Source organism: Staphylococcus sp. GDY8P72P, from assembly GCF_016890655.1.
Taxonomy (GTDB): domain Bacteria; phylum Bacillota; class Bacilli; order Staphylococcales; family Staphylococcaceae; genus Staphylococcus; species Staphylococcus arlettae.
Genome location: NZ_JAFEQJ010000008.1, coordinates 1 through 57,671, shown reverse-complemented (window position 1 = coordinate 57,671; position 57,671 = coordinate 1). Strand labels below are relative to the sequence as shown.

Sequence of the window (57,671 nt, the reverse complement as noted above, 5' to 3'; positions counted from 1 at the left end):
ACTAAAGAAGGCGTGCTACAGACGCAATAAATATACGACTAAACTATGTATTTTTCACCGTTACTATAACTAAAGACTTCACACCATATTAGGTTTCATTTATTAAGACACTAATTAAATTCCGTTGTAAAAAGTTTGTTTTTATACAATAACTTTTATAGTAACAATTGCAAATAAAAATATATTTCGTTAGCATTTTGATTATAATTTATGCGAAATCACAGGGAGATAATAATGAAATTAGTTCAAGTATATCACTACGATGCATTTAGTAACGAGCCTAACAAAGGAAATCCAGCTGGTATTGTACTAGATGCCAATAATTTAACAGATGCACAACTGCAAAACATTGCATCACGTGTTGGTTTTAATGAAACTGCTTTTATTTGCAAATCTGCGAAAGCAGACTTTAAAATACGCTATTTCACACCTGGTCATGAAATGGATCTTTGTGGTCATGCGACTATTGCAACTATTTATGCTTTAACAACAAAAGGATTAATTGCAAATAAAACTGAGATTACAATCGATACAAATATTGGTGTATTACCTATTAGTATAAGCAAGTCCCCTAGTGGAGAAGCATATATCACTATGCAACATGCACCACCTCAATTTGAAGCGTTTTTAGGATCGAAGAAGGATTTAACCCAGTCATTAGGTATAGCAGAAAGTGATTTAGATGATAAATTTCCTATTGTATATGGAAGTACTGGTGTGTGGACATTACTTGTTCCCATAAAAAGCATTGATATATTTAAAAATATGAAACCCAATAATCAACTATTTCCGTCTATCTTACAGCAGAAACCTAAAGTATCCGTACACCCATTTTGCGTTGAGACTTATAGTTCCAACACAGATATGCACGCAAGACATTTTTCTTCACCCTTTTCAGGAACTATAGAAGACCCTGTTACTGGTACTGCTTCTGGAGTGATGGGCGCATATTTTATAAAATATATAAAACCTTTTGACCGAGGCGTTCAAAGATTTGTTATAGAACAAGGACAAGAAATTAGTAAAGATGGGAAAGTCATAGTCGAAGTCATTACTAATGACAATAACTTTGACGTAAAAATAACTGGGAGCGCTGTTTATGTTAATGATTTCACTTTAGTTATTGCAAATAATTAACAATTCATTAGTTCACCGGGTGATACGTAACACTCTAACAGTATTTGTGATAACCTCATTTATTTTCGAGTCTGTACTACAATTATATTAGTATCTATACTCTCTATTTAATAGCAGGGGTGTTGCCTTACAATCCATAAATGTTTCACATATCTATATATTGTTGAGTGTATCAACTACATGCTGTCAAAAATAGCCATACAATTTATTTCTATTATTTTAAATTTTGAACCATTATTTTTTCATTATACTTTGTTTAAGTCTTGATTACATGGTTGAACTAAAATGTCATTATGTTATCCTATACAACGTCTTTGAAATCTTTAATATTTAAGGGATGTGGAAACAATTAAAACAGAAAGACAATTTTCTAGTGTATTTATTTATGCAAGTTCAATCGTAGGATTACTTGTTATTTTGGGGGCAATATTCCCTACTGCATTTGGGGGAATCACAGGGATTATTTCAACTTGGATAACAAAAACATTTGGTTGGTATTATATGTTACTTTACACTGTCATTTTAGGATTTGCAGTGTTCTTAATATTTAGCCCTATTGGCAAATTAACTTTAGGAAAACCTGGGGACAAACCAGAATTCCGCACAGTTTCTTGGTTAGCCATGCTCTTTAGTGCTGGTATGGGGATTGGCCTAGTTTTTTACGGCGCTTCAGAACCAATTGCACATTATTTAGCTCCACCTACGGCCTCTCCAGAAACGAAAGCTGCCATGACAGAAGCATTTAGATCTTCATTTTTAGATTATGGTTTTCATCCATGGGCAGTATATGGCATTGTTGCACTTGGTTTGGCTTATTCACAATTTAGAAAAGGTGAAAATGGATTAATTTCTAGAACTTTACGTCCTATACTAGGTAACAAAGTAGAAGGCCCTCTCGGCGTTACTGTTGATGTATTAGCCGTATTCGCCACTATTATCGGTGTCGCTGTATCATTAGGTATTGGTGCTATACAAATTAACGGTGGCTTAAATTACTTATTCGGTATTCCAAATAATAAAGGGATTCAAGGAATTATTATTTTAGTCGTTACCGTACTGTTCTTATACAGTGCATGGAGTGGGTTGAGCAAAGGAATCCAGTATCTTAGTAATTTAAATATGGTTTTAGCTGGGCTGTTGCTCCTTATTATGTTTATCGTTGGACCAACATTATTTATTTTAAATATGATGACTTCAGGTATCGGTGACTATTTAAATACATTGATTTATAACAGTCTAGATGTTGCTCCACTCAACAAACAAAAATCAGATTGGCTAGAAACATGGACGATTTACTATTGGGGTTGGTGGATGAGCTGGAGTCCTTTCGTAGGTATTTTCATTGCTCGTATTTCTAAAGGACGCACTATCCGAGAATTTTCAGCTGCAGTGTTAGGTGTTCCTGTATTAATAAGCTTTATCTGGTTCAGTACTTTTGGAGCTACAGGTATTAAAGCTGGTCAATCACATAATGCGATTTTTAAAATGCCTCCAGAAACGCAACTATTTGGCATTTTCAATGAAATTCCTTTTAGTATTGTCCTATCTATTATTGCATTAGCACTTATTGCATCATTCTTTATTACATCTGCGGACTCTGCTACATTCGTTTTAGGTATGCAAACATCATATGGCCGATTAAACCCTTCACCTTTCGTCAAAATTGTATGGGGCGTATCTCTATCAGCCATTGCTTACGTACTATTATTAGCTGGTGGTACTACGGGCCTCGATGCATTGCAATCAGCCGCTATTATTTCTGCCTTACCTTTTAGTTTTGTAGTTATTTTAATGATGATTGCCTTCTATAAAGATGCTAACCGAGAACGAAAATATCTTGGTATCGAATTACAAGCTAAACGACAATATCGTAAAGAGACTATAAATAAATAATTTTCTAATTTAGAAACGAGGCTGGGACAAAATTATTTCGTCCTAGCCTCCATTTATGTTGTCGGTAGATGTCTGAACTGAGAATGGGTTACAAATCAAATTTTCAATGCTAACCGACGTGAGACGACGAAATCTTTTAATAAAATTAGCTTTCTGTCTCACTTCTTTTTTGTCATATCATCTTCTGCACTGACTTATGATGAACTCAAACATTGATACACCTAATCGTACTTGGCAAAGAAGAACACCCCATTTTTTTAGCAATTAAAATTTTTTTCATCCCCAGCTGTCTTCACAAGATAAAAAAGTAAAATTAACTGTTGAATTTGTTGAATATTCTGATAACATTTAATGTAGTTTGCAAACGTTTTCAATAAATGGAGGGAGGGTTTTTTATGAAAAAAATATTATGTCTTATATTAAGTGCATTTCTCATTTTATCAGCTTGCAGTAAAAAATCTGAGACAAGTGCTTCAGATGAGAAATTTCCAAATCAAACAGTAGAAATCGTAGCACCTGCTTCACCTGGTGGTGGTTGGGACACTACTGCAAGAGCTATTCAAAAAATAATGATTGATGAAAATCTAACCTCACAAAATGTTAATGTGATTAACAAACCTGGTGGTGGTGGTGAAGTGGGTTGGCAATATTTAAAATCACGTAATCCGAACACTATTGCTATTAACTCAAGCTTATTATTATCTAATAAAGAATTAGATTTAAGTGATTTAAGTACTGATAATTTCACACCTATTGCCATTATGGCAACTGAGTGGATTAGTTTAACCGCTTCAAAACAATCCAATTTGCAATCAGGTAAAGAAGTTATGGATAAATTAAAAAAAGATCCTGAATCATTAACGATTGGGGTAGCTCCAGGCTTAGGTAATAATGATCATTTAGCATTTGTCCAAGCTGCTAAAGCATCTGGTGTAGATGTCGATAAATTGGACTTTTTAGTTTATAAAAGTGGAGGCGATTTACAAACAGCTTTACTCGGGGGGCACGTTGACGTTGCTTCAACTGCAGTATCAGAAGTAAAAGAACAGCATCAAACAGGCAAATTAAAAATGCTTGCAGTAACATCAGATAAACGAATTGAAGGGATTGAAGATGTTCCTACTTGGAAAGAACAAGGATTGGATGTAGTATTCCCTCATTGGCGTGGCGTGATGGGCCCTAAAAATATGAACGCCGAACAACGTCACTATTGGGATAAAACAATGAAAAAAATTGTTGAATCTGATCAATGGCAAACGATACGTCAAAATAATGATTGGGAGAATTTCTATAAAGATAGCGAAGAAAGCGAACGTTTCTTAAAAGAACAACGTAAAAAATATAAAAAACTTGTAGAAGACTCAGGACTCAAATAAGGAGGACATTTCATGGCTAGACTCATTTTCCCCATAATTTTATTGCTATTTGGCTTAGTTTACCTTATTTTCACATTAAACTTACCTAAATCTAATATTGGTGATCCAAATAGCCCAATGTATTTCCCATTACTTATCTCAATCTTATTAATTGTTATGAGTGCGATTTATTTTTTCCAAGAATTTCGTAAAAGAAGTGAAAATTTTACTGCTTTTGCACAATTACTGGAACGTGCAACTTTACTTAGAATTATTTTCACAATTATATTCGCGCTTATTTATGCATTTCTTTTCGAACCGCTTGGTTTTTTAACTTCAACGATTTTATTTTTAGGAGCTGTTTTATTCTTAATTAACGGCTTTAAACGCTGGTTGCAAAACATATTAGTAACCATTATATTTTCAGCAATTACATGGTACACGTTCTCACAATTACTTGACGTTAGCTTACCTTAAGGAGGAGTAACATTATGGGAATAGATATAAATAGTTTTATGGAAGGCTTGTCAACAGCCTTGCACCCAATAAATATTTTATGGGTACTTATTGGAGGTTTTTTAGGTACTGTAGTAGGCATGTTACCCGGCTTAGGTCCAGCAACAGCAGTTGCAGTGTTGATACCTGTAACATTTGGCATGGAACCTGTGAGTGCCTTAATATTAATGATTGCCATTTACTATGGCGCCATGTTTGGTGGCTCTCGTAGCTCCATTTTATTGAATACACCTGGTGATGGTTCTGCGATAGCAGCAACATTTGACGGTTATCCAATGACCAAAAATGGAGAAGCTGGAAAGGCTTTAACTATTTCTGCTATCGCATCATTATTTGGTGGTATCGTTGCAGTATTAGGTTTTATATTACTGGCTAAACCACTGTCAAATTTTGCTTTAGAATTTGGCCCACGAGAATACTTTGTATTATTTCTCTTTACCCTGTCTGCCATCGTCACATTATCCTTAGGCAAGATGGTCAAGGGTTTTATAGCCATGGCAATCGGTTTAATGATTAGTACAGTTGGTGTAGATTTACAAACAAGTATCTACCGATTTACTTTTGATATTCCACACTTAAGTGAAGGCATTGATTTTTTAGTCGTTATTATTGGCGTCTATGCTGTAGCCGAGGTGTTGTTTAACTACTTAAATTTGCATGCTTTAAAGCCTCCAAAAACAGATGTCGGCTCAATGAAATTATCTAAAAAAGACTGGAAACAAACACGTATGGCGATGTTGCGTCAGAGCCCTATTGGCTTTCTCATCGGTGTCTTACCCGGTGCTGGGGGATCAATTGCAGCATTATTAAGTTATTCGACAGAAAAACAAATTTCTAAAAATGGCAAAAACTTTGGTAAAGGACAAATCGAAGGTGTAGCAGCACCTGAAGCTTCCAATAATGCGGCTTCAGTAGGTGCATTAATTCCATTACTGACGATGGGTGTCCCTGGATCAGGAACAACTGCCGTTATTTTAGGTGCTGTTATCATGTTAGGACTACAACCTGGTCCCTTGTTATTTGAAAACGAACCTGAAACGGTTTGGACATTAGTTAATAGTATGCTTATCGGCAATATCTTTTTAGTTATCTTAAATATTGCTCTTATCGGTTTACTACTAAAAATATTACGTACACCGCCAAAGATTTTATATCCAATAATTTTAGTGCTCGCTTTTGTAGGTACTTATACTTTAGGTTATAGTGTAACTGATTTTTACATCTTAATAATTTTTGGTATCGTTGGTTTAGCATTAAAATTATTAGATTTTCCAATCGCTCCACTTATTCTATCGACTATTGTGGGTTCTGATATGGAACAAAATTTCCGTAAAAGTTTAATCGTTAGTAATAACAATGTCAGTGATATTTTCTTAGGCTCACCTATTAGCATTGTATTAACTTTAATGACGATTCTCGCTTTATTTTACCCACTAATTATAAAAGGATTTAAAAAAATAAAGAACTAAAAAGTTGATATGAAAACCAACCTAATTATAAATTACAGCATAGATCAAACCACATCATCCTCTTGATTTCACAAGTTCATGTTCTTGTCAATGTACATATAAGCTGCTTTGGCATCACGCTTAATTGTTATTATGCACATTTTGTTGAAGTGTCCGCAAAAATATCACTTAAATATTCTGTACAATTATGAAATAAATAGCACTCTAAGTATTCTTAGCGCGCTGTCAAAACGTAGATAAACCTTAGGTGCTAGCTCGCTCGCCTAAGGTTTGTTTATTTATACCTATTAATTAAGTTTATTGAATAGCAATGTTATTTCAAATCAAAACCGACTTTTTTATCAGCCACATCTCCTTTTTTAAGATTTAAGGCTGCACAAATGAGTATATTAGACACGAGAACTTTTTTATTCCCCTGTATCATATCCATCTCATATCAAGCCGATCTTTCGTATCACCAAACCTTCTTTTTACTGTTTGACATTGTCATTTAATATCTACAAATTTCAAATCTTCGACGATGAGCAAAATCATCTCGCCCGACATGGCTCCGCATTTGCATTATGGCAATTTTATTTTCACAACATTCATGTAACAAAGAATATATTTTACATTTTGAAGCATCAGACATATGTCATCTATATCCGAAAGGCATCATTCATTTAAATAATAAAGACTCATTATTTGAATAAATATAGCTATTGTTTAATTTATGTGTTTTATAATATTGGCAGTACTTTAAGCCGATTCCTGCGAGAATAGCACTAGCTGAAGACTACAGACTGAGGCTGTGCTCGCGGAAAGCGTGCACAAAAAACTGCCAACAAAGTTAGAAACTTGGTCGACAGTTTGACGTCGCGCTAAATATTGTTAGCGCAATGTTGCATTTATTTTTTTACTTTTTCTTTATGTTCAATAGCTTCTAACATCACTTTAGTCATTGCAGTCAAATCATATTTTGGTTCGAAGCCCCACTCTGCTCTAGCACAACTCACATCTATATTATCTGGCCAACTGTCTGCAATGGTTTGTCTTGTGGGATCCACATCGTAAGCTAATTCAAAATTTGGATAAAATTCTTTAATCGCTGCTGCTACCATTTCCGGTTCGATACTCATTCCACTTAAATTATATGCATTACGATTAATTAGTTTTACACCATCAGCTTCCATTAACTTAATAATAGCATCGATGGCATCATCCATAAACATCATATCCATAAATGTATTTTCAGCTATAAAGCTCGTGTATTTTCCTTCTCTCACAGCTTCAAAATATATCTCAACTGCGTAGTCAGTCGTACCGCCACCTGGTTCTTTAACATGTGAAATTAACCCAGGAAAACGAACACTACGTGTATCAACACCAAATTTATCAAAGTAATACTGACAAAGTAATTCCCCTGCTACTTTATTGACACCATACATTGATGTCGGACGTTGAATAGTCACTTGCGGCGTGTTTACTTTTGGCGTTGATGGTCCAAATGCTCCTATAGAACTTGGAGTAAAGAATTTCAAATTATAAGTTCGTGCAGCTTCTAAAGCATTCATTAAACCACCCATATTTAAATCCCAAGCAAATAAAGGATTCTTCTCAGCTGTAGCTGATAATAAAGCTGCCATATGCATCATCGTATCTACTTTAAATGTCTCTACTAACTCGAACATACGATCACGATCTGTAACATCTAAAATTTCAAACGGCCCTTCCATAATAGGCGAATCTAACTCTGGTTTTCTAATATCTGTAGCTAATACATTTTCATTACCATATAATGCTCTACATTTCACTACTAATTCAGTACCTATTTGCCCTAGTGCACCAGTAATCATAATTTTTTTCATTTCTCTCTCTCCCTGTCTATTGCTAAAATGCAATGTATTTCTCATATGAACATTTAACTCATTTCAACTATTATTATAGAATAAAAAGCAGATTTTGTATACTGTGAGTGAACATAAATACTTGAATTAATTTATTTCAGCATCTTATTAAAAATGCATCAGTAGCAACAATCAGCCAATTTTGTGCAGTAAAAACAAAAATTCTAAATATTTTTACTATTTGACTATATATTTTTAAATTAAAATACACTTCATTATAATATTCAAAATATTGTGCTAATATTTGTTTTTAATAAATTGTTTTTATTAAAATTTATAAACAAAGGGGATGACAAACAATGTCTAAGTTACCACAACAAAATGATAGTCATAAACAGCCTAAAAAATGGCTGAAGATGCCACATATTTATGTGTTACTATTTATTTTTGGTGTTATTGCTACCATTTCTACTTATTTAATACCTTCTGGTGTATTCAAACGTGTAAAAGGTCCAGAGGGACGAGAAATGGTAGACGCTGACTCGTTTAAATATGTACAATCAGATCCAATTGGTCTTATCGATTTCATTACAATCATACCTAGAGGTTTGATAGAAGCTGGAGAAATTGTATTCTTCACTTTAATAATCGGTGGTATGTTTATGGTTTTACGTCGTACTGGCATTATCGAAATAGGGGTCGATAAATTAGCACGTCGCTTTATGAATCAAAGTATTTTTATTATTCCTGTCTTAACTATTACATTTGCTATTATTGCTACTTTAATTGGTACAGCCGAACTATCACTCGTATACATACCAGTTATCTTACCGTTAATCATCGCACTTGGTTATGATTCCATTACGGCCAGTGCTATTGCTTTGTGTGGTACGGTAGTAGGTTTTACTATAGGGGTACTTAATCCAATCAACACAGGTTTAGCACAAAAATTGTCTGGTATTCCCGTCTTTTCAGGTTTAGGTTTTCGACTAGTTTTATTCGTAATTGTTATTATAGTTACCGTATTATTTATAATGAGACATGCCAAAAAAGTAAAAAGTAATCCTTCGTATAGTTTAGTTTATGAAGAGGATCGAGAAAAACGTAAAATTTATAAAGATATTACGCAACATCAACCACTTGTGGCAACAAAACGTCAAAAAATTGGTATCGCAGTAGTCTTACTTTTCTTTATAGTTTTAGTTTACGGTGTTACCACACAAGGCTGGTTCATGGTCGAAATGTCAGGACTTTTCATTGTTATGGGTATTGTCGTCGGCTTAATCACTGGACTCAACACTCAAGAGATTTGCGAAGCCTTTAATGATGGTTTTAAAGATGTCTTAATGGGAGCAATCATTGTCGGTTTAGCCCGTTCCATCGCCGTTGTACTTGAAGATGGTAAAATTATGGATACGATTGTTCACAGCTTAGGTTCTGTACTTGATGGCGCCACACCAACGGTAGCTGCCGTTGGTATGTATGCTGTACAAGTTTTAATTAATTTCATTATATCTTCAGGTAGTGGTCAAGCATTAGTAACTATGCCTATCATGGCTCCATTAGCCGATATGTTAGGTATTACGCGACAAACAGCTGTCCTCGCTTTCCAATTAGGTGATGGCTTTACACACGTGTTTTATCCAACAAGTGGTTACTTTATGGCAGCATTAGCAATTGGCGGTGTATCTTATACTAAGTGGATTCGTTTCTTTTTCCCACTATTTATTATTTGGGCCGGTATATCAGTCATCGCATTAATTATTGCTCAGTTAACAGGCTACTCTTAAAAAATATATTATAAAAAAAGGATGACTTCTACGTTAATCACGTAAAAGTCATCCTTTTTATTGTAGATATTAGCACAAATTGTGTACTAACCATCCGACGAAATATGTTGTTTGAAAGCTACAACTATCAACTTACCGCTCATTAACTTTGCATTTTCTTAACTTTTTTAGGACCTTCATGTAGTTTAAATGATAATGCAAAAGCTAAGAATGTTACGATAGTGGCTACTATGAATGAAATGTTCACACCGTGAATAATACCTTCTGCTCCACCATCTGATACTGCAGCTAATGACATAATAGTAATAAATACAGCTGTACCGATAGCACCTGCCATCTGTCTAAATGTATTATTCATCGCTGTACCATGTGGTATTAACTGTTTTGGCAACTGATTAATTGCTAAAGTTGTCATAGGCATCATAACCATTGCAATAGCAACCATACGTATACTGTTCATTATAGTTAAATACGTAACACTAGTATGACTAGTTAAAAATGTAAATGGCAAGGTAGATAATGCTAATAGTAATAAACCAATTCGTGCCAACCACTTACCACCGAATTTATCAAACATGTAACCGGTGATCGGGTTCATAAGTCCCATAACTATTGCACCTGGTAGTAAGACTAAACCAGATTCTAATGCTGTAAGTTGTAACATATTTTGCATATATAGAGGCAAAATAATATTTGTGGCAATCATTACTGCAAAGACGAACATGCCTAAAATAGTACCAATGGTAAAAATATTATAATTAAATACTCTAAATTCAAGCATAGGTTCTTTGAGTTTCAATTGACGTTTAATAAAGAAGTATAATGTTACGACACCAATAATTAATGTGATAATAACACGCAGACTCGTAAATCCAGCTTCACTTACTGTACTAAAGCTGTATAATAAACCACCAAAACCAACTGTAGATAAAAGCACTGATAGTTTATCTAATTTTGGATGAGTTAACTCTGTAACATTTGATAATAAATAATACGCAGTAATAATATTAACTACCGCAATTGGTAAAATTACATAGAAAACACTTCTCCAAGTAAAGAACTCTACTAAAATTCCTGATAATGTAGGCCCTATCGCTGGCGCAAAAGCGATAACTAAACCGAATAATCCCATAGCTGTTCCGCGTTTTTCCTCTGGGAATAATAAGAATAAAATTGTTTGCATCAGTGGCATCATAATACCTGCACCTGCTGCTTGTAAGATACGACCGATTAATAAAATACTAAAATTAGGCCCAATTGCACAAATTAATGTACCTACTGTAAATATCCCCATCGCTGATAAGAACAATTGCCTCGACGTAAAACGTTCAATAAAGAACGCTGTCACTGGAATCATAATACCGTTAACTAACATAAAAACAGATTGTAACCATTGCACGGTACTATTAGATAGTTGCAAGTCTTTCATAATAGGTGGAAGTGCAGTACCAAGTAATGTCTGGTTTAATATAGTAATAAAAGCACCAGATAATAGCACAATAAATAGTGGCATGTTTTTGCCTAAATTAAATTTTTCACTTTCAGCCAAAAAAACCCTTCTCTCTTTTATTAAATTTTTATTGTTGGCCTCAGCTTTAAAAATATAAGCGTTCTGTAGTTGTAATTTCGTGTTGCTGACTATCATTGAACAGCTGAAGAACCGCGAAAATACAATTGTAATAAGCCTTGAAATGACAGTCTTTTATACTCGTCATAATAGCAATTATTAAATTGTACCACTTTCAAAATCACAAGTCTAATGACTGATTTATCTCACAATTATCGCGCTGTTGACAATGGTTAACTATCTTGATATAAACAACTTAACATTCAAATTGGAGATGATGATATGTTGCACCTAAATGCTACATGCTTAATACACAATGCATTTTGTAATGCTTTGTAAATCATTCGCTTTTCACAAAGTATTACCTTAACTAAAAATATATTTTGTGAAAGGAAAATAAAAAATGAATCTTAATCTATATCCATATCAATATAACTTTATTGCAGATAAAATAGCACATTTACTCAATGTTTATCATTCAGTGAATGACCCTAAAACAGTAACATCTATTCAAGAAGCCGTACGAGAAGACATACTTCAAACCTTCCCAAGCACAAATTCTGAAATTACTAACAGTATTGAAGTGCTAATGAATAGAAAGTGTTCCACAGCACAAGCTGAAAAGGTACTCAAATCATTTCAGTCCTATGTTATTCCTTTTGAACATCCGACCAAAAAACAAGTCGAACGCGTTTTTAAAAAAGTAAAAAAATTAAAAACGCCATTCATAAGTGATGAGGTCTTATTAGAAAGTACGTACATCGGCTGGAACGATATCGCATCAAATCGTAAGTACATCATATATTATGATAATAATCATCAACTTCAAGGGTTTTATGGCGATATCACACAAAATACCGTCAAAGGATTTTGTGCCATATGTAATAAACAATCCAACGTCACGTTATTTACAAGAAAAACAAAAGCTACTAGTGATGGGCGCTATACTAAAAAAGGTGATTACATTTGTTTAGACAGTACGAAATGTAATCAACAATTATCAGCAATACAGCAGTTCTATCAATTTTTAACGAAAATCGAAGCACAGTAGTACTTTCAGACTGTCGATAACCCTTAGGTGATAATTCGCCTAAGGGTTATTTGTTTATATATTAATTAATGTATTAAATAACAGCGGTCATTTATCATTGGTAGTACTTGAGCCGACTCCTGCTGAAATAGCACTCGCCGAAGACTACAGGCTGAGGAAGTGCCCGCGGAAAGCGTGCACAAAAACTGCCAACAAAGTTGGAAACTCTGCTGACAGTCTGCGGAGTGTGACAGAAATCTGTATTGTGACAACAACGTGTATCGTTTGTTACTGAACAGTTACTAAATGTGGTGTATTATCTAAAAATATAACTGATGCTTGCATGGAAATCCACTTTAGCTATTATTTCTGTAATACCAAATGGATTATGAATAAAATAAATAATATTGGCAGTGATTTGGGCCGACTCCTGCGGGAATAGCACTCGCCGAAGACTACAGGCTGAGGAAGTGCCCGCGGAAAGCGTGCACAAAAACTGCCAACAAAGTTAGTACTTCATCGAAAGTCTATGAACTGGATGCATCAATGATGTTCGAGCGTTTTTTGCTCGATACCTTGATGTTTTACTGTTTTATATAAGTAATAAAGGTATTTGCCACAGAATATTTATTTTGCACTCCTTTAGTCAGAGCGGTGAAATAAATATAATAGTCAAAAGGATTGCCAATAGGTATTTGTTCAATCATTCCACTTTCAATTAATAAATCTTCTTCCAACATTAAACTCGACACAATACTAACACCTAAACCTTCAGCTACTGTACGTAGCACTACTCCTGGGTTATTTGTGCGAAACACAATTTTTAATGGGCCATAAACCTCTTCAAATTCTTTAAAATTATGTTGATAAAAACTACGATCATATAAAACAAATGGATATTGTTGTATTTCCTCTAAACTCACTACATCTTTTAACACCAATTTAGATTTTTTGGGCACTATTAATTTAAAATCACTAGTCCGATTTAATGAATGCAAGGTTATAGTTGAACTAAGTTGTTCATTATCACGAATACCTATTAAACCAATATCTACTTCATTATTTTCTACCAACCGGATGATATCTTCACGTGAACTTTCAAAAATTTCAACATTTATATGTGGGTAATCTTTCTTAAATGCTGATAATGCCTTAGGGATAATTTTATTGAATAAAGTAGGAATAGTGGCGATAATTAAAGATCCTTTCAAATGAGAAGTCATCGCTTCAACTTCTGCTGACAACTTGTCACGCGAATCTAAAATATCAATAATAAAGGGTATCAATTGTTTACCTTCTGGCGTTGGTAACGTCCCTTTACGTGAACGATGAAACAATGTATAACCTAGTTCTTGTTCTAAATTCGCTAATGATTGACTCATAGCTGACTGACTAATATGAATCGCTTCTGCAGCATGAATCATAGACTCCATTTCGTAAATCTTTTTGACATATGCCAGTTGCTCAAAATTCACCAAATCCCCTCACTTTAGTAAAACTTATATTAATATCACAAATTCCAATTATACATAAGTATATTTTAATTATTATAATATTAATTGTTTTGATATTACAACTAAAAGGAAGGTCTTACTATGTATGACAAACTATGGTCTAAAGATTTTATCTTTATTACTATTGTTAATTTTTTAATGTATCTCATACATTATGCGCTTATTGTGTCCATTACTGTATTCACAATAGAAAAATATAACGCTTCCGAAAGTATGGGAGGATTGGCAGCTGGTATTTTTATCATCGGTATGCTGTTTGGTAGATTATTTGCCGGAAGAATTATAGATAATATGCAACCTAAAAACGTCTTGTTAGGTGGCATTTTATTTTCTATTGTTACGGTAGCATTTTATTTTGCTATACACAGTCTAATTATTTTAATGATAGTTCGTTTATTACATGGCGTTGCATTTGGTTTATCATCCACTGCAACTGGTACTATGTCTTCGCGTATTATTCCCGAAAATCGTAAAGGCGAAGGAATTGGCTATTATGCTTTAAGTGTCACAGTAGCTTCTGCTATCGGTCCATTCGCTGGTATTATTATCAATCAAAATTTAGGCTATCAAGGAAACTTTTTACTTTGCTTGATTGTTATTTTACTAGCATTTGTTGTTGCGTTAAGTATTAAAAAATTACCTTTATCTAAACCATCAACTGACAAAACACGCCCTTCTGGAATACAAGCTTATGTTCAAAAAGAAGCACTACCTATTGCAATGGTCGCAGCCTTAGTAGGTATAGCCTATTCTAGTGTGCTATCATTTATGACTGTTTTCACTGCTAAAATTGATTTGGCAGCCGCTTCCAGTTTCTTTTTTATAGTTTACGCCGTAAGTACATTTGTTACACGCCCTATTACTGGAAAAATCTTTGATCAATACGGAGAAAATAAAATTATGTATCCAGTACTCGTTAGTTTTATCATCGGGTTGATAACGCTAGGAATGACAAATGGTAGTATTGTTTTATTTATTTCTGCGATCTTTATTGGTATTGGCTACGGTACAGTTATCCCTAGTGCGCAAGCCATTGCTATCCAACAGTCACCAAAAGAAAAAATTGGTCTAGCCACATCTACTTTTTATATGTTTGCTGATCTAGGTGCTGGTATTGGACCATTTATTTTAGGCTTCATTATTCCATTTATTGGTTATCGTTATTTATATATTGTCATGGGACTACTCGTTATCGTATCACTTTGTGTTTATTATTTCGTACATGGCAAAAAAGCGTCACAACAACAGTATAATACCTAATAAAATAAAACAGAGATTATGGCTGACTTCCATAATCTCTGTTTTATTAATAAATTTAGTGACTGCACCTTTGATAATGTTGATTAGTAGAATAAAATGTACTCATTAAGTATGTTAAAGACTCTATGTCACTGTTCATGTTAATCATAAAAACGCCCAGAACATTATTAATGTTCTGGGCAACATGATCACCGTAGTGACTATATTTTAAAACTTGTCTTTTAAATCATTCGCTTTATCTTTTGCTTTATCTTTTAATTCTTCTTGTTTTTCTTTGTCATCTTTCACTTCATTCACTTTGTCTTCAGCTTGGTCTTTAAATTCGTCAAATTTACTCATTATAAATTCCTCCTTAAGTTGAATGTATATTAACTTTACCACTTATAACTTTATTTAAACTTAATTTTTAAATTTTTTGATAAATCTACTTTACTATATTATCTATAATGCTTATTAATATAAAAAATCATTTTTCTTTAAGTTTTAATTAAGTATTTTATCTATAACTAAATAGACTGCACAACGTAGTGTACAGTCTAGCTCAGTATACACTTCACTGTTCTATATTTAAGTGTTGTGCTATTTCAAATTTTTTATTTTCAAAATCCAAGTTTTGTTGATCGATCGGTTCACCTTGCTCAATTACATGTTTCACATTGTCTAGTTGAAATTGCCATCCAGCAAAATCTAAAATGATGTGCGGAAAAGTATAAGGTAAATATTCTTCTAACGTTAATATCGTACTATTATTGTCTGCTTCTAGCTGAAATTTTACTTCTCCTACATCCCATGTATAACTTATACGTTGGTCCTCAGCAAATTCGGTAATATGCATTGTTTCATAGTTGTCACCTTCTAAATGAAAGTAAATATGTCCGCCTACTGCGCGTTCGTCCACTTCTAATTGTGGAAACCATTGTTGAATACCTTCCGTCGTACTTAAATATTTAAAAACCGTCTGTGGTGTAGCTTCAATATATGTTTTCGCAGTTTGATATGCACCATTGTCATCTTGTGAATATTTAATATCCATTAGAATCCTCCACTCATTAATTGAAATCCATTATATTTATTACCCAGTATTACCACGGCTTAGTGATAAATCTCCACTTTTTTTCACTGCTTTATAATACACTGCAATTAAGAATATAAACCATAATGGTGTGATATACATACCACTGCGTGTTTCAGGTGTAACAGCTAAAATGACTAGCACAAATACGAAGAATATTTGCACAAAATACGCCATCGTTAGACCACCTGGCAATTTGAAGCTACTCGTTTTATGTGATTGCGGTTCATTTTTACTATATTTTACGTAAGCATGCATAATAAACATCCAATTAATAATTAATAATATAGTCGATAAAGATGTAACATAGAAAAATACTTGTGTCGCATTTGGAATGAAGTAATTCATGATTACAGTTATCGACAACAATAAACAAGTGACCATAATTGCCACAAAGGGCACGCCTTGTTTATTTTGTTTTAACAATAGTGGATGCACTTGTTTTTTATCTGCTAATCCAAATAAAATTCTACTATTTGCAAAGATTCCACTGTTACATGAAGATGAAGCAGCAGTTAACACGACGAAATTGATCAATCCTGCCGCGAAAGGTACACCGATTAATGCAAATAATGCTACAAATGGACTGTTATCTGGATTTGCTTGATTCCAAGGTATGATAGACATAATAACAGCCAATGCCCCAACATAAAATATTAAAATTCTAATAGGTACATTGTTTATGGCCTTAGGTATCGTCTTACGTGGGTCTTTCGTTTCACCTGCTGTAATACCCACAATTTCAATTCCAGTAAATGAAAAAACTACCATTTGAAAGGACATTAAAAACCCGGAAGCACCATGTGGAAAAAAGCCGCCATGTGAATATAAATTAGATAAGCCAGTTGTGCCATAATGTGTATTAAAAGCAAAACAAATCATGACAATACCAATGACGATTAATGCAATAATTGTCACTACTTTAATAATAGAAAACCAAAATTCAAGCTCACCAAACATTTTCGTACTTGCCAAGTTCAATGTCATTAAAATTAAAATACACGCAAGAGATGTAATCCAGTTTGGTAATTCTGGCAACCAATATTCAACATATTTGGCAACGGCAGTAATTTCTGCCATGCCAGAAGTAATCCAAGTTAACCAATACGTCCAGCCTGTCAAAAATCCAGCTAATGGCCCTATTTGATCATGAGCAATATCAGCAAATGTTTTATATTGCGTATTAGAAATTAACATTTCCCCCATTGCACGCATAAACATAAACAGTACAAATCCTACAATAATGTAGGTCAATAAAATCGAAGGCCCCGTCAAACTAATCGACTGGCCTGCACCTAAAAAGAGTCCAGTGCCTATCGCTCCTCCTATAGCAATCAATTGAATATGTCTATTGCTTAGCTCTCTATTTAACTTATGTGCCATCTAATTCCCCATTTGTTTATTAGATTAAAGTATGCATGATAAATATGTAGTTTATTCAAACCCCTTTTTGAACAAACAATTGTACATTCATAAACATATCTCAACAATACTTTATTGTATAATATTCTTTTTTTCTAAAAAATTCAACAATCTTTAAATTTTATAATATTTTTGTTTATTTAATCAACATTTTACATAAAAATAAATTAATGGCACAACATAGTGATGATAACGCTTACGCTACAATATTTGAAATGGGTAATTATACTATATATAATAATAAACTAACAAAGGGAGTTGATTTCACGATGAAAAATAATATTTATGGTAATGTACCAACTTTTCTAGGCAGCAAGAATTTATCACATGCAACTGAATTAGATACTGATGTCCTTGTTTATGGCGTACCGTTTGAAGGTGAAAGCACTTGGGGAGACTATACTGGAGTGGAATTAGGTCCAAAACAAATTCGTTTATCTTCTGCTCGTTATAGCCAATACTTACCCGAACTTAATCATATTGATGTCAGCAAACATTTATCTATGGGTGACGTGGGAGATGTCCCTTTCGTAGCGCATGACAATAAGCAAAGTTATGACAATATAGAAAGTTTTGCTTACAATTTATGGCAAACGAATAAATTTTTAATCGGCCTTGGTGGCGAACATGGTGTTACATATCCAATCTTAAAAGCATTAACTAAAATGAATAAGCGTGTAGGTATTATACATTTAGACGCACATTACGATAATATGCCTGATTATGAAGGTGAAGCATATGCACGAAGCACACCTTTTATGCGTTTGTACGAAACTGATGGTATTAGAAATGAAAGTATCATCCACACAGGCATTCACGGACCGCGTAACAAACCTGAAACTGGTCAATATGCCGAACAAGCAGGCGCCGTGACATTAACCATTAATGATATTCGCGAAGCCACAAACTTAAAAAAATTAGCTAAAGATATTTATGCTTTAGCTAGTAAAGATGTAGACGTCGTCTATTTAACTATTTGTAGTGACGTATTAGATTTCGCCTTTAATCCGGGTGGCCCTGTTGATGGCAACGGCATAACATCTTATGAATTATTAACGTTAATTTATGAATTTGGTAAACTTGGCTTGTGTGGCATGGATTATGTAGAAGTATATCCAATGCAAGATGCCAATCAAAATTCCGCTCATTTTGTCTCTACAGCTGTACTTTACGTATTAGCAGGTCACGCGAAATATTTAGGTAAATTATAAACCTAAGCAAACAGGGGATGTGGTGCTAATGTTGGGTGGTTTTAAAAAAATACTAAAATCTTTAGGTCCAGGTATGATTATTACTGCTTCATTTATTGGTCCAGGTACTGTAACTACCATGACACAAGGTGGTGCAGGCTTTGGTTATAGTTTGTTGTGGGCAGTAGTATTTTCCATCATAGCGACTATTGTATTACAAGAGATGATTATTAGACTTTCTCTTGTCACTCGAGAAGGTTTGGGCGAAGCAATCCAAGAATTATTTGCTCATAAAATAGGCAAATTTATCATAGTCTGGTTTACACTTATTGCAGTTACTATTGGCTGTGCGGCGTATATAAGTGGAGATCTAATAGGGACCTCTTTAGGTGCTTCATATTTATTACAGTTGCCTGAGCATTTAGTGGCACCAGTAATCGGTGTAATTATTTTATTTATCGGCTTATTTGGGAATTACCGTTTCTTAGAAAAAATCATGCTTGTATTAATGGTTATTATGGGACTTATTTTTATTATTACGATGATTGTGATTCAACCTGACGTCATTGGAATACTGCAAGGCGTCTTCGTTCCTACAATACCAAATGGTTCAATTTTAACGGTTATCGCGTTGATTGGTACAACTGTTGTTCCGTACAATTTCTTTATACATTCTACAGCTGTACATGAACGTTTTAAAGATTTAACTGATTTAAAATTTGCCAGATGGGATACTATTATTTCAATTACTATTGGCGGAGTTATTTCTGCCGCCATTTTAATCTCTGCTGCAACTTTAATTAAAGGCGAGGAAGTTACTAGTGTAATTCAGCTAGCGGGACCGCTGAAACCGGTGTTTGGAGATTTTGCTCCTATTATTATTAGTATCGGGTTATTTGCGGCTGGTTTATCTTCTGCCATAGCCTCTCCTACTGGAGCAGCTGCGACAATAAGTAGCTTGTTAGGATGGAAAGGTGGTATGCGCAGCAAAAAATATAAAGCAGTATTCGTTGTTATTATCATCATAGGTATTATTACTTCTGCTTTAGGTTTTGAACCGCTACAAGTATTACTTATTGCACAAGCCTTAAACGGAATTATTTTACCACTTGTTGCCATATTAATCTTAATTATTATTAATAAAAAGAAACTTATGGGCAAATATGCAAATACATGGCAACTTAATATCATTAGTTTTATTGTTGTCTTAGTTGTTACATTTTTAGGTCTTTATAGTTTAATAGATGCCGTTAAGAATATTTTTGCAGCATAATAATTGAGACTGGGACAGAATTAATTCATCCCAGTCTCCTTTCATATTGTCAGTAGATGACTAAGCTAAAATGTGCTTCACATTAAGCTTTTTTCAATTCTGGTCATCCTTACCGAGGGTACGACGAAACCTTTGTAATAAAACGAGATTCTGTCCCACTCCCTCAGTTTATTCTGGCCTAGGAGCTGTCGCCAATTGTGAAACCTCACGCATTATTCTAGCTTTTTTGTATCCATGAATATCATGTAACTCATTATATGCTTCAAACAATGTTTGGTAACGTTCTACTTTCGCTGGATCAGGTTCAACTTCATAGAGTACTGGCTCTTTCATCGCTTGAATAGCGCTATCAAAAGATGCATGTGCATGACCACTAATCGCCCCTAGTATTGCAGCTCCAATAGCTGGTGCATATTCACTATCGATTACAGTTATTTTTTTGTTGAGCACATTTGCATAAATATCCATCAGCAATGGATTTTTCTTCGGAATACCACCACAAGCAAAAACACGATCTACCGTCATCTGCCATCCTTCATATTGTTGCATAATCATTTTCGTTCCAAATGCTGTAGCTTCCATATAGGCTCTATAAATTTCTGCATGCGTCGTTTTCAATGTCATACCAAACAAACAACCTGTTAACTGACTGTCACTAAGTACGCTACGATTACCATTATGCCAATCAAGTGCGATTAATCCACTTTCACCCGGATAGAGCTGTTCTGCTTTTTGATTTAACACCTCAAAAATCGAAATACCTAGTTGTGTTGCTTCCTCAACATAAGCAGCGGGCGCCTGTTTAGCCACATACTCAAATAAATCTCCTACTGCAGATTGTCCTGCTTCGTACGCATAGATACCTGGAATGATCGCACCTTTTACCGAACCAGAAATCCCTGGCACTTTGTGTTGTGTTTTATTTAACATTAAATGGCAGGTGCTTGTTCCCATCACCATAGTCATTTCTTTATCTTGTTGTGAACCAATGCCTAACAAACTGGCATGAGCATCAATAATAAAAGGACTTACTTGTGTTTCTGGATCTAAACCTAGTTGTTCAGCCATATCTGCGCTAAGTCTTCCTGCAGTCTCACCTATTTTAACAATAGGTGCATCGACTTTAGTACGCACAATTTCTGAAAGTTCTCCATCTACTTTATCGAACAAATCATAATGAAATCCTTCCTCTTCTTCCCAAAACGATTTGAAGCCAAGGCCACAGTTCGATCTAATATTTCTCCCTGTCAGTTTGTTCACAATCCAGTCTCCAGCTTCCATAATATAGCTTGTTGCTGCCATCACCTCAGGAGCTTTATTGTTTACTTCTAAAATTTTAGGAATCATCCATTCACTACTTACATTAAAACCATAATATCCTAACCAACGATTTTTTTCAGCCAGTGCCGTTGTAAATAATTGATCTGCTTCTGCTTGTGCGCCATGATGTTTCCACAATTTAACATAGGCGTGTGGGTTATTTTGAAACTGTGCTAAATTATGAACTGGTTCTAACGTTTCATCAACAAACATGACAGTTGATGAGGTAAAATCAATACCAATACCCACTATTTCCTTAGGTGAAATAGCTACATCAGCCAACATAGCTGGTATACCTTCATTAATTACTTCCAAATAATCATTAGCATTTTGTAAGGCAAATTCACGTGGTAATTCCACACCATTCAAACTTTTTTCTATCGTACCATGGGTATATGGTTTAACATATTGTGTTACTATTTCTCCAGTTGACGCATTAATTAAAAACACTCGCCCTGAACTTGTCCCAAAATCAATCCCTATACTATAACTCATAAATACCCTCCGTCCTTTTAACATGGAAACGTTTTCTTAAATGATAAGCAAAATCGACTAAAAAATCAATATACACAACGCTTAATAAACAAGTAGCTACATTTTTATTGTTCATTTATGTTTGTTTTTTCTTAATTCATCGCTTATTATATGAAATATAAACAAAAACAAACATTTTCTGAGGTGGTATATGATGAATGTTCAATCAACTGCTTATCGTTTAACCGCACCTGGTGTCTTTGAAAAAACTACACTGTCACATGATTTTAATGAAGGCGATATCGTCGTGAAACCGACAAAAGCAAGTATCTGTCATGCAGATTTGCGCTACTATACTGGTAAGCGTCGCCCAGAAGCATTAGCTAAAAAATTGCCAATGGCTTTATTCCATGAAGGTATTGGTGTAGTAGAACAATCCAAACATTCAACTGTAGATGTAGGTGATAAAGTCGTAATCGTGCCCAATATTCCTTCAAGACTGCGTAAAACTAGTTTTCCTACTACTGAACTTTTAGATAATTACGATGAAAATGCATTATTTATGGGCAGTGGATATGATGGCATTTGTCAAAGTCATATGGTAGTTCCCGGTGATAATGTCGTTAAAATTCCGTCAGACTTAAATGAAGATGTCGCTTTATTAGCTGAATTATGTTCAGTTTCTTTATTTCCTATTAATCAGCTACAACAACTTACTACTACAGAAGCACCACAAGTAGCAATTTTTGGTGACGGACCGGTAGGTTACTTAGCAGCCAGTGCACTTCATTTTATATATGATATTCATCCTTCAAACTTAATCGTCTTTGGTGCGGATTCACAAAAACTAGCCGCTTTTGAGTCATTTGCTACAACACACTTAGTATTTGACTATAACTTCACACAACATCGCGGTGTACACACTGTCTTTGAATGTACAGGTGGTCATTTTTCAGAATCTGCAATCAATCAAGCAATTGACTTAATTGAACGTCAAGGTCAACTTATTTTAATGGGTGTCACAGAAGATTTAGTAGGTATTAATACGCGTGACATTTTAGAAAAAGGATTAACACTGTCGGGTAGTTCACGTAGTACTAAAAGAGAGTTCGAACAGTTAATTGCTGCTTTTGCTAACCCAAACTATCAACAAGTTTTACAACAATTAATTCCTGAACAAGCCTATGATATTTACAATACTGCAGATTTAACTACTGCTATGGAAGATACAGTTCAACATAAAGGCTGGACAAAAACCTACTTACAATATCATTGGTAAGTGAGGTTGGACTTTACCGTACACAGCTTTATTACTCTATATTAATATTAAACTGAGGTGTTTTGTATGTTACCAGCTGACAGAGAACAGCGCATCATTACTTTTTTACAAACTAATAAACAAGCTACTGTGCGTACTTTAGCTACTGAATTTAATGTACATGCTGCAACTATTCGTCGTGATTTACACAAACTAGAACAATTCAACCAAATTAAGCGTACACATGGTGGTGTCGTGTTAAATAATACCGAAGTTTGGGATGAACTTAATTTTGATGATCGTGAAACTACTTTTTATGATGAAAAAAGACGTATCGGCCAGAAAGCGGCTGACTTCGTGGATGATAATGACACACTGATTATTGATTCTGGTTCTACAACATTACACTTTGCACATGCTTTAAAATCAAAACACAATTTGACAATAATCACGAATGATATTTATATTGCTTCGTTGTTAAAATCGAGTGGTCATCATATTATTGTTACAGGAGGATCTTTACATCCAGATAATTATGTTTTAAATGGTGCGTTAACGCTAACTAACTTAAGTTCATTCAACCCGCTCAAACTATTTTTAGCTACACCAGCGATTGATGCGCATAAAGGTGTAACGCATTATAATGACACATTAGCTGCAACTAAAAGACAAATGGTCGCTCAAGCAAAAGCGGTTTATGTTTTAGCTGATAGTTCCAAATTCGATAAAGTTTCATTATACTCTGTTTGTAATTCCCAACACATTACTACCTTAATTACTGATAACACGCACTCAGACATTTATTGGGATGATTATCAGGCACATGTCGAACAACTTATAATTATTGATACCCCCACTACTACCTAAGTTCAAAAACAATGTTATTAATAATAGGAAATAAACTTAGTTAGTTTTACTATGTTAGTTTATTTCCTAACAAACAGGTTATTGGTATAATAACTTTATAAATTAACAACGTTGTTATAAAAGGAGCGCTAATTCATGAATACTAATCACACGCACATTTCCTATCCAAATTCCCATACCATTACGTTACAAAATAATGAGCAGACTTTCTATTGTACATTACGTATATTAGAACCACATATCATTAATATGAAACTCACACCTACAGCACCCATTGAGTTACCTACATACACTGTAACTCCTTTCGATACTGTTTTACCTTATGAAGGCTTATCCCGTTATCATACCCAAAACTTTAGCCTACCTGACTTTACGACAAAACTAGATGCTGACACATTGACTGTTCAAACCGCTCTCCTTAAAGTAATCATCAACACGTCAACTTTGCATTGTGACTGGTATCAACTAAATACAGCTCAACAATGGTTACCATTATTTAGTGATAGAAAAACACAAGCCTATCAACACCATATTGCCGCTACACATCCAACTTGCCACTATATCTCACGTTCGTCTGAAGAACAATATTTTGGTTTAGGCGAAAAAACAGGCGGTGTAGATAAACATGGTCAACGCATGCGTATGACCAATATTGATGCGATGGGCTACAATTCCCAATCTACCGATCCTTTATACAAACATATTCCTTTTTACATTACACACCATCGTGATACTAAACAATCATATGGTTTATTTTACGACGACTATCAACGTTCTGTTTTCGATTTAGGGAAAGAGCTCGATAACTATCATGGTTACTACCGTTATTATGAGACAGCTGCTGACTTTCTCGATTACTATGTGATAGGTGGCAACAGCATTAAAGCAGTTGCTCAACATTTCAGTCAGTTAACTGGACGACCAACACTATTCCCAAGTTGGAGTGCTTCCTATTCAGGTTCTACAATGCAATATACAGATGAACCTCACTCTCAACAACGACTCAACCAATTTTTAACAGACTGCCAGCAGCATAATATTCATGTTCGTTCTTTCCACTTATCTTCTGGCTATACGTCAATTGACGATAAACGCTACGTATTTAATTGGAACTATGATAAATTTCCGGATCCAAAAGGTTTCGGACAAAAATTCACTGACAATAATGTTGAAATTGTTGCTAATATCAAGCCATCTTTAATGCTAAACCATCCTTTATTAGAAGAAGTATTAGCTTTCAATGGTTTTATTACAGACAGTGATGGTAATCCTTTAAAAATTCAATTTTGGGATGACCAAGGTTATTATTTAGATTTTACCAATCCACAAACAATAGCATGGTGGCAACAACAAATTAAAAAACAGTTGCTCGATAACCATATAAATTGTACGTGGAATGATAATAATGAATTTGAAATTTGGGATGATAACGCAACAGTATATGGATTTAATGGCCAATGTCAACGCTTCAATGACTATCGAGCAGTTATGCCTTTATTAATGTCTATGGCTTCAAGAGAAATTCAACAAACTGCGACAGCTACAGATTATCCATATATTATTAGTCGTTCGGGCTGTGCAGGTATGTCTAAATATGTCCAAACTTGGACAGGCGACAATGCTACAAGCTGGGAAACATTGGAATACAACAACTATATGGCACAAGGATTAAGTCTGTCTGGAGTACATAATTTTGGTCATGATATCGGTGGTTTTTCCGGTCCTAAACCGGACCCTGAATTATTTGTCAGATGGGTGCAAAACGGTATCTTTTATCCAAGATTCTCGATTCATTCTTGGAATAGTGATGCAACGGTGAATGAACCTTGGATGCATCCTTCTGTGATGCCAGAAATCACAGCTGCAATGTTACTCCATGAACGTCTCGTCCCTTATTTTGATAAATTACAACAATTGAGTCACCAAAATTTTGAAGCCATTGTACGCCCTACTTTTTATGATTTTGAAGAGGATACAACAACGTTAACTAATACATCTGCTTGGATGCTTGGACCGGATCTATTGGTAGCTCCAATAGTGGCACAAGGACAGCAACAAAAATCAATTTACTTACCTGCTAATGATAGCGGTTGGATAGACTTCTTTACAAAGCAATATTATGATGGTGGTCAAACTATTACAATACCTGTCACTCTAGGTACTATTCCGATTTTTGTAGTTAACGGTAGCACAATTCCGTTATTAGATGACACTTTAACAGACACCACTCATCATAATTTCTCGTCATAACCTATTATAAAATATTACAGTCACTCTAAAATAAGAGAGTTAGGAACAATTTACTGTTCCTAACTCTCTTTAGTTTGCTTGCTACTTTAATATTTGTTAACCATTAAAGGCTACAGGATTTGGTCCGATACGCTTGTCTTGATTTAATTTATCTAGTGCTGTCATTTGCTCCTCAGATAATTCAAAATTAAATACATCTAAATTTTCTTTTATACGTGTTGGCGTTACTGATTTCGGAATCGTGACTACACCATGTTCTATATTCCAGCGAATGATGATTTGTGCGGCAGATTTACCTAATTGTTGTGCAATAGTATTTACAACCTCATCTTGCAAAATTTCGCCATTCATTAATGGTGACCATGATTCCATTCGAATATCTTCTTGCATCAAATAATCTCGCAATGTTGCTTGTGTTAAATATGGATGAAATTCTACTTGATTAATTACAGGCTTAATTGCAGTTTGTGCTTTTAAAGTTTCTAAATGTTCAATATTAAAATTACTCACACCAATATTGCGTACTTTCTTTGTTTGGTACAATGCTTCCATACCTTGCCATGTTTCTACCATTAAAGTACTATTCGTCCCTGGCCAGTGCATCAAATATAAATCTAAATAGTCTAAGCCTAAATTAGTTATTGATTGTTCATAGCCTTGTACAACTTGATTATATCCAAAATCATCTAACCATAATTTTGACGTAATAAATAAATCTTCCCGTTGAATACCAGCTGCTGCTATACCTTCTGCAATCCCTTTACCTACCATTTCTTCATTACCGTATACTAACGCGGCATCGATACTACGGTATCCACTTATAATTGCATGTTTCACCGCATCTTTAGCTGTATTATCATTTTCCACTCTAAATACCCCTAACCCTAATTGAGGCATTAATTGACCGTTATAAAATTTAACTTGTTTCATTGTTACGCTCCTTTAGTTAGCATTGCGCTAAGTTGTGTTCTTTTTCTTTTATATAAAGTACATACATCATTCCACTGGCTACAATAACCATAATGAAGGCAAAAAATGGTGTCATCATTACTGAAAATTGTTCTAATACATAACCACCGATTACTGAGCCAAGTGTAATGCCAACGTTAAATGCAGAAATATTTAAACTTGAAGCAAAATTGACTGTTGCTTTATTATCACGTTCTGCAAATAACACTACAATTAATTGCAAACCTGGGACGTTCATAAAGGCAAATAAACCCATTAATAAAATTGCCAATAACCCTAAAAAGTGTAAATGTGTTGTAAAACCAACGACTAATAATACGAAAGCTTGAATTAAGAAAATCACACTCAATGCTTTCGTAGGTGCTTGGTTAGTAAATTTACCACCAAGGGTATTCCCAATCGCTACCATAACACCGTAAACCACAAGTAATCCCACTACTGCCTGATCACTATAACCTAAAGCATGTGTCAACATAGTTGTTAAATAAGTATAAACAACAAAAGTACCTCCATAACCCAATGCAGTAATTAAATAAACCATCATCAAAGATTTGTTTTTAAAAACTTTTAATTGTTGTGCAATTGGTGTCTGCTCATACTCATTTAAATCCTTCGGCACGACAATTATATTTGCTATTAAGCTGAGTAGCCCTATAAGTGCGATAGTTACAAATGACATCTGCCAACCAAATGTTTGTCCAATCCACGTACCAAATGGCACACCTGTAATCGTTGCAACTGTTAACCCTGTAAACATCATCGCAATTGCGCTAGAACGTTTATCCGCTGATACTAAATCACTGGCAATTGCAGTTGCAATAGACATAAAGACACCGTGCATTAATGCTGATAAAATACGCATGGCCAACAACATACTAAAACTTAATGCAAATGCTGCTAACAGATTTGCTACAATAAAAACCACCATAATACAAATTAATAAATGCTTTCGTTTCATTTTATTAGTTAATGGCGTCAATACTGGTGCACCAATTGTGACACCAATCGCATATAGTGAGACCGTTAACCCTGCCAACGGTAACGTAATACCAAAATCATCTTTAATTAAAGGTAATAGCCCCACGCTAATAAACTCCGTCATTCCAATCGCAAATGCTGAGATAGCAAGTGCTATAATCGCAAAATTGTGCTTTTTCATATTCACCTTTCCTTTCGCTTAACTTAATATGTGTGTTATTATATACGCAACAAAACTAATAAGTAAGTACGCACTTTAAAGTCATATAGATACCTAAAAGTACTGTAGGTACTTTAAAGTAACTATAGAGGTGAATATCATGTTAAGAGAACATTATAATATTGGTGTAGAGGCAACCATTGATGTTTTAGGTGGTAAATGGAAACCAGTAATTTTATGTCATTTAAAAGACAATGGCACGCTTCGTACATCTGAATTAAAACGCGCAATTCCCAACATTACTCAAAAAATGTTGACGCAACAATTACGAGAGCTTGAGGAAGATTGCATCATTGAACGCATTGTTTACCAACAAGTTCCACCTAAAGTTGAATATGTGTTATCTGATTATGGTCAATCTCTTGGCAATCTGCTTTCTACCCTTTGTGAATGGGGAGAATTTCATATCGAAAAAATGTATCAAGAAGGTCGTGATGTATCTTTAGAAAAGCAAGATTTTGTTCATATTCCTTCCAATAGACAACCCAATTAATTGCATATAAATTTTTCAAAGCAAAAGAGCCATGAACATTAATAAATGTTCATGGCTCTTTTTACTATCATTTATGGCATATTTAATACTGCCATGGGATGTCATCAATGGATTTATCCTTATGAATTATATCCTACGCATGTACGCGGTACTGGTGGCGGATTTACTACAACGATTAGTAGAATCGCCTCAGCTATTAGTACATTTTTCTTCCCGCTATTATTATCACAGTTGGGATTAAGTATTACTTTGTATATTGCAGGAGGATTACTATTTATTGGTTTTATAGTGTCTTACTTCTTAGCACCAGAAACCAAAAATATGAATTTAACTGAAGCTGCAACCATCACAAAAGCATAAAAAAGGGAGTGGGACAGAAATCTAATTTGATAAAAAGATTTCGTCGTCCCACCCCGGCAAGGATGACTAGCATTGAAAAAAGCTTGATTTGAAGCGCATTTTCAATACAGTCATCTACTGCCAAAATGAAAAGAGTTTGCGTATAAAACATGATGTGGGACAGAAATCTAATTTGATAAAAAGATTTCGTCGTCCCACCCCGGCAAGGATGACTAGCATTGAAAAAAGCTTGATTTGAAGCGCATTTTCAATACAGTCATCTACTGCCAAAATGCAAAGAGGCTGAGACAGATCAATTTTGTCCCAGTCTCATCTTTTTTATGTCATTGCTATGCTTCAATTCATTAAGTTCATGCTATAGCTTGCATGTTTACACACCAGAATAAGATGAAAAGCCGCCATCAACAGGCACCACAATACCTGTGACAAAACCACTTTGACTGTTGTCCATTAACCAATATAATGTACCTAAAATTTCTTCAGGTTCACCAAAGCGCCCCATTGGAGTTTGCGAAATGATTTTTTCCGCTCGTTCTGAATAAGAGCCATCATCATTACGCAACAACCCTTTATTTTGTTCAGTTTCAAAAAATCCAGGTGCGATCGCATTGACTCTAATTTTTCCTGCAAAGTATGTTGCTAACCATTGTGTAAAATTACTTACAGACGCTTTTGCACCACTGTATGCTGGAATTTTAGTTAATGGGGTAAATGCATTCATCGATGAAATATTAATAATAGTTCCACCATCTGCTTGCACTATATCTTTACCAAACACTTGTGAAGGCAACACAGTTCCAGTGTAATTTAGTTTAAAGACTTTATCTATGCCTTCCTCAGTTAAGTCGAAGAATGACTTATCACTGTGTTCGTCATAAAATTCATCATCTGTCGTTGCATTGGGATTATTGCCCCCTGCACCGTTGATTAATATATCAATATTACCAAATGCTTGATTAAATAATTGTTTTGCTTGGCTAAGCGCATTTTTATTTAAGACATCTGCGACAAGACCAATTGTGTGTTTGCGTTCAGCATCAATGTCATCTTGTAATTGGACAATTTTATCTTCTGAACGGCCTAAAATCCCAACATTTGCACCTTTGGCTACTAATGCTTTCACAAACGTTGAACCAATTACTCCTGTAGCCCCTGTAATTACTACGTTAACGCCTTGAAATTGTGTCGTCATTCTGGACTCACTCCTTCTATTAAACCATTAATATATGTGGCACCTAACGCACGGTCATAAAGGCCATAACCTGCTTTACCTGTTTCTCCCCAGATCATTCGTCCATGGTCTGGTCGTATTGTACCTTTAAAACCTATGTCGTGTAGTGCTTGTACTATAGCTTTCATATCGACTGAACCTTGTTTTGATAAATGGCCCGTCTCAACAAATGAATATTCTCCCATACGTTTTACATTACGCATATGCATAAAATGAATATGGTCACCGAACGTACGAATCATTGCTGGTAAATCGTTTTCCGCAAGTGATCCAAGTGAACCTGTACAGAAACAAATACCGTTATTTTTACTCGAATTAATAGAGAGCAAACGTTCATAACTGTCTTTATTTTTAATAATTCTTGGAATACCAAAAATAGGCCATGGTGGATCATCCGGATGAATTGCCAGATCAATATCATGTTCTATAGCAGTAGGCAACACATTATCTAAAAAGTAAGTTAGATTTTGCCATAACTGTTCGTCCGAAGTTTGTTGATAAGCTTTGATAAGTTCATTCATTTCTTCACGTGAATAACTTTCATCCCAACCTGGTAAATTTAACTCAGTAGTTAATGGGTCGATATCTTTAATTTGATTGTGATCATATATTAAAGTGTTCGAGCCATCTTGTAACGGGTAATCAAGCTGTGAACGTGTCCAGTCAAAGACTGGCATAAAGTTATACGTTACTGTTTTGATACCATTTTCCGCTAAATTAATTAATGATTCCTTGTAATTTTCAATTAATTGGTCACGATTATCTTTACCTAGTTTAATGTTTTCATGCACTGGTAAACTTTCCACCACTTCAAATTTCAACCCTGCAGCTTCTATTTGCTCTTTTAACTCTTTAATACGTACTGACGACCATACTTCACCTACTGGCACATCATAAATTGCCGAGACAATTTGTTTCATATCTGGAATTTGTCGGATATGCTCTAATGTTACTGGGTCATCTTGACCATACCATCTAAATGATAATTCCATAATTATACCTCCTTAACCTCTTTTACTTTAAATAATCGTACTGCATTGTTATAACAAATGTCCTTCAATATTTGGACAATTGTAGTATTTGTTAAGGCAATTTCACCTTTTTCAATACGTTCTCCAATTAAGTTACATAAAATTCTTCTAAAATACTCATGACGTGTATATGAAGTCATACTACGTGAATCAGTCAACATGCCGACAAAATTAGGTAGTAAACCGACATTGGCATAGTCAATTAAATGTTGCTCCATGCCTTCTTTCGTGTCATTAAACCACCATGCAGCTCCAAGTTGTACACGATGTTCACTATTACTAAAGTTACCCGCAGTGGCTTGTACCATCAAATGGTCATTGCCATTATTTGGATAAATAATCGTATCTGATAACGCATTATGCTGTTCTAAGTGGTCTAACAAACTGTTTAACGCTTTAGCACTTAATTGTTCACCTACGCTATCAAATCCACTGTCTGCACCTACTTGTTGATACATAGATGTATTATTATTACGTGTTGGCCCTAAATGGAACTGGATAACCCATCCTAATTCTTTATAGACCTTACTTAATTCAGTCAAAATATAGCCAGCTAATGCATATTGATCCGCTTCTGATATTGACTCATTAGCTTGTAATGTTTTAAACAACGCTGTAGCTTCTTCGGTTGATAAATGTACTGTTGGTGTATGTTCAAAACTTTGATCTGAACTTAAAGCACCATGTCTATCAAAATAGTAAATTCGTGCTTTTAATGCGGTAATGTATTCCGAAAAGTCTTGGATCGTTGTCTCTGTTGCTGTTTCTAGTTGTGACACTTTTTGCCCTAAACTGTCTGCATTTAAAAACACATAACTATCGGGTCTAAAAGTTGGATATACTTTAAATGGTACTTTGCGATCTGCATTTAATAGTTGATGATATTTCAAATCATCACATGGATCATCAGTCGTACAAACTACCGTTACATTACTTTGTTTAATCAATCCTTGTGGTTTATGCGTTGATTTTTTTAGTGTTTTATTTAACGACTTATATAATTTAGAAATGTTCACTTTATCTAACTGAACATCTTCATTAAAATATCGTTTTAACTCTAACGTACACCAATGGTACATTGGATTCATAATTGAATAAGGTAACATCTCCATAAATGCCTTAAACTTGTCGTAGTCATCTGCAGCACCTGTAATGTAATCCTCTTCAATACCATCTGCACGCATTAAGCGCCATTTATAATGGTCTCCTGCCAACCACAATTGTGTGATGTTGTCATAGTTTTTATTTTCATAAATTTCTTGTGGATCTAAATGACAATGAAAATCGAAAATTGGTGTGTCTTTTATTTGCTGATACAACTTTACTGCTGTTTTATTATTTAATAAAAAATTATCATTAATTAATGTCATATTAGAGCTCCTTTGCTATAGTCCAAGTAATTTTGGTAAGAATAATGAAAGTTGTGGAATAAATGTTACTAACAATAATAAAATAATGAGCATTACGAAATATGGTACTAAATATTTAAAGACATTTTCTACACGTACCCCACCAACACTAGCACCAACAAATAAAGCACTACCTACAGGAGGTGTAATGTTACCGATACATAAGTTAAAGGCAATAATAATACCAAAGTGAATTGGATCTAAACCAAGCACTTCCGAAATAGGTAAGAAAATTGGTGTAAATATTAATACAGCTGGTGTAATGTCCATAAATGTACCAATAATTAATAAGATTACATTCATTAATAACAGTAATAATATTGGATTATCTGTGATAGATAAAATACTGTTAGATATAGCTTCCGGTAAACCTGTATAACTCATAACGAGTGAAAACAGTGCGGACGCAGTAATCAAAAATAAAATCATCCCTGTAATTTCTGCTGTTTCTTTGATGACATTAGGAATATGTTTTAGTTTCAAACTTCTATATATAAGTGATAATACTACTGAGTAGAGTACTGCTACAGCGGCACCTTCTGTTGCTGTAAAGACGCCGACAACAATACCACCAATAACAATAATAATAAGTAGTAAACTTGGTATGGCATCTAACGTTAAAAATAGTTTATCTTTCCAACTAATTTTTTCAGAAACTTTATAGCCAGCTCGTTTCGCCATGATGAAAGCCACAACCATACAAGCAAGTCCCCATAAAATACCAGGAATATAACCTGCAATAAATAGCGCTGCTATTGATGTTCCTCCACTTATTAAGGAGTAAACAATTAATAATGAACTGGGTGGAATTAATAACCCTGATGGCGCTGATGCAATATTGGCTGCTGCTGAGTATTCTTTTTTATAACCTTGCGTTTGTTGCATTGGCCCCATAATACGTCCCATAGCCGCTGCTGCCGCCACACTAGAACCTGAAATTGAGGCAAAAAGCATATTACCAACAATGTTAGTATGTGCTAAAGATCCCGGCATACGTCCTACCAACACTTTAGCGAAATTAACTAATCGAAACGCTATACCACCATTATTCATAATGATACCCGCTAATACGAAAAGTGGAATTGCTAACATGGTAAAGTCATCAATACCGGTTACCATACGCTGAGCTGCGGTCACAATCGTGACATCAAATGGTAAAATCAATAGCAAAGTAATAATGGAACTTAAAATAATCGCTAATGCAATCGGCAAACCATATAACAAGAAGAAAAAGAATGTGATAAAAAGTACTAAACCTGCAATAATTGTCATGCTGTGCCGCCCCCTTCTTCTCCTTCTTTCACAGTTGCTAATTCATTTTTATCTAGTAAATTGTAGATAGAGTAGAAAATCACGAACACACCAGATACTGGTAAAGCACTGTACATTGCTGCCATTGACATTCCAGTTGATGGTGCTATTTGGTTCCAAGTAAGATGAACTACTTCGTAGCCTCCCCAAATCATCAAGACTAAGGCAATTAATATAATAACGATATCCCCTATTTTCTCCATTACGAGTTGCACTTTTGAAGGTAACAATTCTCTGACAAACAAAATAGCGATATGTTTTTTAACACCAAATACATAACTTGCACTTAATAATGCGAACCAAATCAATAAGAAGCGTACAATTTCTTCACTCATCGTACTCGGCGCGTTAAAAATAAAACGCGCTGCTACTTGATAAATCGATAAAATAACCATAACGATTAAGGCCAATCCCGCTAATGTCAGAAGGAGCTTATCAATGATCAGCTTTGCTTTGTTCATATTTTTTCTCCTCCTTCTCAATTAACTCATAATCACTTTTCGTTTTAGGATTTTCTGCGAAAGATTGTCGTAAATCTTTAGAAGCATCTTTGAATGACGATTTATCTACTTGATGGAACTTAACACCCATCTCATTTTTGGCTTTTTTCTTCGCTTGTTTCACTTCTTCATCCCATAATTTTTCATGCTTTTCTGTCGAATATGCTGCTGCATCTTTTAACCATTTTTGTTGTTGTGTAGATAACTCATCGTAAGTCTCTTTGTTCATAATTAAAATATCGGGTACAATCGCATGTTCCGTATAATGATAATTTTTAGCAACTTCACCATGATTGTTAGTTGTTAATGATGTTTCATTATTTTCAGCTGCATCGATAACACCTGATTGTAAAGCGGTGTATACTTCACCATAATCCATCGGTGTTGGTGTTCCGCCGAGTGATTTTATTAAAGCGACACTTGTTTTACCAGGTTGCACACGTGTTTTCAAACCATCAAGGTCATCACTATTTTTGATTTCTTTATCTTTTGTGTAAATATTACGTACACCAGCATCATAAAATGTAACGCCTAAAAAACCATTGTCTTTCGTAGAATTAAAGAACGCATCTTGTACTTTTGGTTCTCTCATGACATGACGATAATTTTCTTGTGATTCAAATAAATATGGCATATTGAACAGTGAATATGATGGTGAGAAACTTTCTAATGCGCCTGCAGATACTTTAGTCATTTGTATTGCATTTGTTTGTGTCATTTCAATAGCTTCTCGTTCACTACCGAGTTGTCCATTTGGATATATTTTCACTTTCAATTGACCTTTAGATTCTTTTTCTAGTTTCTTTTTAAATATCGTTAATGATTTGTGTACTGGATGTTCTGTAGGCTGATTATGCGCTAAAACAATCGTTTTACTTTGTTGTTTTTCATCTTTGTCACTTGCTTGTACAGACGACATACTAACGAGTAACGCTAACAATATGAATGCGCTTACAGATTTAAATAAAATTTTTTTCATCCTATTCCCCCTAATAGACTAGCGTTTGAGTTCGCCAAAGTGCTCCGGTAGATTTAATATATCCGCTTCAGCTAGGTGTAATGCATCTTCTTGTGTCGTATGCTGTAATACCGAACATTTAGTTGCAAAATCTAAAGTAGTAGTCAATGACCACTGTGCTTCAAGACCATGTATAACTCCGGATAAAAATGCATCTCCCGCACCTATTCTATTTAATACTGTATACGGATAAGCTGCGCTTTCAATAAAACCATCAGGCGTTAAGGCTATTCCTTGTAATGTGCTCTGAGTGATCGAACGATTACTTGATGCTAAAAACGGAATATTAAATTTTTGTTGTAACGTTTGAGCACAAGTATGCATATCATCAGATTCAGCATTCGTTTGTAACAGATGTGTCGCATCCTTTTTACCAAAGAATAGTATATCAACTAACGGCAATACTGCTTTAATGACAGGTACTGCTTCTTCTAAAGTCCATAAATTACTTCTGAAATTAATATCAAAAACAATTGTGATTCCTTGCTCTTTCAATTGTTGTAAGTAAGAAACGATATGCTCTCGAATAGTATGATTTACGGCTAATGTGATACCAGTAAAAACAAAATAATCGCCTTTAGAGCCTGCTATATTCTCAAGTAAGTGTGACGTTTGTTGAGCAAAAGTTGAATATGCACGATCATAAATGACTTGACCACTACGATGACCAAACCCTTCTTCCATGTAATATGTGCCTAAACGTCCTGCAGTTTGTTGAACCCATTGCGTACCTACTTGGGTACGACGCATCTCTTGAAGTACATGTTGACCTAATGCATGTTCTGGTAGTGTCGTAATCATTTCAGTAGCATGACCAAATTGTGCCAACGTACTTAATGCATTTAATTCTGCACCTCCCACATTAATGTCTAACTGCTGTGCATCCTTCAACTGTATATAATTAGGTGGTGTAAAACGTAATAATACCTCTCCAAAACCATAAACCTTCATAACTTACACCTCACTTTTAATCGCTTTAACGTAATCAACTAATGCTGATTTACCTTGTTGTTGATATATTTTAGTAATTTCACTTCCAATACCCACTGCAAAGCTACCAGCATCAAGCCACTCTGTATGATTATCCTTGCCTACTCCACCAGTTGGAATAATTTCAACATGAGGTAAAGGTCCTTTGAAATCTTTTATTGCTTTTGGACTAAATTGTGTAGCTGGGAATAGTTTTAATACTTTACATCCGTATTGCATTGCTTCAATCATTTCTTTGACAGTCATTACACCAGGTACATACGGTACGTCATATAAGTTAGCAATTTTGGCAGTTTCAATATCAAATGCTGGGCTAACAATAAAATCTGCACCATTTAAAATTGCTGTTCGAGCCGATACACTATCTAACACTGTACCTGCACCAACTAATGCGTCTTCTCGTTTAGCTAAAGTGCTAATAACTTCCATAGCATCAGGTGTCGTTAAAGTAACTTCTATAACATTTAACCCTTCATCTATAATCGTATTAGCAATTTCAGTAAACTCCTCACCGCTATTTGTTCGCATTACTGCAATATGTTGCGCTTTTTTGATTTCTTGCATTGTTTGAGTTGAATTCATTTTAGCATCCCCTTTTAAAAATAACAACGTTGTTATTTTGTTGTAAAAAAATATTTTTATTAATAACTATATGGTATAATTATTCTTAACTGAAATCAATCCCTTAAAGGAGTATTTTTATGGTTGTTACCCTCAAAGATGTTGCTGATGCTTGTAACGTCAGTTATTCAACAGTCAGCAAAGCATTAAAAAATTCACCTTTAGTTAAACCTAAAACAAAAGAACTAATTCAACAAAAAGCAGTGGAAATGAATTATATACCTAATAATTCCGCACGTGCATTGGTCTCGAAACGCAGTAATACTATTGGGTTGATATGGCCTTCTGTGGACCGTGTAGCTGTGACTCACCTAGTCTCTGAAATTAACATTGCCTTAAAAGATTTAGGTTTTGTTATGTTTCTTTCTATTGATGATCTCTCAGTAGCATCGAAAAAATTTGTAGAATTTGGCTGTGATGGCATTATCGTATTTGATGAAGGACCTTCAACGAATCTTTCACCCGAAGTTTATCGTAATATTCCCGTCGTAGCTTATGGAGTAGCACGTAACATGGACTACCCAATTATTAACGTCAATCATCGTCAAGCTATGATGATGGCAATTGACGCGCTCATTGAACAAAACATAACTACTATAGATTACATAGGTGATATTCACACGACTGACGCGCGTCAATTGGCAAAGAAAGAAGCTATTATCGATTATTGTACTCAACACAACATTAATTATCGTTTAATTGATTCACAAGGCTTATCGGCGCTCGAAACGGAAACAGCAGTTAAAAGCTATTACAAACATAAATCTATCGCTCCCGGCGTAATTTGTGGTAGTTATGATATTACATTGGGGACAATAAACGCCTTAGATGTTAATAAACATCAACCAGTTATTTATTCTTATGACAACATTCCTCAAATAAAAAAATTAGATTATCCGGTGCATGCTATAGGTGTGCCAACAACGACTATTGCTGAAAAAGTAGTGGCAGTATTAAACGAGGTTATTACTAATGAAACGACAGTTGACACAGTCTATAATTTAGAACCGCAAATCACATCACATAATTAGCTGATAGCTATTCAATCATACGACATTTTCTACAACAAATAAGACGAGCTAGCACATTCACTGAATAGTTGTCTAACTCGTCCCATGAGGCTAGATTATTATCCACATGTCTAGTCTCTTACTTATTCGTAATTGTTATTTCTATTAAGTTATCATTTGGATCAAAGAATGCAGTATAACTACCGTCCATCGTTTTATATTTTACAAAGTTACCTTCTTCATTACCTAATTCGCCTTCTTCGATAATTTCATTTTGATGATGCGCATCTTTAAATGCTGCTTTAGTGACTGAATCTGGCTTCGTAAAGAATACTATTTCTAAGACATCTCCATCTTCATTAAATTGAACTGATTGATCATACAAATGCTTATTCGAAGTATAGCCACCGCTAGCTGTTGCGTCAACTTTATAACCATTAATTGTCACATTATCGTACTTTAGCGCTTGTACAAAATATTCATCTTGTGTAAACGCACCATCATAAGTCGTATAACCATCATAGTTATAATATGGTTTTTGTGTTTTCGCATCTATACCTGAATCATGTTGACTCATTACTTCTTGTGCACTCGCTACGTTTGCATTACTTGTTGTAGTTACAGCAGATCCTAATACAAGGGTCGATACAACAACGCTTGCTGCTAAGATTTTACTACCTTCACGCATAACAGTTCACTCCCCATTGAGAATTGTCGTAAAAACAAGGGTAATTTTTCACTTATAAGTATACGCTCTTTTTTTATAAAAACAATCAATATAGTTACTTATTAATAATATCAAAATCTGATTATATTAATATTCAGTATATAACCACTTGGGAATAAAATAAGATTATTTTCTTTAATGGCTATTGAAAACATTTAATGAACCTCACACTCACTCTATACCAACTGTGTAAAACTCAATAATCACGCTAAAAGCATAATGACTGTAGTTAGCTGGTTACTAGCTAACTACAGTCATTATAAACAGCTGAAATTATTTTCAGCCTAGTTGTATCACTTATATGTACCAAATGAACACTATCACATTTAAAATAAATAAAATGATAGCTGGTAATGCTTTCACAATAGGATCTTTACCTAAAAAGATTAACGATAAAGCACCGGCTAGCATCGTGCAGCCTAATATTATACTTGCACCTACAGCTAGTAAATGATAAAAAATCCCAAATAACATGCCTAACGCACCTAATAGTTCAATCCCACCAGTTATCTGATTAAATATTCTTGGATAACCCATTCTGACGAATTCTTTATCCATCGCACCAGACACAATCTTCGATCCTGTAATTATAAAAACTATCCCCAAAATTATTTGTAAGATAATCATTATAACGCCCATTGACTACACCTCATTTATGCTTACTGTGTACTATGAAATTCACAGTGTACAGCCTATTCTCTCAAATACCACTCTATATTTTACCATTAAATCGTGCCTGAGACATCATTGATTCGTACTAGTATCAATGATATCGTCAAACAAAACATGACCTGAAAATACATTTCGCATCAAGCTTTGTAAGCTAATTATCCTATCGTGGTAGGGCAATAAAACATTTTTAATAACGTTGGCTTTCAATGCTATTCCCAAGAAGTAGACAAACTTTAGCTGACAGTGTGTCTAAAACATTTTGTATAATATTTACAATGATTTGAGCCGAATTCTGTGGAAATAACACTGACCAAAGACTACAGGCTGAGACAGTGTCCACGGAAAGCTTGCATTAAAAAACTGCCCACAAAGTCAGAAACTTTGTCGATAGCCTCTTGTCATATTGTCATTAAATAACCCTTTTGTATTAGATTTCCTAAAGCCTTCACTTTAGATTGGCAGTGATTTGAGCCGACTCCTGCGGGAATAGCACTAGACGAAGACTACAGGCTGAGGCAGTGCCCACGGAAAGCGTGCTCAAAAACTGCCTACAAAATGAAAAAATTGATCGCCAGTCGTCTTAATCCAAAATCACATCTACTTTATGTAATAGAGGATGGTTCGAATCTAATTCAGAGATAGAAATCATTTCTCTTAATCTTAATTGTCTTTTGATTTATTCAACATAATAAACACCGACACTGTTAAATTTATATGTATAATATTTTCAGCACTAGATTGGCAGTGATTTGAGCCGACTCCTGCGGGAATACCACTAGCCGAAGACTACAGGCTGAGGCAGTGCCCGCGGAAAGCGTGCTCAAAAACTGCCCACAAAATGAAAAAATTGATTGCCAGTTTTATTTATTCACACATCCCATCAACAATTAAGGCGACATCAAAATAAAAAATTGAAGTCGCCTTAACGTTATTTAATTGAATGACTACTTTATGTGTTCACTTCAAAGTTATTTTACTGGTTCTAGACGTGCTTGTAATACGTCTTTATCTGCGTCAGTTAAAAATGCATAATTTACAGCCTGTTTATTAATCATTTTCATTTGTTCAAGTGTTAATTGTTCATGCTCATACAATATTACATATTCATCATTTAAAGTCGTTTGAGTGACTGTCCGATTATCCGTGTTAATGATGAAAGGCACTTGTTGCTCTATCAATTGTGGTAAGTTTAATTCTTTAAACGACTCAATGGCCTTTGTTTGCATGTTACTTTGCGGACATATTTCTAATAACACATCATGCGTTTTCACCATATTTAATAACTCATCATTGTTATTAATAGCTACACCATGACCAATACGTTGGGCACCTAATTTAATAGATTCTACCACATTATGCATGCAGCCACATTCACCAGCATGTAATGTTAAATTAAGCCCTTGATCCAAGCCGTATTGAATGGCAGGAGCTATATCTTCTGGCGGAAAAGCTGCTTCGGGACCTGCAAAATCAATGCCACAAACGAGATCACTATTTAGTGCAATAACTCGATCAAATAACTCACTATTCGTTGCTATATCATGTTGACGCATCGCACAAATTAGTAAATTGATTTTAATATCCAGTTGTGCCATTGCTTGCTCTGCACCTAATATTACCGCTGCAATCACTTCTTCTACAGCTAAACCTTGCTCCATATGAAATAACGGGGCAAAACGTAATTCAATGTATTTCACATTATCTTGCGTTGCTTGTTCAGCCACATCTATTACCGAACGTCTTAAACTATCTTTCGTTTGTAAAACCTTTTGTACTTCATCAAAACATTTTAAATATGTTTCTAAATTTTCACAGTCTTTATCCGCTTGCAAATGCTGTTCATTGATGTCAATTCCTTGTTCTGCGCCGAGTTGTTTAATTAATTCAACACTAACTGAACCATCTAAATGACAATGCAATTCTACCTTAGCAATATCTTTAATTAATTGTTCCATGTCATACTCCTTAATTAAATGGTCATACTTCTTACTCTCTCTTAAAAATAATATTACTATAAAAATATATAAGAAAGTGAGTTTAAAACTAAGTTTTTACAACTATTTTATCTACTCACCCAACTGTTTTTTATTATTAATCCTTCTACAAGCCTTATCGTATAGAATTATTGCTACGCCACTGTTTCGCAATTACTACGATGCTCACTACACTAATATAAACAATGCCAATAATAACTGAAATTCGTGTCTCTTTATTAAAAATCATACCGACAATTACTGCTAATAACATTAAAATAGTTACGTAATTACTATATGGCGCAAAAGGCATTTTAAATGGATGATCTGGTATCTTTTCTAACAGTCTAAAACGCAAATGACTAATTAAAATGGCAAACCAAGGGACCATACCTGGTAAAACGCCCGCACTAAAAACATAGACAAAGATATTAGTATCTTTCCCTAATATTAATGGTAAGACAATATCTAACACAATGCCCATAAAAATACCTAGAGTCACAGCAATGACTGCGATATCTGGGACATTATTACGATTTAGCCTTAAAAAGATTTTTGATGCTTGTTTTTGTTTAGCGAGTGTATAAACCATACGACTAGTGCTAAAGATGCCTGAATTACAACCAGACATTGCTGCTGTAACGACTACAAAATTAATAATTGTCGCAGCACCTGTTATACCAATTTTGGCAAATGTTGCAACGAACGGCGAACCAATTTGACTTACTTCATCCCAAGGATACACAGTGACAATTATAAATATAGAACCCACATAAAAAATTAGGATTCTCCAAATTACTCCATTTATTGCTCTTTTAATATTTTTTTGTGGGTCTTTAGTTTCTCCCGCAGTAACACCTATCAACTCGATACCTATATATGACCCAAATACAATAGAGAGTGCAAAAAAGAAACCACTTAAACCATTAGCAAAAAAACCACCGTGTGACCATAAATTGGCAAAACCAACTGGATCTCCGTGATTACCAAAACCAAATAAAATAATGCCGAATCCTGCAATAATCATTAAAATAATTGTAACAACTTTGATAGCAGCAAACCAAAATTCAAATTCGCCAAACCATTTTACCGATATTAAATTTGCTGTTAGCAAAATCGCAATAACTACTATACCAGGTATCCACGTAGGTAATTCTGGCCACCAGAATCGCATATACGAGCCGACTGCAATCACTTCACTCATTCCAACTATGATCCAATTAAAAATACTGCTACTCGCAGTTATGTATGAAAATGATGGATGAATGTAATCATTAGCAAATTTCGCAAATGATCCAGTGTCAGGATAAATATACAACATTTCACCCAATGCTCTCATAATCAAAAATACAAATAGACCAGCAATGGCATACGCTAATATAACCGAGGGGCCTGTCCATTTAATAGTACTCGAGGCGCCCATAAACAAGCCAACACCTATCGTACCTCCAAGGGCTATCATTTGAATCTGTCGTGCTGTTAACGCTCTTTGCAAATTGTTATTCATTAAACATACCTCTTTATTCATGATTATTACATTTTAATATATTTTTATATAAATTAAAATTGAGATTAGTATATTTATAAAAAGAAGTGGGACAGAAATCTAATTTTATTAAAAAGATTACGTCATCCCACCCTTTGCAATGATAACTAGCAGTAAACAATGGTTGATTTAGCGCACATTTTCACTGCTAGTCATCTACGAACAATATGAAAAGAGACTGAGACGAATCAATGATGTCTCAGCCTCTTTCACTACAATATATTATTGTTTTTTTCGTTTATCTAACACAAAGATATAGATAAAGTAGTAAACCATGCCTACGATAAACCAAATCATTGTATAAAGTTTAGCTTGGCCACTAAGACCCCAAAATACAGAAAATACACAGACAAAAATAATTATCGGCATTACTGGATACAAAGGTAATTTAAATGCTGGTTCTGGTAAATCTTTACCTTCTCGAGGCCGTAAAGCATACATACCTATAGTTACAAACATAAAGGCAACCAAAGCTCCAGCAGTTATTAATTGTGCTAAGAAAGCAAAAGGTAACATTGACCCTACTATAACCGCTACCAGTGTAAGAATCCATAATGCATGATTCGGTAGATGTTTATTGTTGAGTTTACCTATCCATGTCGGTAAAACCCCATCTCTACCAAATGAATACAGTAATCTAGAACCTGCTAGCATCATGCCTATTAAGGCTGTGAACATACCGACAACAGATATTGCTTGTACCACAGCAGCAATAACTTCATGATTACTCATTCGAAGTGCCCAACCTACAGGCTCTGCATTATCTTTGTATTCGCTATAGTTAAACATACCGACCAGTACGAGAGATACAGCAATAAATAATGCCACTGCAATCAGTAACGAACCTAAAATACCACGTGGCATTGTTTTTTGAGGCTCTATAGCTTCACCAGAATTGGCCGCGATGGAATCAAAGCCGATATATGCAATAAAAATCATTGAACTACCAGCATAAATACCTTGCCACCCACCAAATGTACTATTCGCAGTAGACGAATGTTCAGGGATAAAAGGCACATAGTTATGTAAATCAATAACTGTTAAACCTACTATTAAAAATAAAAAGATCGCTAGTATTTTCAAAACAACTAAAATATTTTGTACTCGCGCTGTTTCAGATGCGCCCCGAGATAATAATAACGCAGTAATAATAACCACTACTGCAGCTAAAATATCTATTACGCCACCATTATTGCCTAAAGAATTAGATAATGTTGCAGGTAACTCAATATTCAATGGAGCAATTAGTCCTCGCAAATTTGCCGAAAACCCCGATGCAACGAATGCCACTGCAATAATGTATTCTGCAATTAATGCCCAGCCGACAATCCACCCGAAGAATTCGCCAAATAATAAACTTATCCACGTATAAGCAGAACCCGCAACAGGCATAGCTGATGCCATTTCTGCGTATACAAAAGCTACTAGCGCAGCAACAATAGCTGCTACTAAAAACGATAAACTTACTGACGGACCTGCATAATCCGCCGCAACCACACCAGGCAATGTAAAAATTGCTGTCGACACTATCGTACCGACCCCTAGTGCTAGAAAATCTCTTACTCTTAATGTCCTTTCAAGATGTGCATCTTTATTTAGAAACAGAGCAGGATCTTCCTTATACAATAGTCTTTTCAATATATTCATTTCCTTACAATCTCCTTGTTGTTATCAAAACAATACTACACAGTATAATCGTATTTAATAGTGCTGTCTACAATATATTGTAGACAGCATTTTTTAACGCTCATCACCATGTCTAAACAAAAAACCAATCAGATATTAAATAAATCATTAAATGATTCAATCATTGTAGACAGCATTTTTTAACGCTCATCACCATGTCTAAACAAAAAACCAATCAGATATTAAATAAATCATTAAATGATTCAATCATTGTAGGGTGCGTATAAATATTGTCACGCAATACATCATACGTAATCTGTTGATCAATCGCTAATTTAATAATATTAATTATTTCTTCAGTTTGTGCACCATATAAAGTAGCTCCTAAAATCTGATTGTTTGATTTATCAATGACTACTTTGAATAAACCACGTTCGTCATGATTTATTTTATGTCGCGGCATTGCATTCACTGCCATTTGACCTTCTGCAAAGTCATAACCTTGTTCTTCAGCTTCTGCTGCCGTTAAACCTACACGAGAGAATGGTGGATCAACAAACATTGTATACGGAACTGCACCACGATTATTAGTTGTTCTTTGTCCATTACCTAATAATTGATCTCTCACAATTCTAAAGTCGTCTAACGAGATATAAGTGAATTGCATGCCACCTTTAACATCGCCTAATGCATAAATATGTGGCACTGTTGTTTGTAGTTTATCATTTACCGTTATTTCTTGACGCTCACCTAACTTAATATCAGTATTGTCTAATTCTAAGTCAGTATTAGGTTTACGACCTGTTGCTAATAACACTGCTTCCGCTGCAAAATCTCCTTGTGAAGTGCACACTAAAGTATGATCATCTTGATCTTCAAAAGCTGTTGTTTCAGCGTTATATACGAATGTTACACCTTTATCCGTTAAATCCTGTTCAACTTGAGCCACGACTTCACGATCTTCATGTGCTAATAACTCAGATTTATGTTCAAGCACTGTAACTTCAGTACCAAAATTCGCAAAGATTGATGCAAACTCTAAAGCAATATAACCCCCACCTACGATTACAAGTCGTTGTGGTTGTTCAGGTAAATTCATAATACCAGTAGAATCATATAAATATTGTGACTCTTTAATACCATCGATAGGTAAAATTACTGGCGTTGCACCTGTATTAATTACAATATTTTCAGCAGTAACAGTCTCTTCTATTGAACCATTGTCATTTAATAAGGCAACTGTATCATTAGATTGGAATTTTGCTTTATTATCAAAAACTGTAATATTCTCTTCATCCGCTAAATTATGGTAGTTTTTATTATTTAACGCATCGATAACTTCTTCTTTACGTTGCATTGCTTGCTTAAATCCACTATGTGCTAAGCCTTCATGCACTAACGTTTTAGAAGGTATACATCCAATATTAATGCACGTACCACCATACATACGAGGTGATTGTTCAATCATTGCAACTTTTTTACCTTGTGTAGCTGCAAATTTTGCTAATGTTTTACCACCTTTACCAAAACCAATTACAATTAAATCATATGTTTTCATACTATTTATCCTCCTTGAGTATGTCTTCTAAAATATCTTTAATAGTAAAGTTTTCATAATACGCTTGAACACGTATCGCCTCTTGTTGAAAATGCTTAGCCATCGTAGTGCTAATTTGACTAGATACTTCACAACTACTGTCATGGTCTCCTGTAAAAATACGTCCTTTATCTCTACCCTCAGTGAACAATAAATAAAGGTCACCTAAATTAGCACTTGCTGTTTTTTTAGTTGCTTGATACCCTCCAGCTTGCCCACGATGAACGTCCAAATAATCATGTTGTTTCAATATCCGTGCAACATTACGTAATTGCACTGCATTAACACACACCTTTTCTGCTAAAGCATCACTGGAAAATCGTTCGTTACTATGTTTAGTTAAAAATGTTAGTACGTGAATTGCGATATTGAATGATAAATTCATCTCTCCACTCCTTAATTGTAACTTTCATAATTACATTTAAACAAATATAATCCTAACAGACAACCCTTTTGCTTATATATAATTAGAAAAAAGAGTTACATCCAAAATTGATGCAACTCTCTTTTAGTATTATTTTGAAGCCCTTAACTTTTGATAAAAATAATTAGCAACTACGATATCGACTATAGCTAAGCCCACTGATTTAAAAACAGTTATTTCTTCTGCTGAATCTCTCCCGGTTAACTTACCTGCAACTATATTCCCTAATTCACCGTACAAATCTGTATCATTAAAGACACCTTCATTTACAGGATTTATTAAATCACCGGTTTCCTTTAACGCTGCTTCTGCCGCTTCAACTACTACCTTATCTGCGTTAGCAATTAACTGTGAAGGGAGTTCTTGCATATCTGGTTTGAACGATCCGACTGCATTTACATGTACCCCTGGTTCCACTTGTTTTTCGAACACAGGTGCAGACGCATTCGTTGCTGTAACTATAACTTCTGCATCATCCATGGCAGCATCAACATCATCATACACTGCTATTGTGACCTGTGGATGTCTATCTGCAACATCTTGTGCAAAATCCACTGCTTTAGCATATGTACGGTTATAAAATTGAATACGTTGGATATTTCTAACTGCTAAAACAGCTTCAATTAATCCTTCAGCCTGCTCACCAGTACCAATTACACACAATGTTTTAGCATCTTCTTTAGCTAAATATTGTGTCGCCACACCTGAAATAGCACCAGTGCGAATTTTTGTTAGATATGAACCTTCTAATATCGCTAATGTCTCTCCAGTATCATAATCAGATAACACTACGGATCCAACTATCGTACTTTTGCCCTTATCATGATTATGTGGTGCAAAAGTTACATTTTTCAACCCTACTAATTTTAACGCATCTGACAGTGCAGGCATGACTAAATAACGATTGTCTTGGTTAAAAGGTAATGAATAACGTATCGGTGTTTCAGTTTGACCTGCTGAATAAGCTTGTAGTGCTTCAGCTACTGCATCTACAACTTCTTTCATATCTAACAATTTTGCTTGCTCATCTGCACTAATAAATTGCATAACAAACCTCCTCTAAGCGATATTTATACTCAAACATTAAGTTCACCTTATTGGGCTGTGTAGCCTCCATCTATTAGCACTGCTTGTCCTGTAACACTTTTAGCTTTATCACTAGCTAAAAACAAAGCATAGTCAGCAATTTCGGACACTTGCAACAAACGCTTTTGCGGTATTAAAGGATACAATACTTCATCTAACACATCTTCTATATTTGTTCCTCTGTTTTTGGCTAACTCTGCCATTTGATTACGTACTAAAGGTGTATCAACGTAACCTGGGCACAAAGCGTTAACTGTAATGCCATCTGTAGCATTTTCCAATGCTGCTACTTTAGTTAAACCAATTATGCCATGCTTGGCACTATTGTAAGCAGCTTTACCCGCAAAACCAATCACGCCATTTATAGATGCCATATTTAATATACGTCCTGATTGTTGCTTTTTCATATATGGCAAAGCATATTTCATCGCCATAAAACTACCAACTAACATAATATCAATCATTTGTCTAAATTTGTCTGTAGCAAAAGATTCAATACTATCTATATGTTGCAATCCTGCATTATTAAATAAAATATCGATTCGCCCATAATGTTCGACAGTCTGTTGAATCATACGTTGAATATCATCTTCGTTGGTTACATCTACTGTGATACCCATGCAATCTACATCTTGTGCTTGTAACGACTGCACTTCGCTCTCTAATTTAGTTGTATTCATATCTGCGAGAATGAGCTTAGCTTCTTCTTGCGCAAATATTTTAGCTATTTCTAAACCAATACCACTGGCTGCACCAGTAATGATTGTTACTTTATCTTTAACCAAGTCATTACAACTCCTTCAAATGATTTTCAAACTCTGCTTCTGTATACTTTTCTACGTCTGCTAAAGATACCCCTTCTTGTAACTCAATGAGTTTCATAACATTATCTTCAAACTGGAAGACAGCTAAATCAGTAATTAATGTATCAACGACGCCTTTACCTGTTAATGGTAAGGTGCAAGCTTTTTTCACTTTAGAATCACCATGTTTATTGACATGATCCATAATAACTACTACTTGTTGTGCACCTACAACTAAATCCATGGCACCACCCATACCTTTGACTAATTTCCCTGGAATCATATAGTTAGCCAAATCGCCATTTTGCGCTATTTCCATACCTCCAAGTATGGCCAAATCAATATGACCGCCACGTATCATGGCAAACGACTCTGCGTTATCAAAGAATGATGCACCTTTAGCTGCAGTTACCGTTTCTTTACCCGCATTAATTAAATCTGGATCTACTTCAGCATCAGTTGGGTAAGGACCGATACCTAACAATCCATTTTCAGATTGGAAATAAACATTTTCCACATGGTCATTTATTTCATTGGCAACTAATGTAGGCATACCAATACCTAAGTTAATGACCATATCACTTTTTATTTCTTGGGCTGCACGACGAATTATTTTCATTCTTTGTGTCATTTTATCCATGATTAACCTCCTTTACTGTACGCTTTTCAATTCTTTTTTCAAACTCCGCTCCAACAAATATGTAATCAATATAAACCCCTGATAAATGCACAGCATCTGGATCAATATCACCGACCTCTACAAGCTCTTCCACTTCCACAACTGTTGTTTTCGCTGCCATAGCACATAGTGGATTAAAGTTACGTGCTGTTTTGTCGAACACTAAGTTCCCAAATGTATCGGCCTTTTGCGCTTTAATAATTCCAACATCACCAGTAATCGCACGTTCCATTAAATATTCTCTTCCATCAAATTCACGGACTTCTTTGCCTTCAGCAATTAATGTGCCCACTCCTGTTGGTGTATAAAATGCTGGAATTCCAGCACCACCCGCACGTAATTTTTCAGCTAAAGTACCTTGAGGTGTTAACTCAACAGCTAATTCCCCATTAATCAATTGCTGTTCAAAACGTTTATTTTCACCAACATAAGAACTGATCATTTTATCGATTTGTTTCTTTTCTAACAAACGACCTAACCCAAAATCATCTATACCACAGTTATTACTCACAACTGTTAAATGCGTAGTTCCTTTATTTCGAATCGCTTCGATAGCATGTTCTGGAATACCACATAAACCAAAACCACCAGCTAAAAGTGTCATACCATCATGTAAATTCACTAATGCTGTATTAATGTCTGTCACTACTTTAGACATAATATCCCTCATTTCTTCTAACAATTTTAATACCTAGTACTAATACTACTCCGATTATACTTTAAATGGAAATCATTGTCCTAAAATTATGATTGCGCTTACAATGATAAACAAAAAAGCATCTCAGTTAAAGTTGACTATCATTTCAACTATTGAGATGCTGTTTAAATTTTAATTTCTATAATTAAAAGGTTCAGGTTTTACTTCTCTAATTCCAAAATAATATTCTATGTTTTCACAAATACGTCGCGAAGCTTTGCCATCTCCATATGGATTACTAGCTTTATTCATTCTTTCATATTCATTGTGGTTATCTAACAAATTTTTCGTCTCTGTTAACACTGCTTCATAAGTTGTACCAATAACTTTTAATGTACCAGCACTAACACCTTCTGGTCGTTCAGTGGTATCTCTCAAGACTAATACCGGTTTACCCAATGATGGTGCCTCTTCTTGAACTCCTCCAGAATCTGTAAGAATTAAATGTGCTTCATTTGCAAAATTATGAAAATCTACAACATCAAGCGGTTCAATTAATTCAATTCTTGAATGATCGTATAAATACTGACTCGCAATCTCTCTTACTTTAGGATTTTTGTGCATTGGATATATAACAACGACATCTTTATATTCATCTACAATGTCACGAACTGCTCTAAAGATGTTGTGCATAGATTCCCCAATATTCTCTCTTCTATGTGCAGTTAATAAAATAACTCTTTTATCACTATGACGTTCAAGAATTTTTGACTGATATCCGTCTTTAATTGTTGTCTTCATTGCGTCAATGGCAGTATTTCCCGTTACAACGATACTTGCTACTTGTTTCTTTTCCCTTTGTAAATTATTAGCAGCTTGCTCTGTGGGTGCAAAATTTAAATCAGCCATATGACCAACCATGACCCTATTCATCTCTTCTGGAAATGGAGAATATTTATTCCAAGTACGTAATCCTGCTTCTACATGACCAATTGGTATTTGATTGTAAAAAGCTGTTAAGCCACCTACAAATGTAGACGTTGTATCTCCGTGAACCAGGACCATATCTGGTTTTTCCTCTTTTATTACTGCATCTAATTTCGTTATAATTCTAGAAGTGAGTTCAGCTAATGTTTGGTTTGCCTTCATGATATTTAAGTCATAATCTGCTTTTATATCAAAGATGTTTAACACACTATCGAGCATTTCTCTATGCTGTGCTGTAATTACGACAACTGGTTGTAGGTTTTCATTTGTTTGTAACGCTTTAACTAGAGGCGACATTTTTATAGCTTCCGGGCGGGTGCCAAAAACAGTCATTATTTTCTTCATTTGCTTCCCCCTTGTTCATAACAATTTAAATTCAATCATTAATTAACTAGCTCTATATCTCTTGTTATGTATAGGTTACCATAGTTAATATATGATACATCTTTAAAGTTGGATTTAACAATGTTTTTCGTATCAAAGATGATTTTATGTTTCATGTATTTGAAGTCATCATCACTAAATGTTTTAAACTCAGAATGATCCGCAAGAATAAGTACCAGTGAAGCCCCTTCAGTAGCTTTATCAATATCTTTTTCAACAAAATCTAATTTAACATGTGGATCATAAGCCACTACATCTAAGTTCTCATCTTGTAATAATGTATAAATATCAAAAGCTGGTGATTCCCTAATATCATCGACGTCACCTTTATAAGTTAATCCAAATACAGCAACTTTGGCGTTATCGATACCAGTTAATAACCGCTTAACATTTTCAACTACAAATTGAGGCATTGAGCGATTAATTTTTCGACCATTTTGAATTAATGGCGAATTTTTTGGATCTGTCGCGATAATGAAATACGGATCAACAGCCAAACAATGACCTCCTACACCTGGACCAGGTAAATGTATGTTTACACGTGGATGCTTATTAGCCATTTCAATAACATCTAATACATTGATGTCTAAGTTATTGCAAATTTTTGTTAACTCGTTTGCTAAAGCAATATTTAAATCACGATAAGTATTTTCCATTAATTTACTCATTTCAGCAGTACGTGCATTAGTTTCAATCATTTCACCTTTAACAAATGTACTATAAACTCGTTTCCCAGCTTCCACACATTTAGATGTAACACCACCAATAATACGGTTATTATATACTAACTCTTCTAAAATTTTCCCAGGTAATACACGTTCTGGACAGTGAACTAAATAAATATCTTCGCCAACTATAAATCCAGTTTCTTCGATTAATGGTTTAACGAAGTCATCTATGGTACGAGGTGCAATAGTAGACTCTACAATAATCGTATCACCTTTTGTTAAATGTGGAATTACACTGTTTATTGCACTAAGTACTATTGAAATATCACAAGATTCGTACGTATCATCGTTATTTGGTGTTGGTACAGTAATGATAAATGCATCCGCTTCTTCAGGCTTGGTAGATACTTTGAACTTCCCTGTTTCAAGTACTTCTTCAAATGCTTCTTGTATACCTGGTTCTTCTATGTTTGCTTTCCCTTGTTGTAAACAATCGATTGTTTTTTCATTTATGTCTACACCTAATACATCCACACCATGTTTGGCGAACATAATAGATGTTGGTAGTCCGATATAACCTAAACCCACAACTGTTATTTTCAAAATAATACCCTCCATATACAAATAATAATTTTTATATGTGATTTTCATTAAAATGACTTTTAAAATACTAATATTTATTCATGATATCTTTGATAATTGTTTCAAATTTCTGATTATCAATAGCAACTTTGCTTTCATGTGCATACAAAGATTTGGCATACACCAAGTTACCGTAGATTTTAGAAATAACTCGAAATTTATTTAAAATAGGATACATTGCTTTTGGAATAGGCAATAAAAATGTATTTTTATGTTCATTCTTCCGTATTTCTGTTACAACCTTTGTCGTATTGAATTCAAATTTATCTTTTGGATGATAGATACCTGTCATTTCATGTTTAATTATTTCATTTACAAATTGTTCCAAATGTTTAATATACAAAGCGCTCCTAGCATTACTTAAATTTGGAATTATAGGTAATCGCTTTGCAACTTTTATTAATTTAGTGAAATTACCTGGTGAACCTACTCCATATATCATTGGAGGTCTAATTATTGCAACTTTAAAATTATCATCTGCTATCTCTCGTATTTTAGCTTCAGCTTTAGCCTTTGATATACCATAATTTGTCACTGGTTTTAAATTAGTTGGATTTGTTAGCTCAACCATTTCACCAATTTTGCCATCCTCTCCAAACACAGCCATCGTACTCATAAATACAAAATGTTTAACTCCGCATTTTTTGGCTTCCATTGCTAAATTAAATGTTAAATGCATATTAACTCGAAAATACTCTGCAAGTTGAGCGTTAGAATCATTGTTATGTACTAAAGCTGCTGTATGGATAATGGCATCATATTGCTTAAAATCCAGTTCTTTCCACAATGTATTTTTTACATTTAATCTGCTAACTTTATTACCTAATTGTTCTAAACTATCTGCTAAATGACTGCCAACATATCCGCTACTTCCAGTTATTAAAATGTGTTTAGCCATTAGTGAGACACACCTTCTGAAGAGATTGTGTTAATCACAGTTTTATAAATGATGTACATATCAAGTAGTAATGATTGATTTTCCAAATAGTATTTATCATACATAACTTTTTGGTCATCTGTGTTATTATCTCTGCCCATCACTTGAGCTAATCCAGTAACACCTGGTCGTATTGTATGCACATTAACCTTAGTCCTCTTTTCGATAAGTTCATACTGGTTATAAAGTGCTGGTCTCGGGCCCACTATTGACATTTCTCCTTTTAGCACATTTACTAATTGCGGTAACTCATCAATTGATGTTTTTCTAATGAATTTACCTGTCTTAGTTATAAAATCTTCTGGCCCCATTAAATCTGTTGCTACGTTAGGCGTCCCCATTTTCATGGATCTAAATTTATAAATATTAAAAAGCTCATTATTTATCGTTGGTCTTTTTTGTTTGAAAATAGCAGGACCCGGTGACTCTAATTTTATTAGTACTGCTACAATAAGTAGTAACGGCCCGGCTACAATTAATCCATATATTGAGCAAAATAAATCGAAAGCTCTTTTCACATCAATTGCCTCCATTCAGCAAAATATAATATTTAGTTGTGTTATGTTGTCTCGTATATTCATCTTTAAATAATTGATATGCATTACTCCCTAATACTTGTAAGTCATTCCTTGAGTGCGAAGTTATAAAATTTAGAATGTCTTGTGCTGCACCATTATCAATTTGAATACCTGCATTGTATGTTTCAACGTGTTTAACGATATCTGAATGTTTATCCATAATTAAAATTAAGGGTTTCTTATTGGCTAAGTAACCATAGTTTTTACTCGGCACACCTAAGCCCACACCTTCAGGAATTAACGAAGCAAAACAAGCATCAGTAATTTTTAATACATCCGTATAATCAGTCCCAGTTAGAAATTCATACATCTTCACATTTTTAATTTCGTTTGATTTAATACTTTTTTTCACTTCTGCATATTTTTTACCATGCCCACATAGAATCGTTAACGTGTTCTCGTTATTCTTATTTAACTTTAAGAATTCAACAATTGTCTCCATATCTTGTAGTTGTCCCATATTGCCACTATATAGCAAGATCTTGTCATATTGATTTCTAAGTTTCTTAAATTCATTACTCTTAACTACGTCATATTCAGATTCTATGTACCAGTTAGGTATCACGTGAATATTTCCCGGGTTATCTGAAATTTTATTTTGTAATAAATAAGTTTTCATTTCTGTGCCTAGAACTATGATGTTTTCAGCATTTTTATATACATGTTTATTGATATAGTTCATTAATCTATCAATTAGACTTCCAGATTTGATAGTTCCTGTTTTCAAAGCGTTGTCGGGTGCAATATCATACACTACAAATGAGTATTGCTTGTTAAACATTCGATATAACACATCTGGAATTAAAGGTAATATTGGTGGGTTTGAATATACTAATATATGATCATAAGTCAGCATTTTTGGCATTTTACAAACAAACATTGCAAATAATGAAAAGAAATTAAAAATACGACCAAATTTATTTTTGTTATTAAATTTAGAGTATTTTAATCTTTTAATAGAAATTCCCTTGTAATTTTCATTTTTTTCAACATCTTTTTCATTACTGTATTCATATGGCCACCCACACATCACTTCCACACGCATACCTTTGTCAACTAAGTCCTCAGCCATTTGAGTTGGTAATGTAGCAGACGACACATATTGAGGATAAAAATACTGACATAATATTAATAATTTTTTCTTTTTCATCTACTCACCTTAGATTTTCAAATTTATTTAAACTTAAGCTTAATTTGTGATAACCAAAGCAATAATTCTAACGGAATAAATAAATATAATGCTTCTTGAATATTTGTTGCAGTATCTCCCCGAATAGAACCCATAATCAATTGAATAGATAAAATAGTTATTAAAATTAAATTAATACTATATATTCCATTTTCAGCTTTTCTTAAGCTCAAACTGTACTGGTCAGCTAAACCACAAAATATTGCAAATATTATACTCGCTAAAATTATTCCAAAAACACCTAAATATATATATGCTTCACCTACAAACCCTGGTGGAATTGACATCCCTTGATCAAATGGAAAATTTAATTTTTTAACTATTTCTTCCGACAAAGGTTGGGGTTTATTCGGCCAAATACTTCTAGGTATAAAAATAAATAATGGTTTGAATAATGTTAATATATTTACATGTACTTGATAATTAGTAATTATAGTTGCTAAAGAATATGAATAATTCACATCCGTTCCTACTGCTAAATAATCTATATATTTGTTGTAATCTCCGACTAATATATCTTTAAAATTCACAAAACCATCCTTCAAACCATAAGTTCGGATGCTCATCATTAAAGGTAATATAATTAATATAGTTGATAGTGCAATTGCTGATAAATGAAGAAGGTTTGGTGTTTTCCCTTTTTTATAAATGTAAAGTACTAAAATTGCTATAGTGGGATATATTAAAATGCGTCTTCCAAATATGAAGATTGTTACTACTATTACACTAATAAGAATTAGAAATAAAGATTTCACTTTATTTCTTGTATTATTTGAATTATATAAATATAAATATGAAAGATATAAGTAACCCAATAGCACTGATCCTTGTAACATTTTCATTATAGAGCTATTTTCAAGAGTTGCAGTCGAACCACCAGTAACAATGTTCAATCCTGTTAACATTATTACAACAATTGTTGCTAATACATATATTGGATAGATATTATCTATATTTTTTGTTTTTATTATTAATAAATTTTTCATTTCAAATTTTATATTTGCAAGTTGAATAATAAGATTAGTAACTACAAAGACAATCAAAGCTAGTAAATACAATTTATTAGTGTAATCATAATTTGAGGCATCTAAATACAATTTATAATTAAAAGGTTTATCCATTATTATAGGTAATAAAAAACTTATACTAAAAACTGTTAAAAATAATAAACTTATAAACCTAAAATTTGAACGCAATAAATATATCGCATAAATAACCGATATTGTTACAAAGAAAAATATAATCACACAATTCACCCTTTATTCTGAATTAGCTTTAAAATATTTTTATAAATGGCAAAATGCTTATATATTGCTGAAATTATTAAAGCGATTGCATATCCATATATTTCTATAATGTTAGTCAATATTGCACTAAGTAAAACAATTATTATTAATGTGAATAAGTTAATTATCAAATTATTTCTATATTGATTGTTAGCAAGCAATTTTATTTGTAGCAATGCTGAACTCGACATTAAAATCACCCCTAAACTCGCTGGAAATATTAACAATTGAACTTTGTAAATATACTCATTATAAAATATATAAATAAAGACCCATGAAAGTACGGAAATAAAAATTGATATTATAATTGATAAAAATATTATTAACTTCCACGTCTTTCTTACTTGAGCTGTCGTAATCTCTTGTTTGTTATCAACTTCATAACTCAATAACACGGTAACAATGGGATTGATTAGTATATTAGAAATTTTGCCAATTATAGTAGCAATAAAGAATAATGGCACATAAATAGTTCCTAAGAATATACTTAGCAATATCCTATCTGAGTAATTAATTAAATTTAATATGGAATTAGCACTAAGAAGCTCTAAATAACTTTTAAAATCAACTTTATTTAACATTTTAAAGTCAAGTCCAGACTCCTGT

51 protein-coding genes are annotated in these 57,671 nt (G+C 34.2%); 16 read left to right on the top strand and 35 right to left on the bottom strand.

From position 1 onward, the window contains the following. Positions 1-234 precede the first annotated feature (234 nt). The 5 genes from JVU85_RS03995 (at position 235) to JVU85_RS03975 (ending at position 6,370) form a co-directional block, all read left to right on the top strand. Positions 235-1,137, top strand: a complete 903-nt coding sequence (locus tag JVU85_RS03995; protein ID WP_021459881.1) for a PhzF family phenazine biosynthesis isomerase — start codon at positions 235-237, stop codon at positions 1,135-1,137. 339 nt (positions 1,138-1,476) lie between these two features. Continuing rightward, positions 1,477-3,030: a BCCT family transporter gene (locus JVU85_RS03990; protein WP_021459880.1), complete on the top strand. Its 1,554-nt coding sequence runs from the start codon at positions 1,477-1,479 to the stop codon at positions 3,028-3,030. A gap of 395 nt (positions 3,031-3,425) precedes the next feature. Continuing rightward, positions 3,426-4,406: a tripartite tricarboxylate transporter substrate binding protein gene (locus JVU85_RS03985; RefSeq protein ID WP_021459879.1), complete on the top strand. Its 981-nt coding sequence runs from the start codon at positions 3,426-3,428 to the stop codon at positions 4,404-4,406. 12 nt (positions 4,407-4,418) lie between these two features. Continuing rightward, on the top strand, positions 4,419-4,862 hold the full coding sequence (locus JVU85_RS03980; protein WP_002509508.1) for a tripartite tricarboxylate transporter TctB family protein: 444 nt from the start codon (positions 4,419-4,421) through the stop codon (positions 4,860-4,862). Positions 4,863-4,876: 14 nt separating this feature from the next. After that, entirely contained in the window at positions 4,877-6,370 is a 1,494-nt protein-coding gene (locus JVU85_RS03975) for a tripartite tricarboxylate transporter permease (protein ID WP_021459878.1), read from the top strand. An 887-nt stretch (positions 6,371-7,257) separates the two neighbouring features. On the opposite strand, the gene JVU85_RS03970 is transcribed toward JVU85_RS03975, so the two are convergent. After that, positions 7,258-8,217, bottom strand: a complete 960-nt coding sequence (locus JVU85_RS03970; protein WP_021459876.1) for an L-threonine 3-dehydrogenase — start codon at positions 8,215-8,217, stop codon at positions 7,258-7,260. A gap of 338 nt (positions 8,218-8,555) precedes the next feature. Between JVU85_RS03970 and JVU85_RS03965 the strand changes: the two genes are divergently transcribed. Then, complete coding sequence (locus JVU85_RS03965; RefSeq protein ID WP_021459875.1) at positions 8,556-9,986, top strand: YfcC family protein; 1,431 nt, start codon at positions 8,556-8,558, stop codon at positions 9,984-9,986. Positions 9,987-10,128: 142 nt separating this feature from the next. On the opposite strand, the gene JVU85_RS03960 is transcribed toward JVU85_RS03965, so the two are convergent. Beyond that, positions 10,129-11,499 (bottom strand): MDR family MFS transporter, encoded by a 1,371-nt coding sequence (locus JVU85_RS03960; protein WP_376786825.1) that lies wholly within the window; start codon positions 11,497-11,499, stop codon positions 10,129-10,131. A gap of 457 nt (positions 11,500-11,956) precedes the next feature. On the opposite strand from JVU85_RS03960, the gene JVU85_RS03955 reads away from it, so the two are divergent. Next, on the top strand, positions 11,957-12,604 hold the full coding sequence (locus tag JVU85_RS03955) for a FusB/FusC family EF-G-binding protein (protein ID WP_021459873.1): 648 nt from the start codon (positions 11,957-11,959) through the stop codon (positions 12,602-12,604). Positions 12,605-13,167: 563 nt separating this feature from the next. Here the strand turns inward: JVU85_RS03955 and JVU85_RS03950 are convergent. Beyond that, positions 13,168-14,058 carry a LysR family transcriptional regulator gene (locus JVU85_RS03950; protein WP_107373973.1) on the bottom strand — a complete coding sequence of 297 codons (891 nt, stop codon included), beginning with the start codon at positions 14,056-14,058 and terminating at the stop codon, positions 13,168-13,170. 120 nt (positions 14,059-14,178) lie between these two features. Here JVU85_RS03950 and JVU85_RS03945 point away from each other — a divergent pair, with 120 nt between their 5' ends. Beyond that, entirely contained in the window at positions 14,179-15,357 is a 1,179-nt protein-coding gene (locus JVU85_RS03945; protein WP_021459871.1) for an MFS transporter, read from the top strand. A gap of 207 nt (positions 15,358-15,564) precedes the next feature. Here the strand turns inward: JVU85_RS03945 and JVU85_RS14040 are convergent, their stop codons facing one another. From JVU85_RS14040 to JVU85_RS03935, 3 genes are all read right to left on the bottom strand, one after another. Continuing rightward, entirely contained in the window at positions 15,565-15,696 is a 132-nt protein-coding gene (locus JVU85_RS14040; protein WP_002509501.1) for a hypothetical protein, read from the bottom strand. Positions 15,697-15,910: 214 nt separating this feature from the next. Beyond that, on the bottom strand, positions 15,911-16,390 hold the full coding sequence (locus JVU85_RS03940; protein ID WP_002509500.1) for an SRPBCC domain-containing protein: 480 nt from the start codon (positions 16,388-16,390) through the stop codon (positions 15,911-15,913). 39 nt (positions 16,391-16,429) lie between these two features. Then, positions 16,430-17,812: an amino acid permease gene (locus JVU85_RS03935; protein WP_002509499.1), complete on the bottom strand. Its 1,383-nt coding sequence runs from the start codon at positions 17,810-17,812 to the stop codon at positions 16,430-16,432. Between the two features lie 308 nt (positions 17,813-18,120). Here JVU85_RS03935 and JVU85_RS03930 point away from each other — a divergent pair, with 308 nt between their 5' ends. Together JVU85_RS03930 and JVU85_RS03925 are read left to right on the top strand one after the other, a co-directional pair. Continuing rightward, positions 18,121-19,062 (top strand): agmatinase family protein, encoded by a 942-nt coding sequence (locus JVU85_RS03930; protein ID WP_021459870.1) that lies wholly within the window; start codon positions 18,121-18,123, stop codon positions 19,060-19,062. 28 nt (positions 19,063-19,090) lie between these two features. Continuing rightward, positions 19,091-20,314, top strand: a complete 1,224-nt coding sequence (locus tag JVU85_RS03925) for an Nramp family divalent metal transporter (protein WP_021459869.1) — start codon at positions 19,091-19,093, stop codon at positions 20,312-20,314. Between the two features lie 168 nt (positions 20,315-20,482). On the opposite strand, the gene JVU85_RS03920 is transcribed toward JVU85_RS03925, so the two are convergent. Then, entirely contained in the window at positions 20,483-22,129 is a 1,647-nt protein-coding gene (locus JVU85_RS03920; RefSeq protein WP_021459868.1) for a ribulokinase, read from the bottom strand. Between the two features lie 193 nt (positions 22,130-22,322). Between JVU85_RS03920 and JVU85_RS03915 the strand changes: the two genes are divergently transcribed. From JVU85_RS03915 to JVU85_RS03905, 3 genes are all read left to right on the top strand, one after another. Then, entirely contained in the window at positions 22,323-23,387 is a 1,065-nt protein-coding gene (locus JVU85_RS03915; RefSeq protein ID WP_204172132.1) for an alcohol dehydrogenase catalytic domain-containing protein, read from the top strand. A 66-nt stretch (positions 23,388-23,453) separates the two neighbouring features. Continuing rightward, positions 23,454-24,233 carry a DeoR/GlpR family DNA-binding transcription regulator gene (locus JVU85_RS03910; RefSeq protein ID WP_021459866.1) on the top strand — a complete coding sequence of 260 codons (780 nt, stop codon included), beginning with the start codon at positions 23,454-23,456 and terminating at the stop codon, positions 24,231-24,233. A 135-nt stretch (positions 24,234-24,368) separates the two neighbouring features. Continuing rightward, a complete protein-coding gene (locus JVU85_RS03905; protein WP_021459865.1) occupies positions 24,369-26,483 on the top strand; it encodes a glycoside hydrolase family 31 protein in 2,115 nt (704 codons plus the stop codon). A 96-nt stretch (positions 26,484-26,579) separates the two neighbouring features. Here the strand turns inward: JVU85_RS03905 and JVU85_RS03900 are convergent, their stop codons facing one another. Beyond that, a complete protein-coding gene (locus JVU85_RS03900; RefSeq protein WP_021459864.1) occupies positions 26,580-27,413 on the bottom strand; it encodes an aldo/keto reductase in 834 nt (277 codons plus the stop codon). Positions 27,414-27,429: 16 nt separating this feature from the next. Further along, positions 27,430-28,611 carry an MFS transporter gene (locus JVU85_RS03895; protein ID WP_021459863.1) on the bottom strand — a complete coding sequence of 394 codons (1,182 nt, stop codon included), beginning with the start codon at positions 28,609-28,611 and terminating at the stop codon, positions 27,430-27,432. Positions 28,612-28,750: 139 nt separating this feature from the next. Here JVU85_RS03895 and JVU85_RS03890 point away from each other — a divergent pair, with 139 nt between their 5' ends. After that, entirely contained in the window at positions 28,751-29,143 is a 393-nt protein-coding gene (locus tag JVU85_RS03890; protein WP_002509489.1) for a winged helix-turn-helix transcriptional regulator, read from the top strand. Positions 29,144-29,194: 51 nt separating this feature from the next. Continuing rightward, positions 29,195-29,503, top strand: coding sequence for an MFS transporter (locus JVU85_RS03885; protein ID WP_157950637.1), 309 nt, complete (start codon positions 29,195-29,197; stop codon positions 29,501-29,503). A gap of 370 nt (positions 29,504-29,873) precedes the next feature. Here JVU85_RS03885 and JVU85_RS03880 read toward each other — a convergent pair whose 3' ends face one another. Genes JVU85_RS03880 through eda form a run of 8 tightly spaced genes read right to left on the bottom strand, consistent with a single transcriptional unit; the run spans position 29,874 to position 37,575 of the window. After that, the gene (locus JVU85_RS03880) at positions 29,874-30,695 is read right to left on the bottom strand and encodes an SDR family oxidoreductase (protein WP_002509487.1); all 822 of its coding nucleotides are present in this window, start codon (positions 30,693-30,695) and stop codon (positions 29,874-29,876) included. Beyond that, complete coding sequence (locus JVU85_RS03875) at positions 30,692-31,726, bottom strand: mannonate dehydratase (protein WP_021459861.1); 1,035 nt, start codon at positions 31,724-31,726, stop codon at positions 30,692-30,694. The genes JVU85_RS03880 and JVU85_RS03875 overlap by 4 nt, the downstream gene beginning before the upstream one ends. Positions 31,727-31,728: 2 nt before the next feature. Continuing rightward, on the bottom strand, positions 31,729-33,135 hold the full coding sequence (gene uxaC / locus JVU85_RS03870) for a glucuronate isomerase (RefSeq protein ID WP_021459860.1): 1,407 nt from the start codon (positions 33,133-33,135) through the stop codon (positions 31,729-31,731). 15 nt (positions 33,136-33,150) lie between these two features. Beyond that, positions 33,151-34,446, bottom strand: coding sequence for a TRAP transporter large permease (locus JVU85_RS03865; RefSeq protein WP_021459859.1), 1,296 nt, complete (start codon positions 34,444-34,446; stop codon positions 33,151-33,153). Then, positions 34,443-34,946: a TRAP transporter small permease gene (locus JVU85_RS03860; RefSeq protein WP_002509482.1), complete on the bottom strand. Its 504-nt coding sequence runs from the start codon at positions 34,944-34,946 to the stop codon at positions 34,443-34,445. Before JVU85_RS03860 ends, JVU85_RS03865 begins: the two co-directional genes overlap by 4 nt. Next, the gene (locus tag JVU85_RS03855; protein ID WP_021459858.1) at positions 34,921-35,964 is read right to left on the bottom strand and encodes a TRAP transporter substrate-binding protein; all 1,044 of its coding nucleotides are present in this window, start codon (positions 35,962-35,964) and stop codon (positions 34,921-34,923) included. Before JVU85_RS03855 ends, JVU85_RS03860 begins: the two co-directional genes overlap by 26 nt. A gap of 18 nt (positions 35,965-35,982) precedes the next feature. Next, the gene (locus tag JVU85_RS03850) at positions 35,983-36,954 is read right to left on the bottom strand and encodes a sugar kinase (protein WP_021459857.1); all 972 of its coding nucleotides are present in this window, start codon (positions 36,952-36,954) and stop codon (positions 35,983-35,985) included. 3 nt (positions 36,955-36,957) lie between these two features. After that, on the bottom strand, positions 36,958-37,575 hold the full coding sequence (gene eda / locus JVU85_RS03845; RefSeq protein ID WP_002509479.1) for a bifunctional 4-hydroxy-2-oxoglutarate aldolase/2-dehydro-3-deoxy-phosphogluconate aldolase: 618 nt from the start codon (positions 37,573-37,575) through the stop codon (positions 36,958-36,960). 119 nt (positions 37,576-37,694) lie between these two features. Between eda and JVU85_RS03840 the strand changes: the two genes are divergently transcribed. Next, positions 37,695-38,645: a LacI family DNA-binding transcriptional regulator gene (locus tag JVU85_RS03840; protein WP_021459856.1), complete on the top strand. Its 951-nt coding sequence runs from the start codon at positions 37,695-37,697 to the stop codon at positions 38,643-38,645. A 118-nt stretch (positions 38,646-38,763) separates the two neighbouring features. On the opposite strand, the gene isaB is transcribed toward JVU85_RS03840, so the two are convergent. The 18 genes from isaB to JVU85_RS03750 form a co-directional block, all read right to left on the bottom strand. Further along, positions 38,764-39,312 (bottom strand): immunodominant staphylococcal antigen IsaB family protein, encoded by a 549-nt coding sequence (isaB, locus tag JVU85_RS03835; protein WP_002509477.1) that lies wholly within the window; start codon positions 39,310-39,312, stop codon positions 38,764-38,766. Positions 39,313-39,648: 336 nt separating this feature from the next. Beyond that, positions 39,649-39,990: a DoxX family protein gene (locus tag JVU85_RS03830; RefSeq protein WP_002509476.1), complete on the bottom strand. Its 342-nt coding sequence runs from the start codon at positions 39,988-39,990 to the stop codon at positions 39,649-39,651. A gap of 1,001 nt (positions 39,991-40,991) precedes the next feature. Beyond that, positions 40,992-41,978 carry an adenosine deaminase gene (gene add / locus JVU85_RS03825; protein WP_002509475.1) on the bottom strand — a complete coding sequence of 329 codons (987 nt, stop codon included), beginning with the start codon at positions 41,976-41,978 and terminating at the stop codon, positions 40,992-40,994. A gap of 154 nt (positions 41,979-42,132) precedes the next feature. After that, the gene (locus tag JVU85_RS03820; RefSeq protein ID WP_021459855.1) at positions 42,133-43,503 is read right to left on the bottom strand and encodes an amino acid permease; all 1,371 of its coding nucleotides are present in this window, start codon (positions 43,501-43,503) and stop codon (positions 42,133-42,135) included. 261 nt (positions 43,504-43,764) lie between these two features. Continuing rightward, complete coding sequence (locus JVU85_RS03815; protein ID WP_021459854.1) at positions 43,765-45,189, bottom strand: APC family permease; 1,425 nt, start codon at positions 45,187-45,189, stop codon at positions 43,765-43,767. A gap of 214 nt (positions 45,190-45,403) precedes the next feature. Next, positions 45,404-46,726 carry a hypothiocyanous acid reductase MerA gene (merA, locus tag JVU85_RS03810; protein WP_204172095.1) on the bottom strand — a complete coding sequence of 441 codons (1,323 nt, stop codon included), beginning with the start codon at positions 46,724-46,726 and terminating at the stop codon, positions 45,404-45,406. Position 46,727: 1 nt separating this feature from the next. Beyond that, positions 46,728-47,150 (bottom strand): redox-sensitive transcriptional regulator HypR, encoded by a 423-nt coding sequence (gene hypR, locus JVU85_RS03805; protein ID WP_002509470.1) that lies wholly within the window; start codon positions 47,148-47,150, stop codon positions 46,728-46,730. A gap of 129 nt (positions 47,151-47,279) precedes the next feature. Continuing rightward, positions 47,280-48,236 carry an ornithine cyclodeaminase family protein gene (locus tag JVU85_RS03800; protein WP_204172094.1) on the bottom strand — a complete coding sequence of 319 codons (957 nt, stop codon included), beginning with the start codon at positions 48,234-48,236 and terminating at the stop codon, positions 47,280-47,282. A gap of 47 nt (positions 48,237-48,283) precedes the next feature. Beyond that, positions 48,284-49,060 carry a 3-hydroxybutyrate dehydrogenase gene (locus JVU85_RS03795; RefSeq protein ID WP_142019861.1) on the bottom strand — a complete coding sequence of 259 codons (777 nt, stop codon included), beginning with the start codon at positions 49,058-49,060 and terminating at the stop codon, positions 48,284-48,286. A 4-nt stretch (positions 49,061-49,064) separates the two neighbouring features. Further along, positions 49,065-49,718 carry a 3-oxoacid CoA-transferase subunit B gene (locus tag JVU85_RS03790; RefSeq protein WP_002509467.1) on the bottom strand — a complete coding sequence of 218 codons (654 nt, stop codon included), beginning with the start codon at positions 49,716-49,718 and terminating at the stop codon, positions 49,065-49,067. Beyond that, complete coding sequence (locus tag JVU85_RS03785) at positions 49,711-50,415, bottom strand: CoA transferase subunit A (RefSeq protein WP_204172093.1); 705 nt, start codon at positions 50,413-50,415, stop codon at positions 49,711-49,713. Before JVU85_RS03785 ends, JVU85_RS03790 begins: the two co-directional genes overlap by 8 nt. Positions 50,416-50,586: 171 nt before the next feature. Continuing rightward, positions 50,587-51,726, bottom strand: coding sequence for a non-hydrolyzing UDP-N-acetylglucosamine 2-epimerase (gene wecB / locus JVU85_RS03780; RefSeq protein ID WP_021459848.1), 1,140 nt, complete (start codon positions 51,724-51,726; stop codon positions 50,587-50,589). 38 nt (positions 51,727-51,764) lie between these two features. Beyond that, positions 51,765-53,036 (bottom strand): nucleotide sugar dehydrogenase, encoded by a 1,272-nt coding sequence (locus JVU85_RS03775; RefSeq protein WP_204172092.1) that lies wholly within the window; start codon positions 53,034-53,036, stop codon positions 51,765-51,767. 67 nt (positions 53,037-53,103) lie between these two features. Then, entirely contained in the window at positions 53,104-53,973 is an 870-nt protein-coding gene (locus tag JVU85_RS03770; protein WP_204172091.1) for an NAD-dependent epimerase/dehydratase family protein, read from the bottom strand. Next, complete coding sequence (locus JVU85_RS03765; RefSeq protein WP_103388457.1) at positions 53,973-54,530, bottom strand: sugar transferase; 558 nt, start codon at positions 54,528-54,530, stop codon at positions 53,973-53,975. Before JVU85_RS03765 ends, JVU85_RS03770 begins: the two co-directional genes overlap by 1 nt. 1 nt (position 54,531) lies before the next feature. Then, positions 54,532-55,740 (bottom strand): glycosyltransferase family 4 protein, encoded by a 1,209-nt coding sequence (locus tag JVU85_RS03760; protein ID WP_204172090.1) that lies wholly within the window; start codon positions 55,738-55,740, stop codon positions 54,532-54,534. Positions 55,741-55,763: 23 nt separating this feature from the next. Next, on the bottom strand, positions 55,764-57,026 hold the full coding sequence (locus tag JVU85_RS03755) for an oligosaccharide repeat unit polymerase (protein WP_204172089.1): 1,263 nt from the start codon (positions 57,024-57,026) through the stop codon (positions 55,764-55,766). Between the two features lie 5 nt (positions 57,027-57,031). Next, a partial coding sequence (locus JVU85_RS03750) for a polysaccharide biosynthesis protein (protein WP_481906212.1) occupies positions 57,032-57,671 on the bottom strand: 640 nt, incomplete at its 5' end.

What these genes read in the sequence shown, in the direction of transcription:
- JVU85_RS03880 (WP_002509487.1), bottom strand. Translation starts at nt 30,695, where the DNA reads ATGACGACACAATTTCAAGGCGTTAACGTAGTAATTACAGGGGCTACA.
- JVU85_RS03960 (WP_376786825.1), bottom strand. Translation starts at nt 11,499, where the DNA reads ATGCCACTATTTATTGTGCTATTATCTGGTGCTTTTATTACTATATTA.
- JVU85_RS03945 (WP_021459871.1), top strand. Translation starts at nt 14,179, where the DNA reads ATGTATGACAAACTATGGTCTAAAGATTTTATCTTTATTACTATTGTT.
- JVU85_RS03855 (WP_021459858.1), bottom strand. Translation starts at nt 35,964, where the DNA reads ATGAAAAAAATTTTATTTAAATCTGTAAGCGCATTCATATTGTTAGCG.
- JVU85_RS03900 (WP_021459864.1), bottom strand. Translation starts at nt 27,413, where the DNA reads ATGAAACAAGTTAAATTTTATAACGGTCAATTAATGCCTCAATTAGGG.
- JVU85_RS03790 (WP_002509467.1), bottom strand. Translation starts at nt 49,718, where the DNA reads ATGGATAAAATGACACAAAGAATGAAAATAATTCGTCGTGCAGCCCAA.
- JVU85_RS03770 (WP_204172091.1), bottom strand. Translation starts at nt 53,973, where the DNA reads ATGGCTAAACACATTTTAATAACTGGAAGTAGCGGATATGTTGGCAGT.
- JVU85_RS03955 (WP_021459873.1), top strand. Translation starts at nt 11,957, where the DNA reads ATGAATCTTAATCTATATCCATATCAATATAACTTTATTGCAGATAAA.
- JVU85_RS03850 (WP_021459857.1), bottom strand. Translation starts at nt 36,954, where the DNA reads ATGAAGGTTTATGGTTTTGGAGAGGTATTATTACGTTTTACACCACCT.
- add (WP_002509475.1), bottom strand. Translation starts at nt 41,978, where the DNA reads ATGGAACAATTAATTAAAGATATTGCTAAGGTAGAATTGCATTGTCAT.
- JVU85_RS03925 (WP_021459869.1), top strand. Translation starts at nt 19,091, where the DNA reads ATGTTGGGTGGTTTTAAAAAAATACTAAAATCTTTAGGTCCAGGTATG.
- JVU85_RS03885 (WP_157950637.1), top strand. Translation starts at nt 29,195, where the DNA reads ATGGCTCTTTTTACTATCATTTATGGCATATTTAATACTGCCATGGGA.
- isaB (WP_002509477.1), bottom strand. Translation starts at nt 39,312, where the DNA reads ATGCGTGAAGGTAGTAAAATCTTAGCAGCAAGCGTTGTTGTATCGACC.
- JVU85_RS03910 (WP_021459866.1), top strand. Translation starts at nt 23,454, where the DNA reads ATGTTACCAGCTGACAGAGAACAGCGCATCATTACTTTTTTACAAACT.
- JVU85_RS03830 (WP_002509476.1), bottom strand. Translation starts at nt 39,990, where the DNA reads ATGGGCGTTATAATGATTATCTTACAAATAATTTTGGGGATAGTTTTT.
- hypR (WP_002509470.1), bottom strand. Translation starts at nt 47,150, where the DNA reads ATGAATTTATCATTCAATATCGCAATTCACGTACTAACATTTTTAACT.
- JVU85_RS03890 (WP_002509489.1), top strand. Translation starts at nt 28,751, where the DNA reads ATGTTAAGAGAACATTATAATATTGGTGTAGAGGCAACCATTGATGTT.
- JVU85_RS03940 (WP_002509500.1), bottom strand. Translation starts at nt 16,390, where the DNA reads ATGGATATTAAATATTCACAAGATGACAATGGTGCATATCAAACTGCG.
- JVU85_RS03920 (WP_021459868.1), bottom strand. Translation starts at nt 22,129, where the DNA reads ATGAGTTATAGTATAGGGATTGATTTTGGGACAAGTTCAGGGCGAGTG.
- JVU85_RS03905 (WP_021459865.1), top strand. Translation starts at nt 24,369, where the DNA reads ATGAATACTAATCACACGCACATTTCCTATCCAAATTCCCATACCATT.
- JVU85_RS14040 (WP_002509501.1), bottom strand. Translation starts at nt 15,696, where the DNA reads ATGAGTAAATTTGACGAATTTAAAGACCAAGCTGAAGACAAAGTGAAT.
- JVU85_RS03980 (WP_002509508.1), top strand. Translation starts at nt 4,419, where the DNA reads ATGGCTAGACTCATTTTCCCCATAATTTTATTGCTATTTGGCTTAGTT.
- JVU85_RS03975 (WP_021459878.1), top strand. Translation starts at nt 4,877, where the DNA reads ATGGGAATAGATATAAATAGTTTTATGGAAGGCTTGTCAACAGCCTTG.
- JVU85_RS03930 (WP_021459870.1), top strand. Translation starts at nt 18,121, where the DNA reads ATGAAAAATAATATTTATGGTAATGTACCAACTTTTCTAGGCAGCAAG.
- JVU85_RS03840 (WP_021459856.1), top strand. Translation starts at nt 37,695, where the DNA reads ATGGTTGTTACCCTCAAAGATGTTGCTGATGCTTGTAACGTCAGTTAT.
- JVU85_RS03815 (WP_021459854.1), bottom strand. Translation starts at nt 45,189, where the DNA reads ATGAATATATTGAAAAGACTATTGTATAAGGAAGATCCTGCTCTGTTT.
- JVU85_RS03970 (WP_021459876.1), bottom strand. Translation starts at nt 8,217, where the DNA reads ATGAAAAAAATTATGATTACTGGTGCACTAGGGCAAATAGGTACTGAA.
- JVU85_RS03935 (WP_002509499.1), bottom strand. Translation starts at nt 17,812, where the DNA reads ATGGCACATAAGTTAAATAGAGAGCTAAGCAATAGACATATTCAATTG.
- JVU85_RS03820 (WP_021459855.1), bottom strand. Translation starts at nt 43,503, where the DNA reads ATGAATAACAATTTGCAAAGAGCGTTAACAGCACGACAGATTCAAATG.
- JVU85_RS03895 (WP_021459863.1), bottom strand. Translation starts at nt 28,611, where the DNA reads ATGAAAAAGCACAATTTTGCGATTATAGCACTTGCTATCTCAGCATTT.
- JVU85_RS03865 (WP_021459859.1), bottom strand. Translation starts at nt 34,446, where the DNA reads ATGACAATTATTGCAGGTTTAGTACTTTTTATCACATTCTTTTTCTTC.
- JVU85_RS03915 (WP_204172132.1), top strand. Translation starts at nt 22,323, where the DNA reads ATGAATGTTCAATCAACTGCTTATCGTTTAACCGCACCTGGTGTCTTT.
- merA (WP_204172095.1), bottom strand. Translation starts at nt 46,726, where the DNA reads ATGAAAACATATGATTTAATTGTAATTGGTTTTGGTAAAGGTGGTAAA.
- JVU85_RS03875 (WP_021459861.1), bottom strand. Translation starts at nt 31,726, where the DNA reads ATGGAATTATCATTTAGATGGTATGGTCAAGATGACCCAGTAACATTA.
- JVU85_RS03860 (WP_002509482.1), bottom strand. Translation starts at nt 34,946, where the DNA reads ATGAACAAAGCAAAGCTGATCATTGATAAGCTCCTTCTGACATTAGCG.
- wecB (WP_021459848.1), bottom strand. Translation starts at nt 51,726, where the DNA reads ATGAAGAAAATAATGACTGTTTTTGGCACCCGCCCGGAAGCTATAAAA.
- JVU85_RS03800 (WP_204172094.1), bottom strand. Translation starts at nt 48,236, where the DNA reads ATGCAATTTATTAGTGCAGATGAGCAAGCAAAATTGTTAGATATGAAA.
- JVU85_RS03965 (WP_021459875.1), top strand. Translation starts at nt 8,556, where the DNA reads ATGTCTAAGTTACCACAACAAAATGATAGTCATAAACAGCCTAAAAAA.
- JVU85_RS03985 (WP_021459879.1), top strand. Translation starts at nt 3,426, where the DNA reads ATGAAAAAAATATTATGTCTTATATTAAGTGCATTTCTCATTTTATCA.
- JVU85_RS03785 (WP_204172093.1), bottom strand. Translation starts at nt 50,415, where the DNA reads ATGTCTAAAGTAGTGACAGACATTAATACAGCATTAGTGAATTTACAT.
- uxaC (WP_021459860.1), bottom strand. Translation starts at nt 33,135, where the DNA reads ATGACATTAATTAATGATAATTTTTTATTAAATAATAAAACAGCAGTA.
- eda (WP_002509479.1), bottom strand. Translation starts at nt 37,575, where the DNA reads ATGAATTCAACTCAAACAATGCAAGAAATCAAAAAAGCGCAACATATT.
- JVU85_RS03995 (WP_021459881.1), top strand. Translation starts at nt 235, where the DNA reads ATGAAATTAGTTCAAGTATATCACTACGATGCATTTAGTAACGAGCCT.
- JVU85_RS03760 (WP_204172090.1), bottom strand. Translation starts at nt 55,740, where the DNA reads ATGAAAAAGAAAAAATTATTAATATTATGTCAGTATTTTTATCCTCAA.